The following is a 41,229-nucleotide window of genomic DNA, read 5'->3' as shown; positions in this document are numbered from 1 at the left end:
CTCCCCGCCCCTCTCACCCCCCGCGGTCACCCTACCGGGGAAAATCCGGACCTGAACTCCGGGCCGAAGCTTTATAAACCGATTATCCGCAGTTGAAACATGGCCCTGACTGGGAACCATTACAGGTGAGGCACATCAGAATGACCGGGGCGAGAACATGGGACTGCGCGGGTTCGCGGGAGCGGGATTCATCGTCGGGATCGCCGGGCTGACGGCGTCCATCGCCGCGGGCGGACCGACGGGCGGACCGGCGGGCCGCGCCGCCCGCTCGACCGCGCCCGCCGACGACGGCGCGGCGGTGGTCGGCGAGCGCCGGCCGCGCCGCCGCGTCCTCGACCTGGCCGTCCGCTCGCCGGTCCTCGACGGCGTCGGCCGCGCCCGGCTGCTGCTGCCCCCGGGCTGGTCGCGGGACGCGTCCCGGCGCTGGCCCGTCCTCTGGCTCCTGCACGGCGCCGCAGCGGGCTCGGACGGGGGCCACCGGGCGTGGACCGACCACACCGATATCGAGGAACTCACCGAGGACGCCGATGTGATCGTCGTCATGCCCGACGGCGGCCCTTGCGGCAATTACACCGACTGGTGGAATCGCGGCGACGGCGGGACGCCGAAGTGGGAGACGTTTCATCTGGCGGAACTGCGGCAGATCCTCGAACGCGGATACCGCGCCGGAACGGACCGCGCCGTCGCCGGAAACGCGATGGGCGGCCTCGGCGCGCTGTCGTATGCGGCCCGGCACCGCGGGCTTTTCCGCGCGGCGGCCTCGTTCAGCGGGCCCGTCCACACCCTGTACCGCGACCCGGCCGGGCTGGACGTGGCCGACCTCGTCGAGCTGGGCGTCGCGATCGGCGCGCCGTCCCTCGACTGGACGGACGTGTGGGGCGACCCGGAGGAGCAGCGCGTCGTCTGGCGGCAGCACAACCCGTACGACCTGGCCGACCGGCTCGCCGGCGTCCGCCTGCACGTCAGCTCCGGCGACGGCGCGTCCGGCCCCTACGACCGCCGCCGGGGCACCGGGCGGGACGTGGTCGAGTCGCTCGCCCACACCGTCTCGCAGGAGTTCGCGGGCAAGCTCCGCAAGCTCGGCATCCCGGTCTCGACGCACTTCTACCGCGGCACCCACACCTGGCCGTACTGGCGCCGCGAGCTGCGCGCGACCCTGCCCGCCCTGCTGGCCGAGATCACCTGACCCGGCCAGGCGGTGGGGTGTCCCCGCCTCCGGCTAAGGTCGGGGACGTGACCGAACCTCGTTCTGATTCGGACGTCCCCGCGTTCTGGCGGGCGCTCGGGCTGCCCGGCATCATCGACGTCCACGTCCATTTCATGCCGCCGCGGCTGATGAGCGCGGTCTGGAACTACTTCGACGAGGCCGGGCCGCTGATCGGCACGGAATGGCCCATCCGGTACCGGGACCCGGAGGAGGAGCGGCTGGCGTTCCTGCGCGGGCTCGGCGTCCGGGCGTTCACGTCGCTGGTGTACCCGCATCGTCCCGGCATGGCCGAGTCGCTGAACGACTGGGCCGCCGGGTTCGCGGCCCGCGTCCCCGAATGCGTCCAGACGGCGACGTTCTTCCCCGAGCCCGGCGTCGAGGACTACGTGCACCGCGCCCTGGACGCCGGCGCCCGCATCTTCAAGGTCCACCTCCAGGTCGGCGGGTTCGACCCGCGCGCCAAGGAGCTCGACCCGGTGTGGGGGACGCTCGCCGACGCGGGCATGCCCGCCCTGGTCCACGCCGGTTCGGGGCCCGTCGCCAACGGCTACACCGGGCCCGGGCCGTTCGGCGAGGTCCTCGCCCGCCACCCGCGCCTCACCGCGGTCGTCGCGCACCTGGGCGCGCCGGAGTTCGAGGGCTTCGCCGCTCTCGCCGGCCGGTACGACCGCGTCCACCTGGACACGACGATGATCTTCACGCGGTTCGCGGCGCTGGCCCCGTTCCCGGACGCGCTCCTGCCGCGCCTGCGCGACCTCGGCCTCGCCGGGCGCGTCCTGCTCGGCACCGACTTCCCGAACATCCCCTACGAGTACGCGCACCAGCTGGAGTCGCTGGCCGCGCTCGGCTTCGGCGACGACTGGCTGCGCGCCGTCTGCTGGGACGGCCCCGCCGCGTTCCTCGGCGTGCGGTGATCAGCGCCCGCGATCGCTCCGCTCAGTGGTCGCAGGGTGCGCCGCCGGCGTGCTCGTGCGGTTCCTCGGACTCCACCACGTGGCGGGGGCCGTGCGGGTCGTCGCAGTGGCCGTGCCCGCCGCCGGACGGCTCGTCCACATGGTCGACCTCCAGCGTCGTGTGCGTGATCCCGTACGCGTCGCGGAGGAGTTCCTGCAGGTCGCGCCGGACGGCGTGGCAGTCGCCCTTGGTGTCGACGAGGACGTGCGCCGACAGCGCCGGGTAGCCGGAGCTGACCTCCCACACGTGCAGGTCGTGAACCTCCTCGACGCAGGGACGCGCGGCGAGCCTGGTGCCGAGCTCGGACGGGTCGAGCCCGGCGGGCGCGGCCTCCATGAGCACGCGGCCCGCGTCCCGCAGCAGCCCGTACCCGGCCTTGAGCATCAGCGCCGCCACGACGAGGGAGGCGATCGCGTCCGCGCGGTTGAAGCCGGTCGTCCACACGACGAGGCCCGCGACGGCGGTGGCGATGAACGCGAACAGGTCGTTGAGGATGTGCTGGAACGCGCCCTCGACGTTCAGGCTGCGCCGGTCGGCCCGGCTGATCAGCATGGTCGCGGCGACGTTGACGGCGATGCCGGCCAGGGCCGTCCAGAACACGAACTGGCCCTCGACGTCGTGCGGCTCGAGCAGCCGCCGGACGCCCTCGTACAGGAAGTAGACGGTGAGCAGGATCAGCGTCAGCCCGTTCAGCTGCGCGGAGAGGATCTCGGCGCGGCGCAGGCCGTAGGTGAAGCCGGCCCGCGGCGGGCGCGCGGCGATGCGCATCGCGACCAGCGCCAGCGCGATCGCGAACGCGTCGGTCATCATGTGCGCGGCGTCGGTGATCAGCGCCAGCGAGCTCGCGATCACGCCGATCGCGACCTCGCCCGCCATGTAGACGACGATCAGCGCCAGCGCGCCGCCGAGCAGCCGCCGGTCGGCGGAGGGCGACACGTTGTGCCCGTGGCCGTGCCCATGACCCTGCCCGTGACCGTGGCCGTGCTTCTGCTCCGCCGGCTCGGCCCGCCTGCCTCCGATCATGAGCGTTCGCCCTCCCTGCCGTGGCCGACATGGGCGAGGGCGAGGTCGAGCAGCATCCGGACGTGCGAGTCGTCCAGCCGGTAGTAGGCCATCCGCCCGGCCCGGCGGACCCGGACGACGCGGTTGGCGCGCAGCAGCCGCAGCGCGTGCGAGACCGCCGACTCCGAGTGCCCGCAGGACGCGGCGATGTCGCACACGCACATCTCGCCCCCTTCGAGCAGCGCGGTGATCACCCGCAGCCGTCCGGGGTCGGACAGCAGCCCGAAGACCTGCGCCAGCTCGGCGATCGTCTCCGCGCCCGGTAGGGCGGCGGTGACGTCGGCGACCTTCGCGGGGTCGACCACGCGAACGACGCAGGCCTCGGCCTCGGCAAGGGGAGCCACGACGTCTGATTGGCTGCTCATATGTGCAGACTAACACCCGCCGCCACATGACCAAGGACCCGGGCCACTTGACCGCCCGGCCGGGTCAGGTGACCGCCGGTCCGGGCCCCCGGGACGGCGGGAGGGAGATCGGGTCGCGTGGGCCGGCGGGCGGCGCCATCCCGCCGGTGCCCCCGTCCGGCGGGGTGCCGGGGCCGGGTTCGCCGCCGCCGGTGCCCGGGTCGTCCGGCGGCACGCCCGGCGTCGGGGTCTCCCCGGTGCCGGGCGATTCGGTGCCGGTCGGCTCGGTTCCCGGGGACTCCGTGCCCGGCGACACGACGCCGGGCGAGTCCAGCCCGGAGTCGGACGGTGACGGAGAGTCGCTCGCCGGGCCTTCGGTCTCGGTGGACGGCAGCGCGATCGGTGGCCCGTCCGCCTCTCCCTCGGTGGCGCGGGGCCGCTGGAACCCCATCGTGCCCTCCGGATCGACGAGGACGAAGGTGACGATCGTGCCCTTCCGGGAATCCCGCGGCCGGATGTCGGTCACATTCCGCTTCTCGAAACCCGGCCAGGATCGGCCAGTGTAGGACGCCTTCCGCGTGGAGATCTTTTCCTTCGGGCGGGTCAAGGGATTGCCACAATTGCACTTAACTGTGGGCACACCGTAACCATTGATCAAAACGCCCATTCCGGCCTGGAGGACGGCGGGCCCGCTCGTCGCCTTCCCGTCGCGGTAGCCGTGGTTCGTCACGAGCGTGTCGGTGCGCAGCAGCACCGGCGTCAGCCGCGACACGTACCGCGGGATGTCGTCGGCGGGGATGCCCTGCACGTCCGCCCATGCCCGCGCCTTTTCCGGGTTGGCCTGCAGGAACCCGACGAGCTTCTGCTTGTCGCAGGTCGACGCCTGCCGTGTCCCGCCGTAGAGGCCGGGCGAGTCGCCGTCCTTCGTCCCGCCCGCGCGCGGCCGCTCCTTCACGTCCGTCCGGTCGGTGTCGGACGCCAGCGTGTACGGATCCGGCCCCGGCGTCCCCACGGTCAGCCGGGTGATGGTCGCGCCCGCGTCCCCGCAGCCGGACAGCGCGGCCGCCGCCAGCGCGAGGGCGGCGGCCGCCCCCGCGACCGGCACGGCGGAAACCCTGTGCCGGGCAATTAGCGAATGGATCACTAGCATGCTTCCTCTCCCGCTCCGGGCCAGCCGAATCTATACTCTTTGATGCCGGGCGGAGCGGATTTGTGCCCGGTAAATGCTCAAATTTTCCACCGGCCGCCCCACGCGGTATCGGCGGACCCGACGGGGGTTGTGAATGGCGAGCCCGATTCCCCTCACCACCGCCGATCCGACCCGGCTCGGCGGCTGGGAGCTGCTCGGCCGGATCGGGGCCGGCGGCCAGGGCGTGGTGTACCTCGGCCGCCCCGCAGAAAGCGGCGCTGGGCCGCTCCCTGGTGGGGGGACGACCCCCCACGCCCCCCGGAACCGACCAAACCGCGTCGCGGTCAAGCTGCTGCACGCGCAGCTGCTCGGCAACGCCGGCGCGCGGGAGCGGTTCGTCCGCGAGCTGGCCCTCCTCCAGCGCGTCGCCGGGTTCTGCACCGCGCAGATGCTCGAGGCCGACACGGCGGGCGACCGGCCCTACATCGTCAGCGAGTACGTGCCCGGGCGGTCGCTGCGGCGGCTCGTCCAGGAGGAGGGCCCGCGCACCGGCGCCGACCTCGACCGCCTCGCGATCAGCTCGGTGACGGCGCTGACGGCGATCCACCGCGCGAACGTGGTGCACCGCGACCTCAAGCCGCAGAACGTCCTGATGGGCCCGGACGGCCCGCGCGTGATCGACTTCGGCATCGCCCGCGCGTTCGACACGAACGCCACCCAGACCAGCCAGGTCGTCGGGACCCCCGCGTACATGGCGCCCGAGCAGTTCGCCGGACGGGTCGTCCCGGCGACCGACCTGTTCGCCTGGGCGGGCACGCTGCTGTTCGCCGCCACCGGCCGCGATCCCTTCGCCGGCGGGCCGCTGCCCGCCGTCATGTACCGGATCATGAACGAGACGCCCGACCTGAGCGCGCTGCCGGAGCCGCTCGCCGACGTCGCCGCCGCCTGCCTCGCCAAGGACCCGAAGGCCCGCCCGGCGTCCGAGGACGTCCTGCTGTGGCTCCTCGGCGAACGCGAGCGGCACGCCCGCCCGGGGACCGCGCGCCAGGGCCTGCCCGGCCCCACCGCCGCCCAGCCCGCGCACCCGACCTCGCCTGCGCCGTCGCCAGGGCCAGGCGCCGAGACCTTCCGGGACGCCGAACCGGCGACGATCCGCCAGCCCAGGCCGGACACGCCGCAGCCGGACACGCCGCAGCCGGGAACGGCGCCGCTCGTCCACGATCCGCAGCCGCGACAGCCGGGGTGGCCAGAGCCGGTCCCGGGGCCGGTTCCGCAGGAGCGGCCCGAGCCGTACCGGCCGCTCCGGCGCGGTCCGGCGCTCGGTGCCGGGCTCGTCCTGGCGGGGCTGCTCGCCGCGCTGGACGTCGCCGCGCTCGCCATCCTGATCGCCCGGCCGTCCCTCAGCGAGGGCGGGCGGGGCGCGCTGCTGCCCGTGGTCGCGTCGTCGTTCGCGGTGCTGGCCGTGGTCACGCTGGTCGCGGTGATCCTCGCCTGGCGCGGCAGCCGTCCCGCCGCGTGGACGGTGATGGCCGCGCGCGTCGTCCGGGTCGCGATGTGGGGCGCGTGGGGCGCGCTCGTGCAGATCCAGCCGTCCGCGCTGGCGGGGCACGCCGCGCTGACCGCCGTCGTCGTGGTCCTGCTGGCGCGCGCCCTGTCGCGATCACCCCGCTGACCGGCCCCGCTGACCGGGCCCCTCACGGGGAGGAAGGCTGCCGCTCCGACCACTCCCTGAGGTCGCGGCGCTCGATCGCGGCGGCCATCAGCTCGGGGAACGCGTCCGGCGTGCACGCGAACGCGGGGACGCCCAGCGCGGCCAGCGCCGCCGCGTTCTCGTGGTCGTAGGCGGGCGCGCCCTCGTCCGACAGCGCGAGCAGGACGACGACCTGGACGCCCGCCGCCGTCAGCGCCGCGACCCGCCGCAGCAGCTCGTCCCGGATCCCGCCCTCGTACAGGTCGCTGATCAGCACGAGGATCGTGTCGTTCGGACGCGTCACGAGGCTCTGGCAGTACGCGACGGCCCGGTTGATGTCGGTCCCGCCGCCGAGCTGGGTGCCGAACAGCACCTCGACCGGGTCGTGCAGCTGGTCGGTGAGGTCGACGACGTTCGTGTCGAACACCACCAGCGACGTCCGCAGCGACCGCATCGACGCCAGCACCGCGCCGAACACGCTCGCGTACACCACCGACGCCGCCATCGACCCGCTCTGGTCGATCGCGAGGACGACGTCCCGCTTGACCGCCTGCTGCCGCCGCCCGTACCCGATCAGCCGCTCCGGGACGAGCGTCCCGTGCTCGGGCAGGTAGTTCCGCAGGTTCGCGCGGATCGTCCGCTCCCAGTCGACGTCGGCGAGCCGCCTCGGCCGCAGCACCCGCGCCGACCGGTCCAGCGCGCCGCCGATCGCCGACCGCGTCTTCTGCGCCAGCCGCCGCTCCAGGTCGTGGACGACCTTCCGCACCACCGCGCGCGCCGACTCGCGCGCCCGGTCGGGCAGCACCCGGTTCAGCGACAGCAGCGTCCCGACCAGGTGGACGTCCGGTTCGACGGCGTCCAGCATCTCCGGCTCCAGCAGCAGCCGGGTCAGGTCGAGGCGCTCGATCGCGTCCTTCTGCATGACCTGCACGACGCTGGACGGGAAGTACGTGCGGATGTCGCCGAGCCACCGCGCCACCGACGGCGCGGAATCCCCGAGCCCGGCGCTGCGCCGGCCCGGCCGGGGGCGTCCGTCGTCGTCGCCGGCCCCGTAGAGCTTCTCCAGCGCGCCGTCGATCCGGACGTCGTCGCCGGCGAGCGACACGCCCGTCCCGTCGGCCTTGTCGCCGCCGAGCACCAGCCGCCACCGCCGCAGCCGCTCGCCGCCGCCCTCGTTCTCGTTCCCGTTCTCGGGCTTCGCCTCTTCGGGCACGTTCATCGCTCCCATCCGAGGATCTGCAGGGCCGTGGTCGTCGCGGGGGCGGCGCGGGTCTCGTCCACGTCGTCCTCGGCCGGACGGGACGGCGCGGCGGGCGCGTGGTCGAGGCGCCGCAGCCGCTCGCCGATGGAGCGGCGTTCGGCCGAGGCATAGGCGCCGAACGTGCGGCGCAGCAGCGGCAGGACGTCGGTGAACGAGTCGCCGGGAAGCCGGGAGATCCAGTCGTCGACGAGGTGGAGGAGGCTCTCGTCGTGCATGAGCAGCAGCGCCCCGCCGGACAGGAACCCCTCGACCCAGGCGGCGGCGCGGGCGGGCGGGGAACCCGCGGACACGGCCCGCGCCATCCGGTCGGGGACGTCGTGGAGGCGGCCCGCGTCGAGAAGGAGGCGGGTGAGGCGGCCCTCGATCAGGCCGTGCAGCGTGTCGGGACGGGCGACGAGGCCCTCCAGCGTCCGGCGCCAGCGCTCGATGTGGTCGTCGTCGGCGAGGAGCGCCAGGGCGCCGTGCACGGCGTCGACATGGCCGAGGAACTCGCGGGCGGCGTCGTCGTCCAGGCCGGTGATCGCGGGCGGCAGGCCGACGCAGACGCGGACGACGAGCCCGTCCACGACCGTGCGGAGCGGCCCCGTGGACGTCCCGCGCACGTCCCCGTACCGCAGCGCCCGGACCAGCGCGGGCATCGCGGACATCAGGTGCGCGACGTCGGTGTCGACGGCGGCCCGGTCGGCGAGCGCCCGCATGACGGTGGGCAGCGCGTCGCCGAGATCGGCGAGCAGGCAGCGCTCGGCCACGGACGTGAGGTCGGCGAGCGCGGTCGCGTGGGCGGCCAGGGCCTTGGCCCTCGCCGTCGTCGCGCCGCGGACGGTGGTGCCCCACGCGCTCGCCTCGATCAGCTCGACCTCGAACTCGGGGCGCCAGGCGAGCGTCCACGTCTCCTTGAACGTGCCCTTGGAGCGGCCGGTGTCGGACGGGACGCCCCAGTCGACGTCCAGGAGGCGGAGCCGGTGCAGCAGCCGGCTGCGTTCGAGATCGGTGGGTTTGCGGAGGTCGAGGTCCTGCTCCTTGTCGAGCGCGGACGGCTTGAGCCGCAGCCGCCGCTGCTCGGCCTGCAGATCGCGCTGGAGCGGGACCATCGGCGTCCGCTCCGGGACGGCCCCGAGCCGCTCCCCGACGACCATCCGCCGCTGGATCAGCTCGACCGGCAGGTCGGCGCCCTCGCACAGCACCGCCCGCGTCGCCTCGGTCACCTCGTCCAGCCCGGCGAGGGGACGGCCGCGCAGCGCGGCGAGCGCCTCGGCGAGCCGGACGGCCTCGATCACGTGCGCGGACGAGACGTGCAGATCTTCGTCGCGCAGGACGCGGGCGGCCGCGGTCAGCCACCGCTCGATCGGACGGTCCCGCGCCGTGAACAGATGGTGGTACCAGCCGGGGGACCGGACGCCCGCGCCGTAGCCGGAGCGCCCGGCGAGCCGCCCGTGCGTCCACGGCACCCACGTCATCGCGATCTTGGCCTTGGGCAGGCCGCGGAGCGTCCGGTCGTCGTGCGCCGCCGGGATCTTCGCCTGGAGGGCCGGGACGTGCCACGCGCCGCAGACCACCGCGACCCGTTCGTGCCCCTCTTTCAGGGTGCGGCGCAGCGTCCGCCGCATGTGCGCCTCGCGCTGCTCCTCGCGCCGCAGATGCCCGGGCGGCAGCCCGGCGGAAGCCTGCTCCTCCGGCAGCGCGGCCAGTTGCTCGCGCAGCTCCGTCATGGCCTCCCCGATGGCGGGGAACGGCGACGGGCCGCTCCCTCGGTGCTCGACGACGTCGTCCCACCAGCGTTCGGCGTCGTCGTATCCGGCGGCCTTCGCCAGCCAGCCGAGCGGATCGAGCCGGATCCCCTCCGCCGCCTCCTCGCCCTCGTCGTTCTCCTCGCCCTCGTCCTTCTCCTCTTTCTCCTCCTCCAGGAGAGGGACGAGCTGGTGCGCGGCCGGAAGGTCGCAGAAGCGGACGGGGACGCCCGCGCCGAGCGCGTACCGGATCGCCTGCCATTCCGGGCTGAACTCGGCGAACGGCCAGAACGCCGCCTTCCGGTCGCCGTCCTTCTCCTCACCGGAGCCGGACGGCGCGGCGGGGGAGTAGGCGAGCAGCGCGACCGGCGGCACCATGCCGGGGTCGCCCGCCAGCTCCACGATCGGGTCGGCCTCCGGCGGGCCCTCGATCAGCACCGCGTCCGGCTTGAACTCCTCCAGGGCGCCGCGCAGCGCCCGCGCCGAGCCGGGCCCGTGGTGCCGGACCCCGTAGACCTCGACGTGGCTCAAGACACCTCCCGGCAGGCGCGGTAGAAGTCCCGCCATTCCGGACGGTCCCGCACGACGGCCTCCAGGTACTCCTGCCACACCACCCGGTCGGACACCGGGTCCTGGACGACGGCGCCGACGATCCCGCCCGCCACGTCCGCGGCGCGCAGCACGCCGTCGCCGAAGTGCGCGGCCAGCGCCAGCCCGCTGGTGATCACCGAGATGGCCTCGGCGGTGCTGAGCGTCCCGCTGGGCGACTTGAGCTTGGTCCGCCCGTCGCTCGTCATCCCGGAGCGCAGCTCGCGGAACACGGTCACGACGCGGCGGATCTCCTCCAGCCCCGCCGGCGACTCGGGCAGCTCCAGCCCGGCACCGATCTGGTCGACGCGCCGGGCCACGATGCCGACCTCGTCCTCGACGGACTCGGGCAGCGGCAGCACGACCGTGTTGAACCGGCGGCGCAGCGCGCTGGACAGCTCGTTCACGCCCCGGTCGCGGTCGTTCGCCGTCGCGATCACCGTGAAGCCCTTGCGCGCCTGGACCTCGGTGTTCAGCTCCGGGACGGGCAGCGTCTTCTCCGACAGGACGGTGATCAGGCTGTCCTGGACGTCCGACGGCATCCGGGTCAGCTCCTCGACGCGGGCGACCGCGCCCAGCCGCATGGCCCGCATCATCGGGCTCTCCACCAGCGCCTTCTCCGACGGCCCCTCGGCCAGCAGCCGCGCGTAGTTCCACCCGTACCGGACGGCCTCCTCCGCCGTGCCCGCCGTCCCCTGGACGAGCAGCGTGGAGTCGCCGCTGACGGCCGCCGCGAGATGCTCCGACACCCACGTCTTCGCCGTCCCGGGCACGCCGAGCAGCAGCAGCGCCCGGTCGGTCGCGAGCGTCGCGACCGCGACCTCCATCAGCCGGCGCGGCCCCACGTACTTCGGGCTGATCGCCGTGCCGTCGGGCAGCTCGCCGCCCAGCAGGTACGTGGTGACGGCCCACGGCGACAGCCGCCAGCCGGGCGGGCGGGGCCGGTCGTCGTGCTCGGCCAGCCGCGCCAGCTCCCCGGCGTACTCCTGCTCGGCGTGCGGCCGCAGAACAGCGCCCGCCTCCCTGGGGGGACGACCCCCCAGACCCCCCGGCAAGTTCTCTTCGGTCACGAGGCAAGCTCCTTAAGCATCTCGTCGCGGAATCGCAGGGTGGCGATCAGTTCGGTGACGGCCCGCGGGACCGCCGGTTCCAGGACGTCGAGCCGGGACGCGGCCGCGGGGTCGAGCCGCTGGTCGGCGAGCCGGCACAGCTGCGTGATCAGGTGGTCGTCGCGCCGGGTGTGCCGCTCCGCCGCGGCGGCGAGCGTCGCGACGACCGCCTCCGCGAGCGCGCCCGTCCACGGCCCGGGGACGCGCTCCAGCACCCGCAGCAGGTCGGGCTGCCCCTCCACCCACTTGATCAGCCCGGCCGCCGCCGCGTCGCGTTCCGCCTCCGGCAGGACGGACAGCAGGTCGGCGAGCGCCTCCGGCTCGTCCACCATGACGCCGCCCTTGAGCAGCGCCCTCGCCCACTCCGCGTCGTGCTGCCCGAGCGCGGCGCGCGCCCACCCGATGTGGACGTCGCGGCCGTCCGACTCCCGGTCGTCCAGGGGGGACGACCCCCCGGGCCACCCGGCGACGCCTATGGGCAGGCACACGATCTCCATCGGCGGAAGGGCGAACAGCTCCGTCCAGGTCGACAGGGGCGTGCGGGCGAGGATCTCGCGCAGCCACGCCGCCCGCGTGCCCACCGGCGCGCCGCCGCTCCTCGGCGCGAACGAACCGCTCGGATGGAACGGGACGCCGTCGCGCGCCAGGTCGTCGCCGTGGGCGTGCGGCGGCTCGACGCGGATCCAGGTCTGCCTCCGCCCGCGCGCGACGCGCGATTCGGCGGTGAGGCAGGCGCGGGCGCGGGCGGCCATCCGCTCGCCGTAGGCGGACCCGGGCATGCGGGCCAGCAGGTCGGACGCGAGCTGCCGGACGTCCTTGCCGCGGTCTTCCAGCGCCGATTCGAGGAACTCCTCGTCGTCGAGCGACAGCCCGTGCGCGAAGGTGGCGAGGAACGCCGTGCGGTCGGGCGCGGGCTCCGTGGCCCACGTCTCGCGCAGCAGCTTCCGCGCCTTCGCGGGGTCGGTGCCCCGGAGCATCGTCAGGTAGGCGACGCGGCGGTTGCGCGTCCCCGTCTCCCACACCTCCGGGCCGCCGCCGGGATCGTCCCCGGACCCGACCAGGTACGCCCAGTCGGTGTTCTGCAAGGCCAGCCACACGCCGCGGCGCCCCGCCGCCCGCGCGATCGACGGCCGCAGCATCCGGTCGCCGCGCCCGCGTTCCAGCAGGTCGGGCAGCGATTGGGCGGGGACGCGGAAGCCGCGCCCGGCCGCCGCCTCCAGCCATTCGGGCAGCACGCGGATCTGCTCGCCGCTCAGGATCCGCCGCAGCCGCGCCGCCGCCGGGCCCGGCACCACCGGGGCGTCCTCCACCGGGGCGAGCGCCACCGGCTCGGGCGCCTCGACCGAGGGGACCCGGCCCGCCCGGCGCCGGACGGCCAGCACCGCCGCCTGGTCGAGCAGCCTCCCCGGCTTGTCGCCGCCATCGGCGGACGCCTCCGGCAGGACGGGCGGATCGCGGCGCTCCGTGCCGAGCAGCGCGGCCGTGACGTGCTCGTTCCACGCGGTCACAGGATCACCGTCCCCTCGTCGTCGTGCCACGCGGCCAGCGGGCCCAGGCCGCGCGGGCTCCATTCGCCGGCCATCGTCACCGGCCCGCCGCCCGACAGCGCGAGCAGCCGCCACGGGTCGCCCAGCCGGAGCGGCAGCGCGTCCCCGGCGCCGTCGACCACCGCCAGGTCGCCCCCGGCCGCGCGGGCCAGGCGCACGTTCTCCAGCGTCGCGGGCCAGCGGTCGAGCCACGGATCCCGCGCCAGCGCCGCGGCGTGCTCGTCCAGGAAGCCCTGCACGGACGTCCCCGCGGGCCTGCCCGGCGCGACCGCCCCGTGCCGCTCGGCGACCAGCGCCCGCAGCGGCGGCGTGCCCGGATAGAAGGCCAGCTCCGCGTCGATCTCCGTGCCCACGATCAGGGACGAGTCCAGGGACGTGCCCGGCGCGGCGAAGGACAGCACGAGCGCGGGACGCCGCGTCCGCCGCCCCAGCAGCCATACCCGCCGCGTCGTCAGGAGCTCCTGCGCGGTGTCGCGCACACCCGTCACCCACCAGCGGTCCCGGACGCGCTCCCCGCCGGCCAGCACCTCTTCCTGCGGGACGGTGAACCCCACCCGCGACCGGACGGTGTCGCGCAGCCCCTCCGGCAGCTCGTCGCGCCGCGCGTACGCCCGCATTAGCAGCCGCAGCAGCGCGTACTCCTCCAGGAGGCGGTCGGGCCAGCCGGGCTGCCGGGGAATCGCCGCGAGGCCCCTGACCTGCCCGGCGAGCGAGCCGGCCTGCGCGTCGACGAGCCGCCGCGCGGCGTCGTCCCACATCCGGTAGGGGGCCTTCTCCGCCTGCGCGAGGCCGTGCGCGACCTGGTCGCGGAGCCACTGGTCGAGCTCGGCGAGCCCGTCCTCGACGCGCCGCTCCCGCCGCTCCACCGTCTTCGGGTCGCGGGTCTTGGCGGCCGTCGCGGCCTTCCGCTGCGCCGCCTTGCCCGCGCGCTCCCGCCGCTCCTCCATCCACTCGGCCGTCCAGCCCGGACGGGGCCCGGTGTCGACCGCCCCGTCCGCCCAGAGGAGCAGCAGCCCGAGGGCGTGCTTGCACGGGAACTTCCGGCTGGGGCACGAGCACCGGAACGCGGGCTCGGTCAGGTCGGCGCACGTCCGGTACGCGGACTTGCCGCTGCCCTGGCACTCGCCCCACACCGCCTCATCGTCGCAGCCCGTCCCGGCCCACTTGCCGGGCTTGGCGACGCCGCCGGCCGCCTTCGCGGACGGCGCGTCGGGCGCGAGGCCGAGCACCTGCTCCCGGTCCCATCGATCGCTCACACCACCGAAACTATCGGCGCCCTGAGACAGTCCGCGCGGGTGAACCGCATGGGTCTCGGATCAGGGCGCGGACGGGGCGGAGAAGTCGGGCAGGGACAGGCCGTCCGGGACGAGGAGGGCGCCTCCGGCCAGCAGCGCGAGCAGCGCGGTCGCGCCGAACAGGCTCACCCACGCCAGGCCCGGGACGCCGGTGAGGTTCGCGAGCTGGTCGGCGTCCGAGCTCGGCGCCATTCGCTGGGTGCGCATGCGCTGCAGCTCGATCACCGGACGGGTCGCGGCCAGCAGCAGGAACCAGGCCGCCAGATAGGCGAACCCGGCCTGGACCTCGGCGCTGCCCAGCCACGACACCGCGAAGATGATCGCGCCGGTGGCGACCACCGACAGCGCGCCGTAGGCGTTGCGGATCATGACGAGCATCCCGGCGAGGAGGGCCAGCGAGAACCACAGCATCAGCGTGATGCGGCCGTCCGCGAGGAGCAGCGCGAAGAACAGGCCGAGCAGCGGCGGCGTGAGGTACCCTGCCATCGCCGTGAAGATCATGCCGGGGCCGTGCGGCTTGCCGCGCGAGACGGTCACGCCCGAGGTGTCGGAGTGCAGCTTGATGCCGTCCAGCTTCCGGCCGGTGACGAGGGCGACGAGCGCGTGCCCGCCCTCGTGCGCGATCGTCACCGTGTTCCGCGCGATCCGCCACGTGGGCCCGTGCACGACCGACCCGAGCGCCACGAGGCCGACGAGGACGACCAGCCACAACGGGGGGTCGGGCTGAGTGCCCGTCACGCGGTCCCACAGGTCGCCGATGCTGATGTCGTCCACGTCCACCCCGGAAGTCGTCGTCGCGATGCCCAACCATAGGACGTCGGGGATAACGTTCGCGTTCGGATCACTGCGGTCCGGATGCGGGCGGAGCCCGCCGTCGCGGACGAATGTGATCAATGTCATGCGGATCGGCCCGTAACCCGCGGTGTTACAGCCGACCACCAGGCGAGATCTTCGTGAATCCCGCTCCGGGATGACCCTCATTACCGTTATGGTGCCCTTCGCGCCGAGGTTCGTGGTTCACACGCGCGGCGCGACGAGAGGGTGACGGGGATTGAACGGGGACCGATCCTCCGCACCGGCCACGCGTCGGCGCGGACTTCTTCAGCATTTCCGGCGGGACCGGCTGACCGGCCAGATCACGGCCGGGCTCGTCGGCGTGCTGTGCGTGAGCGCGCTCGTGTACGGGGTGGGCACGGCCAGCGCGCGGTACAAGCTCGCGGACGTGGGCGCCTGGCTGAGCGCGAGCGCCAAGGGCATGGTCGTCCACGCCAACGGCCTGGCGGGCAAGGTGGACGGCAAGGCGACCGTGGTGCCGCAGATGCGCGGCCACGACATCAAGGTCGTCCAGGACGGCACGACCGTGCTGCTGGTGGACGAGGACACCGGCGTCGTCAGCCGGATCGACCCGTCCCAGCTCAAGATCACGGGCAGCCGCCCGGTCGGCGGGCCCGGCCTCCAGGTCGTCGCGGGCGCCGGGACCGCGTACACGATCGACGCGGTCAAGGGCGCCGTCCAGCGGATCGACCCGCTGCACCTCACCCCGGTCGGCGCGGGCACGACCCTCACCGCGCCGCTCGGGCAGGCGGGCATCGACGCCGACGGGGCGCTGTGGGTGCCCGTCCCGCAGACGGGCGAGGTCGTCCCGTTCCGGAACGGCGCCAAGGGCACGCCCGTCGCCGCGGGGAAGCCCGGCGACCGGCTCGCGCTGACCATCGCCGCCGGACGGCCCGTGATCGTCGACAGCACGTCCGCGACGGCGCTGATCGTCCGGCCCGAGGGCACGCAGCGGATCAACCTGCCCGCGCCCGTCGCCAAGGCGCGGCACGGCGTGAAGGTCCCCGCCGTCGCCGACGGGCAGATCGTCCCCATGCTCGGCGCGGGCGGCGCGCTGTACCTCCTGGACACCGGCGTCGGACGCGTCGAGTCGGTCGCGCTGCGCGTGCCGAACCACGCCTTCGAGCCCCCGCACGTCCTCGGGCCTCGCGTCTACCTGCCCGACCGCACGTCCGGGCGGCTGCTGGTCTTCAACACCGACCGCAACGCCTGGGAGCGGCCGCTCGCGGCGACGCGTCCCGGCGGGTCGATCGAGGTGCTCGTCCGCGACCACATGCTCTGGGTGAACGACCCGAACGGCGCGATCGCGTTCGCGTTCGACTCCAACGGCGGCGTCAAGCGCATCAAGAAGTACGAGGACAAGATCCCGGGCGGGGCGCGGCGGCCGCTGCCCGTCCAGGAGAACCCCGGTAACGGCCAGGGCAACCGCAACGGCTCCGGGGGCGGCCGCGGCGGCTCCAACGTCCTGCCTCCCCAGGGCCGTCCGCCGGTGAAGAAGGACCCGGCCGCGCCCGACCCGCCGACGCCCGCGGCGTCCGGCGACAACGGTTCCGTCAACGTACGCTTCACCCCGGCCGCGCAGCCGCAGGGCGTCTACCCGGTGACGAGGTTCGTCCTGCTCGACCGCTCGGGCCGTCCCGTCACGGGTGCGAGCCCGGCCCAGTTCCCGGCGAACAGCCCTGGCGGGACGTTCAAGGTCAGCGGCCTGACCTGCGACACCACGACCCATATCTACAAGGTGGCCGCCGAGTACAAGGGCAAGGACGGCAGGCCCGCCTACAGCGAATCCGGCGAAGTCGGCGCCACCGCCTGCACCGCCCCGGGCCCGCCCACGGGACTGCGGGCCACGCCCGTCAACCACGGCGCGGACCTGACCTGGGCCCGCTCGTCCGGCTACGACGTCACCTACGACATCGCCTGGGACGCCGGGACGGCCACCGGCAAGAGCACGTCGCACCAGGTCAGGGGCCTGACCAACGGACGCACGTACACGGTCAACGTGACCGCACGCAATGGCGCCGGCTCGTCGACAGCGGTGAGCACGACCGCGAACCTGGACCCCGCCCCGCACGCGCAGTTCTACAACGGACACCACAACAACAGCACCACGACCAATCTGCGTTCTGGACCGGGGACGAACTATCCGCAAGACGGCGAGTTCCCGCAGGGCTTCACCGGCTCGGTGAAGGTGATCTGCCAGCAGCAGGGCACCGACGTCCCCGATGCGAGCGACCCCAGCCGGAGGAGCGCCATCTGGGACAAGATCGAATACGGCGGCAGGGTGCGCTGGGTCAGCGACCTGTACGTGGCCACCCCCGGCTCGAACTCGGGGACCTTTTCTTCGACGCTCTGGGGGTGCGTCTGAATGACTGAGATCGCGGGGATGGACGCCGACGCGCTGGCGGGGCGGTTCGCGCAGATGTTCGCGGCGCTGGCGGGCAACATCGAGCGTGTCGTGCGCGGCAAGCGGGAGAAGGTGGAGCTGGCGCTGATCTGCCTGCTCTCCGAGGGGCACCTGCTGGTCGAGGACGTCCCGGGCGTCGGCAAGACGACGCTCGCGCGGGCGATGTCGGCGTCGGTGGAGGCGAAGTGGGCGCGGATCCAGTTCACGCCCGACCTGCTGCCCAGCGACATCACCGGCGTGTCGATCTTCAACCAGGGGACGAGCGCGTTCGAGTTCCACGCCGGGCCGATCTTCGCGAACCTCGCCGTCGCGGACGAGATCAACCGCGGCTCGCCGAAGACGCAGTCGGCGCTGCTGGAGGTCATGGAGGAGCGCCGGGTGACGGTGGAGGGGACGCCGCATCCGGTGCCGCGCCCGTTCATGGTGATCGCGACGCAGAACCCGGTCGACATGGACGGCACGTACCCGCTGCCGGAGGCGCAGCTCGACCGGTTCCTGATGCGGATCTCGATGGGCTACCCCGACCACCAGGCGGAGGTTGCGCTGCTCGCGGGCGCGCCGACCGGCGCGACGCTCGACCAGATGCCGCCGGTGATGGCCCGCGAGGACCTCGCCCGGATGATCGACTTCGCGCAGCGGCTGCATGTCGCGCCGCCGCTCTACGACTACCTGGTGCGGGTCGTCGCGACGACGCGCGAGCATCCCGACCTGCGGCTCGGCGCGAGCCCGCGGGCCAGCATCGCGCTGCTGCGCGCGGCGCGGGTGCGGGCGGCGGCGGCCGGCCGGTCCTACATCGTCCCGGAGGACGTGAAGGCGCTCGCCGTCCCGGTGATCGCGCACCGGCTGATCGTGACGCCGGAGGCGGAGCTGCGCGGCCGCACCGGCGCGGACATCGTCGCCGAGGCGCTCCAGAACGTGCCGACACCCCAGGCTGCTGGGGTGTGAGGTGCTGACGCCGCTCGGATGGGGGACGGCGGCCGTGTCGGCGCTGCTGTACGCGGCGGGCTGGTGGCTCGGGTACCCGGAGCCCGCGATGCTCGCGGTGGCCGGGCTCGTCGCGGTGGCGGCCGCCGCGCTGTGGACGCTGCCGCAGCCGAAGCTGGACGTCCGCCGGGAGATCGCGCCGACGAAGGTGGAGCGCGGCGAACCGGCCGTGGGCGTCCTGCACGTGACGAACAAGGGGCGCGGCGCGCGAGGGCTCAGTGCGCACGACGCGGCCGGGGCGACGTCCGTCGCGGTGGACGTCCCGCGCCTGCGGTCCGGCGGGACGCGGTCGGTGACGTACCGGTTGCCGACGGAGCGGCGCGGGGAGATCCCCGTGGGGCCGCTGCGGCTGGTACGGGCCGATCCGCTGCGGCTGGCCCGGCGGGTCCGCGAGTACGGCGCGCCGCAGGTGCTGCTCGTCCGGCCGCGGACGGTGCGGCTGCCGCTGCTGCCGTCCGGCCGCGCGTACCACCTGGAGGGCCCGACGAGCGACAGGTCCCCGGCCGGGACGGCGACGTTCCACGCGCTGCGCGAGTACGTGATCGGCGACGAGATGCGCCACATCCACTGGAAGTCGTCGGCGCGGACGGGCACGCTCATGGTCCGCCAGCTCGTGGACGCGAGCCTGCCCACGACGACGATCGTGCTGGAGGCGCGGCCTGAGTCGTGGCCGGAGCCCGACGACTTCGAGCTGGCCGTGGACGCGGCGGCGTCGGTCGCGGCGGGCGCGGCGGCGGCGAACTTCCCGGTCCGGATCCTGACCGGCAACGGGCCGATCGCCGACACGCGAGGCGGTCCCGACGACATGGAGGCCGTCCTCGACCGGCTCACCGCCGTCGCGACGCAGGACGGGCCGCAGTCGATCGTGGACGCGGTGCGCCGTGTGCGCGCGGGCGGATCGCTCGTCGTCGTCACGTCGAGGGCGGCGGAGCTGGGGCGGATCGCGGCCGTCCGGAGCCGGTTCGACCGGATCGTGGTGCTGCGGGTCAGGCCGCCGGAGCCCGCGTCCGCGCCGCCCGGCGTCCATCTGATCGACTTCGGCGACCTGGACGGGCTGGCGGAGGCGTGGCGGAGGCTGGGGAGCGTCCGGTGACCCGGTACGTCTCGCTCGTCGTGACGGCCTGCCTGGTCGCCGTCGCGGGCCTGTCGTTCCAGCGGGTCTTCGGGTTCGGTCCCGTGCTGCCGGTCGTGGCCGTGGCGGCGTCCGTCCCGACCGTGCTGTGCGCGCTGCTCTCGGGCCCGCGCAAGGACAAGGGGCCTTGGCCGCTGTGGATCTCGCTGGTGCTGACGGTGGTCGCGTGGGCGGGCGCGGTCGCGGTCACCGTCCTGCGCCCCGCGCTCAGCGACGGGACGCTCCCGCAGGCGCTCCGCGAAGGGGTGCTCGGCTCGTGGAAGTCGATCCTGACCACGCTGCTTCCCGCCCCGGCCAAGCCCGAGTTGCTCGTCCTGGTGAACGTGGTGGTGTGGCTGGCGGCGTTCGCGTCCGCCGAGCTCGCGCTGCGGACCTCGCTGCGCGCCGTCCCGTGCCTCCCCGCCCTCGCCGTGTGGGCGGTCGCGCTGCTGCTCGGCGTGGACGGGCCCGGCTCCAACGTGCCGCTCGCCGCCGCGACCGTGGTCCTCATCGCGGTGCTGGCGCTCGTTCGGGCCGACGTGGCCGGTGCGCGGGTCGCTTGGCGGCCGCTCGTCGTCGGGGTTCCCGCCGCCGGTGTGCTCGGCGGGCTGGCGTTCGCGGCCGGGCCGGTCGTCCCGGTGAGCGCGGAACCGTACAACCCGCGCGAGCAGGTGGCGGCCCCGCCGCCGCAGCAGCGCGACAGCGTCAGCCCGCTCGACCGCGTCGGCGGCTGGCTGCTGAGCCCGGACCAGGTCATGTTCACCGTCGAGGCGCAGCGGAACGAGATCGCGCGGCTCGCCGTCCTGGACAGGTTCGACGGGGTGACGTGGTCGTCCACCGCGCGGTTCGTCCCGACCGGGCGGCGCGTGCCGGAGGGGCCGCGGCCGGGCAGGAAGCACGAGGTCGCGCAGCGGATCACGATCCGCGACCTGCCCGGCGTGTGGGTGCCCGCCGCGGACCGTCCCCGGCAGGTCGACGGGCTCCCGGTCGTCGTCGACCCGGACAGCGGCGCGCTGGCCGCCGCGCAGCCGCTGCGTCCCGGCCAGACGTACCGGGTCGAGTCGGTCGTGCCCGAATGGACGGCCGACGACCTCGCGGACGCCGCCGTCGCCGCCGACGCCGAGGCGAAGGCCGCGCGGGAGCTGGCGTGGGGGCCCGGCGCGAAGGAGCCGCCCGTCCAGATCGCCGAGTTCCGCAAGTTCGCGGAAGGGGCGACGCAGGGCGCGGTGTCGCCGATCCAGAAGGCCGCGATGCTCGCGGAGTACCTCAAGCGGTACGCCAGGTACGACGTGACCGCGCCGCCAGGCCACAGCTACCGGCAGCTCGACTACTTCCTGGGCGAGGGCAGGCGCGGCACGCCCGAGCATTTCGCGACCGCCTACGCGCTGCTCGCCCGGACGCTCGGCCTGCCGTCCCGTGTCGTGGTGGGCTTCGACGGCGGGAATCGTGTGGGCGGCACCGTCCAGGTGCGTTCCGGGGACGTGATGGCGTGGCCCGAGGTCAAGTTCGACCGGCTCGGCTGGATCCGCTTCAACCCGCTCCCCGACAACGCGCGCCGCTCCAACAAGAACGACGCGGTCGCGGCGGGGGAGACGGAGCAGAAGCTGGAGCAGGCGCAGAAGAACGCAGCGTCGCAGCAGCGCGGTCCAGGCCCGGGCAACACGACGCAGAAGACGCCTGAGAAGCCGGTTGCCGCCGACAGCGAGCCCACGCCGTGGTGGTTGCTCGCGTCGGTCGCGGTGGCCGTCCTGCTCATCGGCTACGTGTTCGCGGTCCTGTTGGCCCCCGCCTTGCGCAAGCGCCGCCGCCGGGCGGGGACGCCCGCCGCCCGCATCACCGGAGCCTGGCACCAGGCGCTCGACCACCTCGCGGACGTCGGCCTGTCCACGGCCCGCACGCTGACCGCGCACGAGGTCGCGCGGTTCGGCGCGTCCAGCGTCGGCGACGACGCCCACGGGCACCTGGGCCCGCTCGCCGACCTCGTCAACCGCAGCCGTTTCGCAGAGTCCCACCCAGGCCCGGACGCGGCCGACCGGGCCTGGCGGCACACCGACGAGCTCGGACGCCTCGTCACCGCCAGGGCCGGACGCCTCCGCCGGTTCCGCCGCCGCCTCCACCCGCGATCCCTGAAAGACCGCCGGGACGTCACGACGAAGGGACGCTGACGGCGATCTCGCCGCTGAGGACGGCGCCCGTCTCCAGCTCCAGGTCGTCGCCGCTCCAGAACCGGCCGGGATCGAACCAGTTCGGGCGGCGGCCCTTCGGCAGCAGCCCCATCGACTGGTACGTCACCGCGACGATCTCGGCGCAGAACGCCGTCTCCAGATTCGCGTCCCGCTCGGCCGGGCGCCGGATCGGCACCCGTCCGCGCAGCCACCGAGTCGCCAGCCTGGAGGTCGACGGGAACGGGGTGCCGTCCAGCCGCGCCACGGCCCGCAGCGCCGCGTCCTCCATCGCCCGGGACGGCGGCGGATCGAGCTGCCGCAGCCACGCCCGCTGCCCGTACCGGTTCCCCCAGGCCAGGACGGCGTCGCGCAGGTCGTGCAGCTGCGCGCCGCGGTGGTGCCCGCCCGTCCACATGTCCCGCAGGGACCGGCCCAGCTCGGCGTGCCACATCAGCGGCGGCAGGTCGTCGATGACCAGCGACATCCCGACGTGGTTGACGGGGCTGTTCGTCGTCATCTGGATGGCGCGGTCCGCGACCGTCCGGCCGCGGAACAGCCACACGTCCCCGGTGCGGGTCAGGTCGGCGGCCTCGTCGAGGGAGATGCTCGTACCAGGCATGATCGATACCGTAGCCGGATGCGATGGGTGAAAACGCTGGGGTTGTGGAAGGCGCTGGGGCTGGCCGGAGTTCTCGGCGTCGCGGCGACCGGGGCGGTGATCGTCCGGGCGGAGCGGCGCCGCCGCGCCTACACGCCGGAGGAGGTCCGCCAGCGCCTGCACGAGCGGCTCGACGAGGCGCCGCCGGGGGAGCGGGCTTGAGCGTGCGCGCCGTCCGCCCGCCCGGACCGGACGACCTCGACCGCGCCTGGCGTGTCGTCTCCGCCGAGCTCGCGCCGACGCCGCTGGTGCCGTCCTCCGGCCTCGGGCCCGGCGCGAGGCTGAAGCTGGAGACGTTCCAGCCGACCGGCGCGTTCAAAGCCCGGGGCGCGCTCGCGGCCCTGGCGGCGCTGCCGGACGGCGTCCCGGCCGTCACGGCGAGCGCGGGCAACCACGGCCTCGGCATGGGCTACGCGGCCGCCAAATCCGGCGCGGACGTCACCGTGGTCGTGTCGACTCGGGCCTCGCAGGTGAAGGTCGACAAGATCGGCGCGTACCCGGTACGGCTCGTCCAGCATGGGACGACGTACGAGGAGGCCGAGGCCCACGCGCTCTCCCTGCCCGGCCACTACGTCTCGCCCTACAACGACCCGGCGGTCATCGCGGGGCAGGGCACCCTCGGGCGGGAGCTCGACCGGCAGGCGGACGGGCCGCTCACGGTCGTGGTGCCGGTCGGCGGCGGCGGGTTCCTCGCCGGGCTCAGCCTGTGGGCGCGCGAACGCGGGGACGTGCGGCTCGTCGGCGTGGAGTCGGCCGTGTCGCGCGGCGTGTCCGCCTCGGTGGCGGCCGGACGGGTCGTCGAGGTCGAGGTCGGCGAGTCGTTCGCCGACGCCCTGCCCGGCAACCTCGAGCCCGGCTGCGTGACGCCGCAGGTCATCGGCCGGGACGCCGAGCTGACCTCCGTCACCGATGACCAGATCCGGACGGCGATGCGCTGGCTGTTCCACGAGCACGGCCTCGTCGCCGAGGGCGGTGGCGCGGCCGGAGCCGCCGCCGTCCTCGCCGGAAAAGTCCAGGTCACCGGACGTCTCGTGGTGATCCTGTCAGGGCGGAACATCACCCCGGAGACGTACGCCGCCACGCTTCGCGACACCTGACACATGCCCCTTATCTGGGGAAACGCCGATATTCGCGTTCATGATCCGCTACCTTGTCCCGTCGACGGGGAGGGTGATCGGAAACGTGCGGGTGGCGGGCGTGGGGATGCTGTTCCGGCGTGACCGGCTGACGGGGCAGGTCGCGGTCGGGCTGGTCGGCGTGCTCGGGATCGCCGCCGCCGTGTACGGGGTCGGCGTCGCGAGCGCCAAATACCGCATCGCGGACGTCGGCGCCTGGCTGAGCGCGCGGAGCAAGGGCCTCGTCGTCCACGTCAACGGCCCGGCGGGCAAGGTGGACGGCAAGACCGGCGTGATCCCGCAGATGCGCGGCCACAACATCAAGATCGTCCAGGACGGCGCCACCGTGCTGCTCATCGACCTGGACACCGGCGTGGTCAGCCGGCTCGACCCGTCCCAGCTGAACATCTCCCAGAGCCGCCCGCTCGTCAGGGGCATCCAGGTCCTCGCGGGCTCGGGCAAGGCGTACACGGTCGACTCCGTCAAGGGCGTCGTGCAGCAGATCGACCCGGTCGGGCTGGCCCCGGTCGGCGCGTCCGCCGCGCTGCCGCCGATCCTCGGGCAGGCCGGGATCGACGCGCAGGGCACGCTGTGGGTCCCGGTGTCGCAGAAGGGCGAGGTGTCGGCGTTCAGGGACGGAACGCTCCAGCCGCCCGTGAAGGTCGGCGCGCCCGGCGACAGCCTGGCGCTGACGATCGCCGCCGGCGACCCCGTCGTCACCGACTCCACCGCCGCGACCGCGACCGTCGTGAAGTCGTCCGGAGCGCGGCTCACGGTCAGCCTGCCGACGACCGTCCGGGAGGCCGGGCGCGGCGGCGTGCTCGCCCCCGCGCACACCGAGGGCAAGACCGTCCCGCTGCTGGTGCCCGGAACAGGGTCGCTGGTGACCGTCGACACCGACACCGGGCGGTACTCCAGCACGCGGCTCGCCATGCCGAAGCACCGGTACCGGCCCCCGCAGATGCTCGGCGCGAAGGTCTACATCCCGGACGAGACGGCCGGGGCGCTGATCGTGTACGACTCGGCCTCGAACCGCTTCCAGCGCCCGATCCCGGTGACGGGACGGCCGTCCACGCTGGACGTGTTCGTCCGCGACGGGCTGCTCTGGGCGAACGACCCGTCCGGTCCCCGCGCCGTCGTCATCGACCGGCAGGGCGCGCACAAGGGCATCGACAAGTACAAGGACAGGGTCGCGGGCGGACCGGAGCGCAGCACGATCCCGCTGCCCGGCGACGGGGACGCCCCGCCGCCTCGCAGGCAGCAGCCGCCCACGTCGCCGCCGCGTCCGGGGGAGCCGCCGAGCGCGCCGTCCAACGTGTCGGTCACGCCCGGCTCGGGGACGATGCGCGTCGACTTCCAGCCCTCGCAGGGCGAAGGGATCATCGGTTACCTGCTGAAGGACGTCCCGTCCGGGCTGTCGGCCGCCCCGGAGGCGATCGGTGCGGGCGCGGGCCCGTTCACGTTCACGGTGGCGGGCGGCGAATGCGGCCGCGAGTACCGGTTCCGCGTGGCCGTCCGCTACAAGGACGCCCGCGGGCGGACGCGCGAAGCGGTCTCCGCGCCCAGCGATCCCGTCCGGCCGTGCGTGACGCCGGGCGCGCCGACCGGCCTCGCGGCGCAGGCCACCGCGTCCGGGGCGAGGCTCTCGTGGACGGCCCCGCCCGGCGCGGACGGCACCACGTACAAGCTCACCTGGGACGGCCCGGTCAAGGGCAGCCGGACGGTCTCGGCCACGTCCGCGACCCTCGGCGAGATCTGGACGAACGGCCCCTACACCTTCACCGTCGCCGCCGTGAACGGCGCCGGAACGGGACCGGGCGCGACCCGCCAGGCGAGACTGACCGGTCCGAAGACCCAGTATCCGGTGGAGCGCAACGAGAACTCCAACGGCTATGTCAGGGACATTCCGGACGCCAACGGCGGCACGACCGTCGCCACCATGAACGACAACAACGGCCAGATGGTCGTCGTGAACTGCCAGGAGAAGGGCAAGTACTACAAGAGGAACGACGCCCTCGCCGGTGACATGTACGCCAACATCACCTTCGGGGGAAAGACCGGGTACGTCATCGGCTATCTGGTCAACACGCCCGGCGACTGGAAGAGCTTCGCCGGGCTCCCCGTCTGGAAGTGCGAGCCCGCCGGTTACCTGCAGCCGACCGGCTAGGCCCGCCGACCGGCTAGGCCCTCTTCTTCGCCTTGTTGACGCACGCGGGAGCGGACCAGGCCACGTCCGGCGCCTTGCCGTCGTTGAGGCGCAGCACCGCGCCGACCTTGAAGCAGTAGGCGGTCTTCGGCCGCAGGCCCGGCACGGTCGCCGACCGGGCCCCGGCCTTGACCGCGACGATCGGGCTCGTGCCCGCGGGCTGCTGCTGGACGAGCAGCGGCAGCTCCCGCGCCGCCGGGGGCAGCGTCCAGATGAGCGCGGCCGTCCGCCCGACGGGCCTGGCGATCAGCTTGCGGGGGCGGGCCGCGGCGAGCTGCGCGGCCGTGATCGGCTCCGCTGGGACGCCCGTGGCCTGCCCCTGCGGGGCCGGGGAGGACGGCTCCGGCGAGCTCGCGGCCGGGTCCTGCTCCTCCCCGCCGCCGGTCAGGGCGAGCGCACCGATGCCGAGGGCGAGCCCGCCGACGAGCGCGACGCCCGCCGCCACGATGAGGCCGCGGCGGGGCCCGTCGCCCGGCTGGGCATGGGTGAGCTGCTGCGGGTTCGCGTGCGGCGTGGTGTGCGGGGTCGTGCGGCCGCCGGTCGCCCACGGGTCGCCGCTCTGCCGCGGCGGGGGGACGTCCTGCGGGAGGAGCGCGTCCGGCGTGTGCGGCGGGGTCGCGTCGGGATGCCACGGCGACGGCGGCGCGGGCGCGGCCGGTTCCGGGCGCCGCGGCGCGGTGGGCGGGGTGGCCGGGCCCAGCGCGGTCGGCGCCCACTCGGGGACGAGCGGCGGCCCGGACGCGTCCGGGAACGACAGCCGCGGCCCCGACCGGGAACCGGACGACGAGAACCCCGAGGACGGCGACCCGGTGCCGCCACCGCCGCCGTCCGGACGCGGCGCGGGCAGCGCCGATCCGCTGCTGTGCGCGACGTCCGTGACCGGCAGCCCCAGCTCTCCCTGCACCCGCTGGAGCGCCTGCGCGAACTCGACGGCGGTCGCGAACCGCTGCTCGGGCGTCTTCGCCATCGCGCGGGCGATGACGTCCGCGACCTGCGGCGGGACGTCCGGCCGGGGGATCGGCGGCGGCGGGTCGTTCAGGATCCGCAGCATCAGCAGCGCGATGCCCTCGCCGGGCGGGCCCTTGAACGCGGGCCGGTCGGCGAGGAGCTGGTACAGGGTCGAGCCGAGCGAGTAGATGTCGGCGCCGACGCCCGGCGGCCGCCCCTCCAGCACCTCAGGCGCGGCGTGGTGCGGCGTGAACGCCTGCGTGTGGGTGGCGTCGAAGCTGTCGACCAGGCGCGCGATGCCGAAGTCGGCGAGCGCGGGCTCCCCGTACCGCGACAGCAGCACGTTCTGCGGCTTGACGTCGCGGTGCAGGACGTCGGTCTCGTGGGTGGCGGCGAGCGCGCCCGCCATCTTCACCCCGATGCGCAGCACGTCCGCGACCGGCAGGGGCCCCTCGCGCGCGAGCCGGTCGGTGAGCGCGCCGTGCTCGAAGTACTCCATCGCGATGTACGGGCGGCCGGAGCGGGTGGTGCCGGTGTCCAGCACGGTCACGATGTTGGGATGGCCGGACAGCCGGCCGGTGATCTTGCTCTCCCGCTGGAAGCGCCGCATCGCCGCGTCGTCCACGGACCCGATCGACAGGACCTTCAGCGCGACCATCCGGTCGAGGTGCTCCTGGTGCGCGCGGTACACGACGCTGAAGCCGCCCTCGCCGACCTGCTCCAGCACCCGGTAGCCCGGAACGTCCTCGCTCATAGGTGGGGGGTCATGGGTCGGGACGTCCTTCTCCGTTGTGCTCGTCCGGGGCGCGGCGGGGGCGCGATCTTTCGATGTGCCGGGGGCCGGGGAGGTTCCCCGGAGGCCAACAGCGTAGTACGGGGACGAAACGGGCGCGGTGACTCTCGCGCGAACGGTGCGCCGGGCGCCGCGGCCGCCGCCGCGCCCCCCGAGAAACTCGAACGCCATTTCAATGGGCCGATTAATCATTTTCCCAATTCCGGTTCGGGTGCGTTGTCGCCCGGCTTAGCCTCTAGCTTCGCTACGAAGGAACGGCCCAGAAGGAGCGGCCTGCCGTGACTGAAGATGTGCTGGCGAATCCGCGGACGGAAACGCCGACGACGAAATCGGCATATGGCGACCTTGTCCGGATGGCGTATTTCGTTCTTCCGGGGAAGGGAAAGCGCGTCTACCGGCTGGCGATCGCGCGCCGGATCGTGGACGGCACCGCGCGCGGAGGCCGGGACCGCTCGCCCGCCGGGCTGGCCCGCCGCCGCACCCGCGTGCTGCGCCGGGCGCTGCGCCCGTCCCGGCGGCTCCGGATCGGCCTCGGGCCGTGGCTCCGCGCGCTGCCCGCGCAGCTGCCCGACCCCGCACTGACCGCGATGCTGGCCAGGCTCGATCCGCACGTCCGGGTCGCCTACGTGCTGCGCCACATGGAGGGGCTGCCCCGGTACGCCGTCCGGGACCAGCTGATCGAGCTGCGCGTCCGCGACCCGTGGCCGGTGATCCGGGCCGCGGACGCCGTCCCGCCGCCGTCCGCGCGGCGCTCCGGGCGCTTCGAGTCCGCGCTCCGGCCCGTCCGGACCCGCTCGGCGGCGCCGCTCGTCACCGCCGCCGTCCTCACGGCCGCGCTGGTCGCCGCCCTGGTGATGACCGACGACGGCGACGAGCCGGCGCCCCGCGCGCCTCGCCTCGCCTCCGCCGCGCCGGACGCCTGGACGCGCAGCCGCACCCTCGACGCCTGGCCGGCCCGCGGCGACCTCGTCCGCGACCGCGCGTTCACCGGGCGCGCCTCCGCCGCGTGGGAGGCCGCGCCCGCGGATCGGCGGCCCGGCGGAACCGCGCAGCTCCTCTATGCGGGCCGCGTCGACGGCGCGCCTCTCGCCGTGCTGCGGCTCGGTGACCAGCTCGCCCGGTACACGCACGGCAGCCTCGACGTCGCGACCGCGGGGGACGACCCGTCCGCCCCGATCGCGCTCGGCGGCGGCCGCTACCTCCTCGCCCCCTGGGACGCGAGCCCCGAGACCCTCGCGGGGGAGCGGCTCGCGACGTCCTCCGGCGTGACCGCCCCCGCCCGCGCCGGGACCGGCTGCGGCCGGGGCCCGCTCTTCCACGTCGGCGAGCGCACGGTCGGCGATCTCGGCGGCCCGCGCGCCACCGTCCTCGCCTACCATTCGCCCGACTACCGCCCTGCGCGGACGGAGCGTCCCGCCCGGCTCGGCTCGGAAGGCCAGAAGCTCTGGAACCGCCTCGCCTGCCGGACGGAGCCGTCCCAGCCGGTCTCCGAGGCGATGGCGTGGAACTTCTGGTCGGGGACCGTGCCGCACGGCGGGAAGCACGCCGACTGGGTGTGCACCCGCCTCACCCAGATCGGCGGAGGCGCGACCGCCGGCGCGACGCTGCTCGGCGACAAGGACGGCGCGAAGGACAAGGCCACGGGGACGTGCGACGCCCGCCGTCCGGTCAGCGGAACCTGGTGGCGGGCGCCGTCCGGCCGCTGGTACTACCTGGCCGCCGCCGGACGCGGCCTCGTCCCGCACGCCGAAGGCGTCGACCGGTCGACCACCAGGAAGCGCCTCCTCGTCGCGCCCGGCGCCCGGCCCGCCCCGGTCACCCTCACCGCCCGCTGAACCCGACCCGCCGAAGCGCGACCCGGGTCAGGACGCACTTACCCGGATCGGGCACACTGGGAGGCCGAACGAGATTCAGGGAGTCGCTGATGGGCAACGGGCCCCTCTCCGGAGTGCGGGTGATCGAGCTGGCCGGGATCGGTCCCGGGCCGTTCGCCGCGATGCTGCTGGCCGACCTCGGCGCCGACGTCATCCGGGTGGACCGCGCGTCCGCCGTCCGGGACGGCGAGACCGCCGGCGGCACCGACTTCACCAACCGCGGCAAGCGCTCCATCGCGATCGACCTCAAGAGCGACCGCGGCAGGGACGTCGTGCTCCGCCTGGTCGAGAAGTCCGACGTCCTCCTCGAAGGGTTCCGGCCCGGCGTCACCGAGCGGCTCGGCATCGGCCCGGACGACTGCCTCGCCCGCAACCCGCGGCTCGTCTACGGGCGCATGACCGGCTGGGGGCAGGAGGGCCCGCTCGCGCCGACCGCCGGGCACGACGTCGCCTACATCGCCATCACCGGCGCCCTGCACGCCATCGGCCGCGCGGGCGGCCCGCCGCAGGTCCCGATGAACCTGCTCGGCGACTTCGCGGGCGGCAGCATGTACCTCGTCGTGGGCGTCCTGTCGGCGCTCCTGGAGTCGAGGACCAGCGGGCGCGGGCAGGTCGTCGACGCCGCCATCGTGGACGGCGCCGCGCACCTGTCCACGTTCATCCACGGCTTCCTCGCCGGCGGCCTCTGGGAGGACCGGCGCGGCGTCAACATGCTCGACACCGGCGCCCCCTGGTACGACGTGTACGAGACGTCCGACGGACGGCACATGGCCGTCGGCGCCATCGAGCCCCAGTTCTACGCCGAGTTCCTCCGCCTCATCGGCCTCGACGGCGAGGACCTGCCCACCCAGCACGACCGCGCGGGCTGGCCCGTCCTCCGCGACCGCTTCGCCGCCGTGTTCCGGACGAGGACCCGCGACGAATGGACGGAGGTCTTCGTCCCGAGCGACGCCTGCGTGGCGCCCGTCCTGTCGATGACCGAGGCGGCCGGGCACCCGTGGAACACCTCCCGCGACGTGTTCCCCGCTTTGGGGGGCCGGCGCCAGCCCGCACCAGCCCCGCGCTTCTCCCGCACCCGGGCCGGGACGGACGGCGTTCCCGTCCTGCCCGGCGGCCAGACGCGCGCCGTCCTGGACGACCTCGGCTTCGACGACGCCGAGACCCTCCTCAAGGAAGGCGCCGTCGCACAGGCCTGAGCCCTCTCAGGGCGGGGTCAGCCGACGGCGTCCGCCACCGCGGCCGACCACAGGGCGAGCCCGTCGTCGATCTGCGCCTCGGTGACGATCAGCGCCGGGATCATCCGGACGACGTTGCCGTACGCGCCGCAGGTCAGCAGCAGGAGCCCGCGGTCGGCGGCGGCCTTGTGCGCCCGCTGCGCCGTCTCGGCGTCGGGCTCACCGTCCGGGGTGGTGAACTCGCTGGCCTGCATCAGCCCGAGCCCGCGCACGTCCCCGATCGCCGGATGGTCGGCGGCGACCTTACGCAGGCCGTCGGCCAGCCGGGCGCCCTGCCGGGCCGCGTTGCCGGGGAGGTCCTCGTCCTGGACGACCCGCAGCGTCGCGAGCGCGGCGGCGCAGGCGACCGCGTTGCCGCCGTAGGTGCCGCCCTGCGAGCCGGGCCGCGCCTTCTCCATCAGCGCGGTCGGCGCGGCGATCGCCGACAGCGGGAACCCGCTGGCCAGGCCCTTGGCCGTGACCAGGATGTCGGGACGCGCGGCCGCGTGCTGGTGGCCCCAGAACCGGCCCGTCCGGCCGAACCCGGTCTGCACCTCGTCCATGATCAGCAGGATGCCGTGCCGGTCGGCGCGCTCGCGCAGGCCCTCCAGGAACGCGGGCGGCGCCGGGATGTAGCCGCCCTCGCCGAGCACGGGTTCCACGACGAAGGCGGCCGTGTCGGAGGCGGGGCTGGCGGTGACGAGCAGGTAGTCGAGTTCGCGGAGCGCGAAGCGGGTCGCCTCGTCCTCGGACCACCCGTACCGGTACGCCTGCGGGAACGGCGCGATCGCGGCGCCCGGCATCAGCGGGCCGATCCCGGCGCGGAACTTCGTGCCCGCCGTGGTGAGCGCGGCGGCGCCCATCGTCCGGCCGTGGAACGAGCCGTGGAAGACGACGATGTTCTGCCGCCCGGTGGCGTGCCTGGCCAGCCGGATGGACGCCTCGACGGCCTCGCTGCCGCTGTTGAGGTAGAAGAGCGAGTCCAGGCCCTCGGGCAGCACCTCGCCGAGCGCCTCGGTGAGCCGCAGCAGCGGCTCGTGCATCACGGTCGTGTACTGACCGTGGATCAGCGTCCCGACCTGCTTCTGCGCGGCCTCGACCACGCGCGGGTGGCAGTGGCCGGTGTTGGTGACGCCGATGCCCGCGGTGAAGTCCAGATGGCGGCGGCCGTCGGTGTCGTACAGGTAGACGCCCTCGCCTCGCTCGGCCAGGACGGGTGTGGCCTGCTTGAGCAGGGGTGACAGCGTTGCCATGCGTCCTCCGGTCCGTCCGGTAGATTGTCGACAATCTGCAATGTAGGTGGCCTCCGGCCACGATGTAAAGCGCGGGCGCCTAGGACACGCGGAGCCGGTCGATGGAGTCGGTCATGTGCTCCTCGATGAGGGTCAGCAGCCGCTCCTCCTCGCCGTCGCCGATCGCGTCGACCAGCCTGCGGTGCTCCTCGACCAGCTCGGACGGCTCCGGATAGGTGTCCTGCAGCGCGTTCAGGCACATGCGGGTCTCGACCAGCAGGGTGTGCGCCATCCGCTCCAGCCGGGGGCTGCCCGACGAGCTGACGAGCACCTCGTGGAACGCCTGGTCGGCGTCGCTCATCGCCACCCGGTCGCGCTCGCTCGCCGCGTCGACCAGCGCGTCCAGCGCGTCGGTGAGCCGGGCCACCGCCTCCCCCCGGTTCCGCTCCATGATCAGCTGGCAGGCCTCGCGCTCGATCGCGAGCCGGGCGAGGTAGACGTCCTCCACGTCGCCCTCGTCCAGCGTGATCACGAACAGCCCGCGGTGCGGCTCGCTGACCAGCAGGCCCTCCTGGACGAGCCGCTGCATCGCCTCGCGCAGCGGGCCGCGGCTGATGCCGAGCCGCCCGGCCAGCTCGGCCTCGCCGAGCTGCGCGCCGGGCTCCAGCGACCCGTACATGATCGCCGCGCGCAGCTCGTCCGAGACGATCTCGACGGTCGACTTGCGGGGGACAGGTTCCAGCTCACCCAAACGGCCCATGCGCCGGGCCCCTTTCGTCATAGCTGCCAGGTATCTCGTCCCCGCTCGGAGGCCGGCCCGGCGGCGCCGGCGGGAACGTTGGAGAGGGCGGCGGGCGCGGCGAACAGCCGGCCCAGCCCGGTGCGCGGCGGGATCCCCCCGGGGCCGGACGCGAGCCGCAGCCCCTCCCACACGCTCACCTGGTTGGCGGTCAGCACCGGCTTGCCGATCCGCGCCTCGAGCTCGTCGAGCCAGGACACGGTGTGCAGCGCGGTGTCGGGCACCAGCACCGCCTCGGCGTCCGGATGGTCGTTGGCCGCCACGAACGCGAGCACCTCGTCGCGGCCGAGGGTGCCGACCTCGGCGGCGGTGATGATGCCCCGGCAGGACAGCGCCACCACCTCGACGCCGGCGTGGCCGAGGAACGCGACGAACCGCTCGGCCACGTCGGACGGGTAGGTCGCGGCGACCGCGACCCTGGTCAGGCCGAGCGCGCGCGCCGCGTTCACGAACGCGAACGACGTGCTGGACGCCGGCACGCCCGCCGCCTCGGCGACGCCCTGGACCTGCCGTTCGGCGCCGTCCCAGCCGAACACGAAGCTCCCGCTGGTGCAGGCCCACACCGCCGCCTGGACGCCCAGGCCGCGCAGCGCGCGGGCGCCGTCGCCGAGGACGTCGGCGCCGCCGATGTCCAGCAGCGCGTCGACGCGGTGGGCGTCCTCGCGCATCAGCGTGTGCACGACCGGCAGGCGCACGCCGCCCAGGGCGCGCTCGATGGCGGGGTAGTCGTCCTCGGCGCTGTAGCCGGGGTACAGGAACCCGGCGCTCAACCCGTTCTGGTGCATGGAGTCAGCAATCCTAACGCTCATGGCGATCAGGCCGCCGTGGACGGTGCCAGCTGCACCAGCGACTGCCCCGGACCGGCCGCGGAGCGGCCCATCGCGCGCAGCGCCGTGCACATCGTGACCTGGTTGGCGGTGAGGACCGGCTTGCCGATCATCTGTTCCAGCGGCGCGATGATGTCGTAGGTCGGCACGTTCGTGCAGCTGATGTAGACCGCGTCGGCCTCCGGGCCGTCCACCGCCGACACCGCCGACACGATCTCGCCGTACCCGACCTTCCAGATGTGGCTGAGCAGCCCCATCCCGACGGACGACACGACCTCGATCCCGTACTCATTGAGGAACGACACCAGCCGCTCGGTGACCGCGTCGATGTACGGCGTGACGACCGCGATCCGGCGGACATTCAGCAGCGCCAGCGACTCCACCAGCGCGCCGGACGTCGTCGTCGAGACCGGCGCGCCGGCCGACAGCATCGACTGGTGCAGCTGCAGCTCGCCCGCCTTGCCGCCGATGAAGCTGCCCGAGGCGCAGGCGTAGGCGACGGCGAGCGGCTCGGGCGCCAGCACGTCCCGCGTGGCCTGCCGGACGATCGACTGGTCCGACAGCGCGTGCGCCATCTCGACCGTGACCGGCACGGGCACGTACGGCAGCCGGGTCATGTAGAGCGACACGTCGTCGGGCGTCCACCGCCACAGCTCGCGGTCGAGCGCGAAGTCGAAGGGCGCGACCACGCCGATGCCGTGCTGGGCGAGCAGCTCGGGGCCGACGACCAGCGTGGGGTCGAATGTCATCTGCGAGGCCACCGCTCTAAGACTCGCCACGGCTGTATACCAGGCGCTCGCCGACTCCACCGGATCGCCAGACGTCGTTGCACGCCTCCGCCATCTGATCCAGGCCGTCGACGATCGTCGCGTACACGTTGCCGGGGACCCAGCCGACGTCCCCGTTCAACAGCAGGTTGTTGCGGCCGTAGAAGATCGCGAGGTCGATGACGCCGGGCAGAGCGTGGATGTTCTTCTCCTCCTTGAACCGCCGGTCGAGCATGCCGCCGGCGAACGAGAAGTAGACGACGTCGCCCGGGATGGGGGTGACGGTGGGGTTCTCCAGGCCGACCTCTTCCTCGGAGAACCGCTCGACCATCGTGTACACCTCGTTGCGGGCGTACTTGGCGTGGTAGGCGTCCCCGCCGAGGGGGAGGGCGCGCCACACCGCCTCGCAAGTCCGCGGCGCGTCCTTCTCCAGCAGTTCCGCGACGCACGAGACGCCGCGGCGCTCCAGTGTGATGGTCATGAGCTTGGGCATGCTGGACCTCCCCGTGCACAGGGGTGGGCGAAGGCGTCGCCACCCGAAAGGACTCTCCGTGTTTGGCTCCCTGGGGAGCTGTTAGAGCGCTCTGGGATCCGTCCTGGCCTTGCATGGGCAGCGGGTTGCGACGGTCTTGCAGCACACGTCTCAGTGCGGTGACCGGGACCGCGGTGCACCACGCTGATTGTTGACAATCCTACGAACTGTTCCTAGCGTGTCAATGCCTCCCCGTGTTGCCTTCGCGTAAACCCTGCTCTCCCTGGATGTGGCGCAGATGGAGCATGTCCCGCCCGCACCCGCCGGGCCGCCCGAAGTGGTGGTGCTGACGGGGGACGTCATGCCCCGCGGCATGGACGCCGTGGAGCGCCTCGCCCGCGTCCGGTACGTCGGCGAGCCGGAGCTCGCCGAGGCCCTTCCCGGCGCGGACGTCTTCTTCATGTGGGACTTCCTCTCGGACGCCGTCGCGGGCGCCTGGCCTTCCGGGGGCGGGCCGTCCGGCGGCGGGCCGGGCTGGGTCCACATCGCCAGCGCCGGCGTCGAACGCCTGATGTTCCCCGGCCTGATCGAGGGCGACGCCGTCATCACCAACTCGCGCGGCATCTTCGACGAGCCCATCGCAGAGTACGTCCTCGGGCTGGTGCTCGCGTTCGCCAAGGACCTGCACACGACCGTCCGGCTGCAGGGGGAGCGGCGCTGGCGGCACCGCGAGACCGAGGGGATCACGGGCGCCCGCGCCCTGGTCGTCGGCACCGGGCCGATCGGCCGCGCGATCGGCCGCCGCCTGTCGGCCGCGGGCCTCGCGGTCTCCGGGGTCGGCCGCACCGCCCGCGACGCCGATCCCGACCTCGGCCGCGTCCATCCGATGGAGCGGCTGGACGAGGCGCTCGCCGCCGCCGACTACGTCGTGCTGGCCGCGCCGCTCACGCCGCAGACCCGCGGCATGATCGACGCCGCGGCGCTGGACCGGATGCGCCCGTCCGCGCGGCTGGTCAACGTGGGCCGCGGCGCGCTGGTGGCCGAGGCCGACCTGGTCAAGGCGCTGCGCGACAAGCGCATCGCGGGCGCGGCGCTCGACGTGTTCGAGGACGAGCCGCTCCCGCCGTCGTCGCCGCTCTGGGCCATGCCGAACGTGATCGTGTCGCCGCACATGTCGGGCGACGTGGCCGGCTGGCGCGACGAGCTGGTCCGGCTGTTCGCCGACAACCTCGGCCGCTACGTGGCGGGCCGCCCGCTCCGCAACGTCGTGGACAAGCGGCTCGGCTACGTCGGTTCCTCATCCGGGTCCGAGCAGAGGGGGCAGCCATGACCGACGCGGCCGACCTGACCGCGACCGAACTGATCGGGGCGTACGAGGCCGGGACGCTCTCGCCGGTCGAGGCCGCCGAGGCCGTCCTCGCCCGGATCGAGCGGGACGACCCGGAACTCAACGCGTTCTGCCTGGTCGACGCGGAGACCACGCTCGACATGGCCCGCGCCGCCGCCGATCGCAGGCGGCGCGGCGCGCCGCTCGGCCCGCTGGACGGAGTGCCCGTCTCGATCAAGGACATCCTGCTCACCCGCGGCTGGCCGACGCTGCGCGGCTCCGCGACCGCCGACCCGTCCGGCCCCTGGGACGAGGACTCCCCGGCCGTCGCCCGCCTCCGCGAGCAGGGCGCGGTGTTCGTCGGCAAGACGACCACGCCGGAGTTCGCGTGGAAGGGCGTGACCGACAACCCGGTCGACGGCGTCACCCGCAACCCGTGGGACACCTCCCGCACGCCCGGCGGGTCGTCCGGCGGCGCGGCGGCGGCCGTCGCGGCGGGCATGGCGCCGCTCGCGCTCGGCACGGACGGCGGCGGCTCGGTCCGCATCCCCGCCTCGTTCACCGGCACCTTCACGATCAAGCCGACCTACGGCCGCATCCCGCACTACCCGGCGAGCGCGTTCGGGACGCTCGCGCACACCGGCCCCATGACCAACACGGTCGCGGACGCGGCGCTGCTGCTCGACGCGGTCTGCGGCGCCGACGGCCGCGACTGGTCGGCGCTGCCGCCGCCGGACGTCGTGTTCAGCGAGCCAGGCCCGGACGACCTGACCGGCCTGCGCGTCGCGTTCAGCCCCGACCTCGGGTTCGCGGAGGTCGACCCGGAGATCGCGGCGTCCGTCGCGGCCGCCGCCGAGGCGTTCGCCGAGCTCGGCGCGAAGGTCGAGCAGGCCGACCCCGGCTTCGCCGACCCGGTCGAGGAGTTCGAGGTGCTGTGGTTCGCGGGCGCCGCCAAGGTCGTGGAGAGGCTCTCGCCGGAGGCCCGCGCGCGGCTCGACCCCGGCCTGCGGGAGATCTGCGAGCAGGGCGCACGGTACTCGGCCGTCGAGTACCTCACCGCCACGGCCCGCCGCATGGACCTCGGCCGCCTCATGGGCCTGTTCCACGAGCGGTACGACCTGCTGCTCACCCCGACGATGCCGATCGCCGCGTTCGAGGCGGGCGTCGAGGTCCCGCCGGGGTCGGCGTCCCGCCGCTGGACGAGCTGGACGCCGTTCACCTACCCGTTCAACATGACGCAGCAGCCCGCGGCGAGCCTGCCGTGCGGCTTCACGTCCGGCGGGCTGCCCATCGGCCTCCAGGTCGTCGGCGCCCGCCACGCCGACGCGCTGGTCATGGCCGCGTGCGCCGCCTACGAGCGGGCGCGTCCGTGGAAGCGGTTCACGGGAGCGCGCTGAGCGCGGCCGTCAGTCGTCCTGGGAGCGTTTCAGTTCCTTCTCGCGCCGCTTCTGCCTGCTCGACCTGCGGCGCTTCACGCCGACGCCGCCCCAGAACGCCAGGCCCTTGACGACGACCGTCGGCGAGCCCGGCGCGCCGGGGCCGCTGGCCCGGTTGTCGAACCCGCCCATGATCCCGAGCCCCTTGACGTGCACGGTGATGTCGTCCGGGACGATCAGCTCGAACCCGCCCATGATCGCGAACGCGCGGATCGTCGTCACCGGTTCCTCGAACCGCGCCTCGCGCAGGTCGATCTTGCCGCCGCCCCAGAACGCGAACACCCGGAACCTGCGGGGCACGTTCCACACGCCCGTCCGGTTGAACCCGCTCATGATGGCGATCCCGGTCTTCCACGTCGGCGCGCCCTCCAGCGGGCGCCAGTCCGTCCCGGCCCCCGCGGCCGGCACCGGGGGCGCCGCCGTTCCGGGCGAGGGCAGGTCGCGGGTGATCGGCTCCAGGTCCCCGTACGTCTTGGCCGCGTAGACGGCGTCCAGCCGCTCGTCGAGCTCCGCCAGGGTCAGCCGCCCGTCGCCGGCCGCCTCGCGCAGCACCTGCGCGACCCGCTCGCGGTCCGCGTCGCCGGCGCGCATCTCCGGCGTGCCGGGGGTTCCGGCGGGCTCGGGGAGGTTCGTCATGCCCAGAGCCTAGCCCGCCGGCGGCTCCGGACGCTCCAGCCGGACGATGATCGACTTGGACGTCGGGGTGTTGCTGATCTCGGCGGTGCTGTCGAGCGGCACGAGGACGTTCGTCTCCGGGAAGTACGCCGCCGCGCAGCCCCGCGCCGTCGGGTACGACACGATGCGGAACGACGGCGCTCGCCGCTCCACACCGTCGGCCCATTCCGAGACGAGGTCGACCGTCGCGCCGTCGTCCAGGCCGAGGGCGGCCAGGTCGGACGGGCTGACGAAGACGACGCGGCGCCCGGCCTTGATGCCCCGGTAGCGGTCGTCCAGGCCGTAGATCGTGGTGTTGTACTGGTCGTGGCTCCGGACGGTCTGCAGCAGCAGCCGCCCCTCCGGGACCCGCAGGACCTCCAGCTCGTTCACCGTCAGGTTGGCCTTGCCCGTCGCGGTCGGGAACCTGCGCTCGTCGCGCGGCGCATGGGGGAGCGTGAAACCGCCCGATTCGCGGACGCGGGCGTTGTAGCGCTCGAAGCCCGGAACGACCCGGGAGACGTGGTCGCGGATGACGTCGTAGTCGCGCTCCATCGCGTCCCAGCCGATGGCCGAGCCGGGCAGCACGGCCCGCGCGAGGCGGCAGACGATCGACACCTCCGACAGCAGGTGCGGGGACGCCGGGGCCAGCCGGCCCCGGGAGGCGTGCACCATGCCCATCGAGTCCTCGACGGAGACGAACTGCGGCCCCGACTCCTGGACGTCGCGTTCGGTGCGGCCCAGCGTCGGCAGGATCAGCGCCGTCTCGCCCGCGACGGCATGCGAGCGGTTCAGCTTGGTGGACACCTGCGCGGTCAGCCGGCAGCTCCGCAGCGCCGCCTCGGTCACCGCGGAGTCGGGCGTCGCCCGGACGAAGTTGCCGCCCATCCCGAGGAACACCTTCGCGCGGCCGTCCCGCATGGCGCGGATCGCGTCCACGGTGTCGAGGCCGTGCTCGCGCGGCGGCTCGAACCCGAACTCGGCGGCGAGCGCGTCCAGGAACTCGGGCTTCGGCTTCTCCCAGATGCCCATCGTCCGGTCGCCCTGGACGTTGGAGTGGCCGCGCACCGGGCAGACGCCCGCGCCGGGACGGCCGACGTTGCCGCGCAGCAGCAGGAAGTTGACGACCTCGCGGATCGTCGGGACCGAGTTGCGGTGCTGCGTCAGGCCCATCGCCCAGCAGACGATGATCTTCTGCGCGCCGAGGACGTCGCCCAGCACCGCCGCGATCTCCGCGCGCGTCAGGCCGGTGGCCTCCAGCACGTCGTCCCAGTCCAGGCCGAGGACGTGCTTCTCGAACTCCGCGAACCCGTGGGTGTGCGCGGCCAGGAATTCGCGGTCGACGGCGCCGGGCGCGTCCGATTCGAGGAGCATCCGGTTGAGGGCCTGGAACAGCGCCAGGTCGCCGTTCAGCCGGATCTGCAGGAACCGGTCGGCGAGGGCCGTGCCCCGCCCGGTGACGCCGGACGCGCGCTGCGGGTTCTTGAACCGCATCAGCCCCGCCTCGGGCAGCGGGTTCACCGCGACGATCCGCGCGCCCTCCTTTTTGGCCCGTTCCAGCGCGGACAGCATCCGCGGATGGTTCGTGCCCGGGTTCTGCCCGACGACGAAGATGAGATCAGCCTGGTAGAGGTCGTCCAGCAGCACCGAGCCCTTCCCGATGCCGATCGTCTCGCTCAGCGCCGACCCGGACGACTCGTGGCACATGTTGCTGCAGTCGGGGAGGTTGTTCGTCCCGAAGGCGCGGGCGAACAGCTGGTAGGCGAACGCGGCCTCGTTGCTCGTCCGGCCGGAGGTGTAGAAGACGGCCTCGTCCGGCGAGGCGAGGGCGGTCAGCTCGGACGCCAGCAGCCGGAACGCCTCGTCCCACGGCACCGGCTCGTAGTGCTCGGACCCGGCGCGCTTCAGCATCGGCTCGGTCAGCCGCCCCTGCTGCCCGAGCCAGTGGTCGGACCGCTCCGCCAGGTCCGACACGCTGTGCTCGGCGAAGAACTCGCGGGTGATCCGCCGCGTGGTGGCCTCCTCCGCGACGGCCTTCGCCCCGTTCTCGCAGAACTCGGCGACGTGCCGGTGGTCGCCCTCGGGCCACGCGCAGCCCGGGCAGTCGAAGCCCTTCTTCTGGTTGACGCGCAGCAGCGTCAGCGCGGTGCGCCGCACGCCCATCTGCTCGTACGACTGGCGCAGCGCGGCCGTGACCCCCGGCACTCCCGCCGCCCACTCCTTCGGCTTGGAAACGTCGAGACTCGCGTCGTCGAAGTCGTCGGCGGGCGCCCTGCGGCTCATCGCACTCATCCTCCTGCTCGGCTGAACACCCCCAACTCTCGCACGTGCGCGGACGTCATTGGGGCGGGCCTTCCGCCAACCGGATCGTGGCGGCCATGAGGGCGCCCTGCGGGGTGGTCCATTCCACGCGGACGACGTCGCCGGGACGATGCGCGAGAACGAGCGCCGTCAGCGCCGTGGACGAGTCGACGGCCTGCCCGCCCAGCCGCACGATGGCGGCGCCGACCGGGACGCCCGCGGCCTCGGCGGGCGCGCCCGGGACGACCTCCGCGACGAGGGCGCCGGGGGAGTCGCCGTTGGAGCGGACCTTCACGCCGAGCATGGCCGTCGGGCCGATGTGCACGGTGGACGACGACTCGCCGCGCCGGATCTGCCCGGCCACCGCCAGGGCCCGGTCGGACGGGATCGCGTACCCGCGGTGGTTCTTCCTCGGCTGGGACCCGTCCATCGTCAACCCGGCGGACGCGGCGGTGTTGATCCCGATGACCTTCCCGGCGGTGTTCAGCAGCGGCCCGCCCGAGTCGCCCGGCTTGATCGGGGCGCTCGTCTCGATCAGCCCGCTCAGCCGCTCGGACGTGCCGTTGGTGTCGTCACGCGCGGTGACCGACTGCTCCAGCGCGGTGACCTTGCCGGTGACGACGGTGGGCGTGCCGCCCTTGCCGCCCGCGTTCCCGACGGCGGTGACCGTGTCGCCGACCGCCACGTTTGCCGCGGACGCGAACACCGCCGCCTTGAGCCGGGACGCGCCGGTCAGCCGGATCACCGCGATATCGCCCGTCCGGTCGTACCCGACGACCTGTGCGGCGTAGGCGCGGCGGTTGTCGGTGTCGGTGCCCTTGATCTCGGTGGCGCCCTGGATGACGTGGTTGTTGGTCAGGACGAGCCCGGACGGGTCGAGCACGATGCCCGTCCCGGCGGCGCGGGTGCCGTTCAGCGACTGCTCGGTCTCGATGTTGACGACGCCGGGCCGCCGTCCGCTGGGCTTGGCGTTCTTGGTGGCGGCGGTCTCGGTCGCGGGCGGCGGGACGTCCCCGGACCCCACGTCCTCCATCGCCCGGCAGCCGGGCAGGAGCAGGGACAGCAGCATGACCAGGAGTATCGGGATCGCGGTACGGGCGCCGCGCCGCACGGTGTCCTCGCCCACCTCGGCCTCCTAGAACTTTCCCCCAATAATTCCCGATTCCTGGGGATTAGTCGGAGACGCCCGGGGCGG

Annotated in this window: 33 protein-coding genes; 14 read left to right on the top strand and 19 right to left on the bottom strand. The window is 74.0% G+C overall.

Annotation, left to right across the window (positions count from 1 at the left end; genetic code table 11):
- The first annotated feature begins 157 nt into the window (after nucleotides 1-157).
- Together E1287_RS23890 and E1287_RS23885 are read left to right on the top strand one after the other, a co-directional pair.
- Nucleotides 158-1,186 (top strand): alpha/beta hydrolase family protein, encoded by a 1,029-nt coding sequence (locus tag E1287_RS23890; protein ID WP_131967284.1) that lies wholly within the window; start codon nucleotides 158-160, stop codon nucleotides 1,184-1,186.
- Nucleotides 1,187-1,233: 47 nt separating this feature from the next.
- Entirely contained in the window at nucleotides 1,234-2,121 is an 888-nt protein-coding gene (locus tag E1287_RS23885; protein WP_131967283.1) for an amidohydrolase family protein, read from the top strand.
- A gap of 22 nt (nucleotides 2,122-2,143) precedes the next feature.
- Here E1287_RS23885 and E1287_RS23880 read toward each other — a convergent pair whose 3' ends face one another.
- The 3 genes from E1287_RS23880 to E1287_RS23870 form a co-directional block, all read right to left on the bottom strand.
- Nucleotides 2,144-3,184, bottom strand: coding sequence for a cation diffusion facilitator family transporter (locus E1287_RS23880; RefSeq protein WP_131967282.1), 1,041 nt, complete (start codon nucleotides 3,182-3,184; stop codon nucleotides 2,144-2,146).
- Nucleotides 3,181-3,588 (bottom strand): metalloregulator ArsR/SmtB family transcription factor, encoded by a 408-nt coding sequence (locus E1287_RS23875; protein ID WP_131967281.1) that lies wholly within the window; start codon nucleotides 3,586-3,588, stop codon nucleotides 3,181-3,183. The genes E1287_RS23880 and E1287_RS23875 overlap by 4 nt, the downstream gene beginning before the upstream one ends.
- Before the next feature lie 64 nt (nucleotides 3,589-3,652).
- Nucleotides 3,653-4,672 (bottom strand): DUF6777 domain-containing protein, encoded by a 1,020-nt coding sequence (locus E1287_RS23870; protein ID WP_131967280.1) that lies wholly within the window; start codon nucleotides 4,670-4,672, stop codon nucleotides 3,653-3,655.
- A 178-nt stretch (nucleotides 4,673-4,850) separates the two neighbouring features.
- Here E1287_RS23870 and E1287_RS23865 point away from each other — a divergent pair, with 178 nt between their 5' ends.
- Nucleotides 4,851-6,368: a serine/threonine-protein kinase gene (locus E1287_RS23865; protein WP_131967279.1), complete on the top strand. Its 1,518-nt coding sequence runs from the start codon at nucleotides 4,851-4,853 to the stop codon at nucleotides 6,366-6,368.
- A gap of 22 nt (nucleotides 6,369-6,390) precedes the next feature.
- Here the strand turns inward: E1287_RS23865 and E1287_RS23860 are convergent, their stop codons facing one another.
- Genes E1287_RS23860 through E1287_RS23835 form a run of 6 tightly spaced genes read right to left on the bottom strand, consistent with a single transcriptional unit; the run spans nucleotide 6,391 to nucleotide 14,813 of the window.
- Entirely contained in the window at nucleotides 6,391-7,605 is a 1,215-nt protein-coding gene (locus E1287_RS23860; protein ID WP_131967278.1) for a VWA domain-containing protein, read from the bottom strand.
- Nucleotides 7,602-9,941: a DUF5682 family protein gene (locus tag E1287_RS23855; RefSeq protein ID WP_131967277.1), complete on the bottom strand. Its 2,340-nt coding sequence runs from the start codon at nucleotides 9,939-9,941 to the stop codon at nucleotides 7,602-7,604. Before E1287_RS23855 ends, E1287_RS23860 begins: the two co-directional genes overlap by 4 nt.
- Nucleotides 9,902-11,032, bottom strand: coding sequence for an AAA family ATPase (locus E1287_RS23850; RefSeq protein ID WP_243719384.1), 1,131 nt, complete (start codon nucleotides 11,030-11,032; stop codon nucleotides 9,902-9,904). The genes E1287_RS23855 and E1287_RS23850 overlap by 40 nt, the downstream gene beginning before the upstream one ends.
- On the bottom strand, nucleotides 11,029-12,579 hold the full coding sequence (locus E1287_RS23845) for a DUF5691 domain-containing protein (protein WP_131967276.1): 1,551 nt from the start codon (nucleotides 12,577-12,579) through the stop codon (nucleotides 11,029-11,031). Before E1287_RS23845 ends, E1287_RS23850 begins: the two co-directional genes overlap by 4 nt.
- The gene (locus E1287_RS23840; RefSeq protein ID WP_131967275.1) at nucleotides 12,576-13,874 is read right to left on the bottom strand and encodes an SWIM zinc finger family protein; all 1,299 of its coding nucleotides are present in this window, start codon (nucleotides 13,872-13,874) and stop codon (nucleotides 12,576-12,578) included. The genes E1287_RS23845 and E1287_RS23840 overlap by 4 nt, the downstream gene beginning before the upstream one ends.
- Before the next feature lie 60 nt (nucleotides 13,875-13,934).
- Nucleotides 13,935-14,813 (bottom strand): M50 family metallopeptidase, encoded by an 879-nt coding sequence (locus E1287_RS23835; RefSeq protein ID WP_131967274.1) that lies wholly within the window; start codon nucleotides 14,811-14,813, stop codon nucleotides 13,935-13,937.
- Nucleotides 14,814-14,964: 151 nt separating this feature from the next.
- Between E1287_RS23835 and E1287_RS23830 the strand changes: the two genes are divergently transcribed.
- Genes E1287_RS23830 through E1287_RS23815 form a run of 4 tightly spaced genes read left to right on the top strand, consistent with a single transcriptional unit; the run spans nucleotide 14,965 to nucleotide 21,411 of the window.
- Nucleotides 14,965-17,112, top strand: a complete 2,148-nt coding sequence (locus E1287_RS23830; RefSeq protein ID WP_131967273.1) for a fibronectin type III domain-containing protein — start codon at nucleotides 14,965-14,967, stop codon at nucleotides 17,110-17,112.
- On the top strand, nucleotides 17,113-18,096 hold the full coding sequence (locus E1287_RS23825; RefSeq protein ID WP_243719382.1) for a MoxR family ATPase: 984 nt from the start codon (nucleotides 17,113-17,115) through the stop codon (nucleotides 18,094-18,096).
- A 1-nt stretch (nucleotide 18,097) separates the two neighbouring features.
- A complete protein-coding gene (locus E1287_RS23820) occupies nucleotides 18,098-19,228 on the top strand; it encodes a DUF58 domain-containing protein (RefSeq protein WP_207934408.1) in 1,131 nt (376 codons plus the stop codon).
- The gene (locus E1287_RS23815; protein ID WP_131967272.1) at nucleotides 19,225-21,411 is read left to right on the top strand and encodes a DUF3488 and transglutaminase-like domain-containing protein; all 2,187 of its coding nucleotides are present in this window, start codon (nucleotides 19,225-19,227) and stop codon (nucleotides 21,409-21,411) included. The genes E1287_RS23820 and E1287_RS23815 overlap by 4 nt, the downstream gene beginning before the upstream one ends.
- On the opposite strand, the gene E1287_RS23810 is transcribed toward E1287_RS23815, so the two are convergent.
- Complete coding sequence (locus E1287_RS23810; protein WP_131967271.1) at nucleotides 21,392-22,030, bottom strand: hypothetical protein; 639 nt, start codon at nucleotides 22,028-22,030, stop codon at nucleotides 21,392-21,394. The two genes, E1287_RS23815 and E1287_RS23810, sit on opposite strands and share 20 nt — an antisense overlap.
- A gap of 18 nt (nucleotides 22,031-22,048) precedes the next feature.
- Here E1287_RS23810 and E1287_RS23805 point away from each other — a divergent pair, with 18 nt between their 5' ends.
- Genes E1287_RS23805 through E1287_RS23795 form a run of 3 tightly spaced genes read left to right on the top strand, consistent with a single transcriptional unit; the run spans nucleotide 22,049 to nucleotide 25,351 of the window.
- Complete coding sequence (locus tag E1287_RS23805; protein ID WP_131967270.1) at nucleotides 22,049-22,231, top strand: hypothetical protein; 183 nt, start codon at nucleotides 22,049-22,051, stop codon at nucleotides 22,229-22,231.
- A 2-nt stretch (nucleotides 22,232-22,233) separates the two neighbouring features.
- On the top strand, nucleotides 22,234-23,166 hold the full coding sequence (locus tag E1287_RS23800) for a pyridoxal-phosphate dependent enzyme (RefSeq protein ID WP_243719386.1): 933 nt from the start codon (nucleotides 22,234-22,236) through the stop codon (nucleotides 23,164-23,166).
- Nucleotides 23,167-23,206: 40 nt separating this feature from the next.
- A complete protein-coding gene (locus E1287_RS23795) occupies nucleotides 23,207-25,351 on the top strand; it encodes a fibronectin type III domain-containing protein (protein ID WP_131967268.1) in 2,145 nt (714 codons plus the stop codon).
- A 13-nt stretch (nucleotides 25,352-25,364) separates the two neighbouring features.
- Here the strand turns inward: E1287_RS23795 and E1287_RS23790 are convergent, their stop codons facing one another.
- The gene (locus tag E1287_RS23790) at nucleotides 25,365-27,092 is read right to left on the bottom strand and encodes a serine/threonine-protein kinase (protein WP_165969156.1); all 1,728 of its coding nucleotides are present in this window, start codon (nucleotides 27,090-27,092) and stop codon (nucleotides 25,365-25,367) included.
- 392 nt (nucleotides 27,093-27,484) lie between these two features.
- Here E1287_RS23790 and E1287_RS23785 point away from each other — a divergent pair, with 392 nt between their 5' ends.
- Nucleotides 27,485-28,966: a hypothetical protein gene (locus E1287_RS23785; protein WP_131967266.1), complete on the top strand. Its 1,482-nt coding sequence runs from the start codon at nucleotides 27,485-27,487 to the stop codon at nucleotides 28,964-28,966.
- 89 nt (nucleotides 28,967-29,055) lie between these two features.
- Complete coding sequence (locus tag E1287_RS23780; RefSeq protein WP_131967265.1) at nucleotides 29,056-30,201, top strand: CaiB/BaiF CoA-transferase family protein; 1,146 nt, start codon at nucleotides 29,056-29,058, stop codon at nucleotides 30,199-30,201.
- 17 nt (nucleotides 30,202-30,218) lie between these two features.
- On the opposite strand, the gene E1287_RS23775 is transcribed toward E1287_RS23780, so the two are convergent.
- The 5 genes from E1287_RS23775 to E1287_RS23755 all read right to left on the bottom strand — a co-directional run bounded on the left by E1287_RS23775 (nucleotide 30,219) and on the right by E1287_RS23755 (nucleotide 34,325).
- Complete coding sequence (locus tag E1287_RS23775) at nucleotides 30,219-31,472, bottom strand: aminotransferase class III-fold pyridoxal phosphate-dependent enzyme (protein WP_131967264.1); 1,254 nt, start codon at nucleotides 31,470-31,472, stop codon at nucleotides 30,219-30,221.
- Between the two features lie 79 nt (nucleotides 31,473-31,551).
- Nucleotides 31,552-32,211, bottom strand: a complete 660-nt coding sequence (locus E1287_RS23770) for a GntR family transcriptional regulator (RefSeq protein ID WP_131967263.1) — start codon at nucleotides 32,209-32,211, stop codon at nucleotides 31,552-31,554.
- A gap of 17 nt (nucleotides 32,212-32,228) precedes the next feature.
- On the bottom strand, nucleotides 32,229-33,035 hold the full coding sequence (locus E1287_RS23765) for a maleate cis-trans isomerase (RefSeq protein ID WP_165969155.1): 807 nt from the start codon (nucleotides 33,033-33,035) through the stop codon (nucleotides 32,229-32,231).
- Nucleotides 33,036-33,064: 29 nt separating this feature from the next.
- Nucleotides 33,065-33,826: an Asp/Glu racemase gene (locus E1287_RS23760; RefSeq protein ID WP_131967262.1), complete on the bottom strand. Its 762-nt coding sequence runs from the start codon at nucleotides 33,824-33,826 to the stop codon at nucleotides 33,065-33,067.
- 16 nt (nucleotides 33,827-33,842) lie between these two features.
- Complete coding sequence (locus tag E1287_RS23755; RefSeq protein ID WP_207934409.1) at nucleotides 33,843-34,325, bottom strand: DUF3830 family protein; 483 nt, start codon at nucleotides 34,323-34,325, stop codon at nucleotides 33,843-33,845.
- Nucleotides 34,326-34,614: 289 nt separating this feature from the next.
- On the opposite strand from E1287_RS23755, the gene E1287_RS23750 reads away from it, so the two are divergent.
- Nucleotides 34,615-35,646 carry a D-2-hydroxyacid dehydrogenase gene (locus tag E1287_RS23750; protein WP_131967260.1) on the top strand — a complete coding sequence of 344 codons (1,032 nt, stop codon included), beginning with the start codon at nucleotides 34,615-34,617 and terminating at the stop codon, nucleotides 35,644-35,646.
- Nucleotides 35,643-37,040, top strand: a complete 1,398-nt coding sequence (locus E1287_RS23745) for an amidase (protein WP_131967259.1) — start codon at nucleotides 35,643-35,645, stop codon at nucleotides 37,038-37,040. The genes E1287_RS23750 and E1287_RS23745 overlap by 4 nt, the downstream gene beginning before the upstream one ends.
- A gap of 9 nt (nucleotides 37,041-37,049) precedes the next feature.
- Here the strand turns inward: E1287_RS23745 and E1287_RS23740 are convergent, their stop codons facing one another.
- Genes E1287_RS23740 through E1287_RS23730 form a run of 3 tightly spaced genes read right to left on the bottom strand, consistent with a single transcriptional unit; the run spans nucleotide 37,050 to nucleotide 41,160 of the window.
- Nucleotides 37,050-37,715, bottom strand: a complete 666-nt coding sequence (locus E1287_RS23740; protein ID WP_243719379.1) for a DUF1707 domain-containing protein — start codon at nucleotides 37,713-37,715, stop codon at nucleotides 37,050-37,052.
- A 9-nt stretch (nucleotides 37,716-37,724) separates the two neighbouring features.
- Nucleotides 37,725-40,016, bottom strand: a complete 2,292-nt coding sequence (locus tag E1287_RS23735) for an FdhF/YdeP family oxidoreductase (RefSeq protein ID WP_131967258.1) — start codon at nucleotides 40,014-40,016, stop codon at nucleotides 37,725-37,727.
- Nucleotides 40,017-40,071: 55 nt separating this feature from the next.
- Nucleotides 40,072-41,160 (bottom strand): trypsin-like peptidase domain-containing protein, encoded by a 1,089-nt coding sequence (locus tag E1287_RS23730; RefSeq protein ID WP_243719377.1) that lies wholly within the window; start codon nucleotides 41,158-41,160, stop codon nucleotides 40,072-40,074.
- Nucleotides 41,161-41,229 lie beyond the last annotated feature (69 nt).

This window comes from Actinomadura sp. KC06 (genome assembly GCF_004348735.1).
Taxonomy (GTDB): domain Bacteria; phylum Actinomycetota; class Actinomycetes; order Streptosporangiales; family Streptosporangiaceae; genus Spirillospora.
Note: the sequence above shows the minus strand (reverse complement) of the source record. Positions and strands in the feature narration are given on the sequence as shown.

Bases quoted from the DNA above. Each gene is read 5' to 3' on its own strand.
- E1287_RS23890 (WP_131967284.1), top strand. From the start codon at position 158: ATGGGACTGCGCGGGTTCGCGGGAGCGGGATTCATCGTCGGGATCGCC.
- E1287_RS23880 (WP_131967282.1), bottom strand. From the start codon at position 3,184: ATGATCGGAGGCAGGCGGGCCGAGCCGGCGGAGCAGAAGCACGGCCAC.
- E1287_RS23875 (WP_131967281.1), bottom strand. From the start codon at position 3,588: ATGAGCAGCCAATCAGACGTCGTGGCTCCCCTTGCCGAGGCCGAGGCC.
- E1287_RS23865 (WP_131967279.1), top strand. From the start codon at position 4,851: ATGGCGAGCCCGATTCCCCTCACCACCGCCGATCCGACCCGGCTCGGC.
- E1287_RS23860 (WP_131967278.1), bottom strand. From the start codon at position 7,605: ATGAACGTGCCCGAAGAGGCGAAGCCCGAGAACGGGAACGAGAACGAG.
- E1287_RS23855 (WP_131967277.1), bottom strand. From the start codon at position 9,941: ATGGCGGGACTTCTACCGCGCCTGCCGGGAGGTGTCTTGAGCCACGTC.
- E1287_RS23835 (WP_131967274.1), bottom strand. From the start codon at position 14,813: ATGACATTGATCACATTCGTCCGCGACGGCGGGCTCCGCCCGCATCCG.
- E1287_RS23825 (WP_243719382.1), top strand. From the start codon at position 17,113: ATGACTGAGATCGCGGGGATGGACGCCGACGCGCTGGCGGGGCGGTTC.
- E1287_RS23810 (WP_131967271.1), bottom strand. From the start codon at position 22,030: ATGCCTGGTACGAGCATCTCCCTCGACGAGGCCGCCGACCTGACCCGC.
- E1287_RS23805 (WP_131967270.1), top strand. From the start codon at position 22,049: ATGCGATGGGTGAAAACGCTGGGGTTGTGGAAGGCGCTGGGGCTGGCC.
- E1287_RS23795 (WP_131967268.1), top strand. From the start codon at position 23,207: ATGATCCGCTACCTTGTCCCGTCGACGGGGAGGGTGATCGGAAACGTG.
- E1287_RS23790 (WP_165969156.1), bottom strand. From the start codon at position 27,092: ATGAGCGAGGACGTTCCGGGCTACCGGGTGCTGGAGCAGGTCGGCGAG.
- E1287_RS23785 (WP_131967266.1), top strand. From the start codon at position 27,485: ATGGCGTATTTCGTTCTTCCGGGGAAGGGAAAGCGCGTCTACCGGCTG.
- E1287_RS23780 (WP_131967265.1), top strand. From the start codon at position 29,056: ATGGGCAACGGGCCCCTCTCCGGAGTGCGGGTGATCGAGCTGGCCGGG.
- E1287_RS23775 (WP_131967264.1), bottom strand. From the start codon at position 31,472: ATGGCAACGCTGTCACCCCTGCTCAAGCAGGCCACACCCGTCCTGGCC.
- E1287_RS23770 (WP_131967263.1), bottom strand. From the start codon at position 32,211: ATGGGCCGTTTGGGTGAGCTGGAACCTGTCCCCCGCAAGTCGACCGTC.
- E1287_RS23765 (WP_165969155.1), bottom strand. From the start codon at position 33,035: ATGCACCAGAACGGGTTGAGCGCCGGGTTCCTGTACCCCGGCTACAGC.
- E1287_RS23760 (WP_131967262.1), bottom strand. From the start codon at position 33,826: ATGACATTCGACCCCACGCTGGTCGTCGGCCCCGAGCTGCTCGCCCAG.
- E1287_RS23755 (WP_207934409.1), bottom strand. From the start codon at position 34,325: ATGACCATCACACTGGAGCGCCGCGGCGTCTCGTGCGTCGCGGAACTG.
- E1287_RS23750 (WP_131967260.1), top strand. From the start codon at position 34,615: ATGGAGCATGTCCCGCCCGCACCCGCCGGGCCGCCCGAAGTGGTGGTG.
- E1287_RS23745 (WP_131967259.1), top strand. From the start codon at position 35,643: ATGACCGACGCGGCCGACCTGACCGCGACCGAACTGATCGGGGCGTAC.
- E1287_RS23740 (WP_243719379.1), bottom strand. From the start codon at position 37,715: ATGACGAACCTCCCCGAGCCCGCCGGAACCCCCGGCACGCCGGAGATG.
- E1287_RS23735 (WP_131967258.1), bottom strand. From the start codon at position 40,016: ATGAGCCGCAGGGCGCCCGCCGACGACTTCGACGACGCGAGTCTCGAC.